The 57,671-nt window shown below is 42.5% G+C and carries 57 protein-coding genes and 2 tRNA genes (1 of these 59 running past the window's edge); 9 read left to right on the plus strand and 50 right to left on the minus strand.

What is annotated here, in order from left to right; all coding sequences use genetic code 11:
• Positions 1 to 154: 154 nt before the first annotated feature.
• The 7 genes from NT136_01365 to NT136_01395 all read right to left on the minus strand — a co-directional run bounded on the left by NT136_01365 (position 155) and on the right by NT136_01395 (position 6,525).
• Positions 155 to 562: a Trp family transcriptional regulator gene (locus tag NT136_01365; protein ID MCX6765593.1), complete on the minus strand. Its 408-nt coding sequence runs from the start codon at positions 560 to 562 to the stop codon at positions 155 to 157.
• A 104-nt stretch (positions 563 to 666) separates the two neighbouring features.
• Positions 667 to 2,115, minus strand: a complete 1,449-nt coding sequence (gene lysS, locus NT136_01370; protein MCX6765594.1) for a lysine--tRNA ligase — start codon at positions 2,113 to 2,115, stop codon at positions 667 to 669.
• A gap of 205 nt (positions 2,116 to 2,320) precedes the next feature.
• The gene (gene greA / locus NT136_01375; protein MCX6765595.1) at positions 2,321 to 2,776 is read right to left on the minus strand and encodes a transcription elongation factor GreA; all 456 of its coding nucleotides are present in this window, start codon (positions 2,774 to 2,776) and stop codon (positions 2,321 to 2,323) included.
• Between the two features lie 203 nt (positions 2,777 to 2,979).
• Entirely contained in the window at positions 2,980 to 4,308 is a 1,329-nt protein-coding gene (gene rseP / locus NT136_01380) for an RIP metalloprotease RseP (protein MCX6765596.1), read from the minus strand.
• A gap of 144 nt (positions 4,309 to 4,452) precedes the next feature.
• A complete protein-coding gene (gene frr, locus NT136_01385; protein ID MCX6765597.1) occupies positions 4,453 to 5,010 on the minus strand; it encodes a ribosome recycling factor in 558 nt (185 codons plus the stop codon).
• Positions 5,011 to 5,025: 15 nt separating this feature from the next.
• Positions 5,026 to 6,078: a YCF48-related protein gene (locus NT136_01390; protein ID MCX6765598.1), complete on the minus strand. Its 1,053-nt coding sequence runs from the start codon at positions 6,076 to 6,078 to the stop codon at positions 5,026 to 5,028.
• A gap of 174 nt (positions 6,079 to 6,252) precedes the next feature.
• Complete coding sequence (locus NT136_01395) at positions 6,253 to 6,525, minus strand: hypothetical protein (protein MCX6765599.1); 273 nt, start codon at positions 6,523 to 6,525, stop codon at positions 6,253 to 6,255.
• Between the two features lie 329 nt (positions 6,526 to 6,854).
• On the opposite strand from NT136_01395, the gene NT136_01400 reads away from it, so the two are divergent.
• Positions 6,855 to 6,930, plus strand: a tRNA-Lys gene (locus NT136_01400).
• Positions 6,931 to 6,937: 7 nt separating this feature from the next.
• Entirely contained in the window at positions 6,938 to 8,407 is a 1,470-nt protein-coding gene (locus NT136_01405; protein ID MCX6765600.1) for a PEGA domain-containing protein, read from the plus strand.
• A 42-nt stretch (positions 8,408 to 8,449) separates the two neighbouring features.
• Here NT136_01405 and rpsI read toward each other — a convergent pair whose 3' ends face one another.
• The 34 genes from rpsI to lepB all read right to left on the minus strand — a co-directional run bounded on the left by rpsI (position 8,450) and on the right by lepB (position 40,402).
• Positions 8,450 to 8,917 (minus strand): 30S ribosomal protein S9, encoded by a 468-nt coding sequence (rpsI, locus tag NT136_01410; GenBank protein MCX6765601.1) that lies wholly within the window; start codon positions 8,915 to 8,917, stop codon positions 8,450 to 8,452.
• A gap of 91 nt (positions 8,918 to 9,008) precedes the next feature.
• Positions 9,009 to 9,380, minus strand: a complete 372-nt coding sequence (rplM, locus tag NT136_01415; protein MCX6765602.1) for a 50S ribosomal protein L13 — start codon at positions 9,378 to 9,380, stop codon at positions 9,009 to 9,011.
• A gap of 14 nt (positions 9,381 to 9,394) precedes the next feature.
• Complete coding sequence (gene rplQ, locus NT136_01420) at positions 9,395 to 9,760, minus strand: 50S ribosomal protein L17 (protein MCX6765603.1); 366 nt, start codon at positions 9,758 to 9,760, stop codon at positions 9,395 to 9,397.
• 135 nt (positions 9,761 to 9,895) lie between these two features.
• Positions 9,896 to 10,888, minus strand: coding sequence for a DNA-directed RNA polymerase subunit alpha (locus tag NT136_01425; GenBank protein MCX6765604.1), 993 nt, complete (start codon positions 10,886 to 10,888; stop codon positions 9,896 to 9,898).
• A 92-nt stretch (positions 10,889 to 10,980) separates the two neighbouring features.
• A complete protein-coding gene (gene rpsD / locus NT136_01430; GenBank protein MCX6765605.1) occupies positions 10,981 to 11,613 on the minus strand; it encodes a 30S ribosomal protein S4 in 633 nt (210 codons plus the stop codon).
• Between the two features lie 100 nt (positions 11,614 to 11,713).
• Entirely contained in the window at positions 11,714 to 12,094 is a 381-nt protein-coding gene (gene rpsK, locus NT136_01435) for a 30S ribosomal protein S11 (GenBank protein ID MCX6765606.1), read from the minus strand.
• Positions 12,095 to 12,288: 194 nt separating this feature from the next.
• Entirely contained in the window at positions 12,289 to 12,678 is a 390-nt protein-coding gene (rpsM, locus tag NT136_01440) for a 30S ribosomal protein S13 (protein MCX6765607.1), read from the minus strand.
• 83 nt (positions 12,679 to 12,761) lie between these two features.
• Entirely contained in the window at positions 12,762 to 12,875 is a 114-nt protein-coding gene (gene rpmJ / locus NT136_01445) for a 50S ribosomal protein L36 (GenBank protein MCX6765608.1), read from the minus strand.
• 134 nt (positions 12,876 to 13,009) lie between these two features.
• Positions 13,010 to 13,225, minus strand: a complete 216-nt coding sequence (gene infA, locus NT136_01450) for a translation initiation factor IF-1 (protein MCX6765609.1) — start codon at positions 13,223 to 13,225, stop codon at positions 13,010 to 13,012.
• Positions 13,226 to 13,501: 276 nt separating this feature from the next.
• The gene (locus NT136_01455) at positions 13,502 to 14,923 is read right to left on the minus strand and encodes a hypothetical protein (GenBank protein ID MCX6765610.1); all 1,422 of its coding nucleotides are present in this window, start codon (positions 14,921 to 14,923) and stop codon (positions 13,502 to 13,504) included.
• Between the two features lie 8 nt (positions 14,924 to 14,931).
• Positions 14,932 to 15,417: a hypothetical protein gene (locus NT136_01460; GenBank protein MCX6765611.1), complete on the minus strand. Its 486-nt coding sequence runs from the start codon at positions 15,415 to 15,417 to the stop codon at positions 14,932 to 14,934.
• 68 nt (positions 15,418 to 15,485) lie between these two features.
• Positions 15,486 to 16,751 carry a hypothetical protein gene (locus NT136_01465; protein ID MCX6765612.1) on the minus strand — a complete coding sequence of 422 codons (1,266 nt, stop codon included), beginning with the start codon at positions 16,749 to 16,751 and terminating at the stop codon, positions 15,486 to 15,488.
• Positions 16,752 to 16,765: 14 nt separating this feature from the next.
• Positions 16,766 to 17,776: a carbohydrate kinase family protein gene (locus tag NT136_01470; protein MCX6765613.1), complete on the minus strand. Its 1,011-nt coding sequence runs from the start codon at positions 17,774 to 17,776 to the stop codon at positions 16,766 to 16,768.
• A gap of 234 nt (positions 17,777 to 18,010) precedes the next feature.
• Positions 18,011 to 19,345, minus strand: coding sequence for a phosphopyruvate hydratase (gene eno, locus NT136_01475; protein ID MCX6765614.1), 1,335 nt, complete (start codon positions 19,343 to 19,345; stop codon positions 18,011 to 18,013).
• 14 nt (positions 19,346 to 19,359) lie between these two features.
• Entirely contained in the window at positions 19,360 to 20,436 is a 1,077-nt protein-coding gene (gene pgk / locus NT136_01480) for a phosphoglycerate kinase (GenBank protein ID MCX6765615.1), read from the minus strand.
• A gap of 10 nt (positions 20,437 to 20,446) precedes the next feature.
• Positions 20,447 to 21,199, minus strand: a complete 753-nt coding sequence (locus NT136_01485; protein ID MCX6765616.1) for a ribonuclease Z — start codon at positions 21,197 to 21,199, stop codon at positions 20,447 to 20,449.
• A complete protein-coding gene (locus NT136_01490) occupies positions 21,196 to 21,372 on the minus strand; it encodes a hypothetical protein (protein MCX6765617.1) in 177 nt (58 codons plus the stop codon). The genes NT136_01485 and NT136_01490 overlap by 4 nt, the downstream gene beginning before the upstream one ends.
• Positions 21,373 to 21,487: 115 nt before the next feature.
• Positions 21,488 to 22,585, minus strand: a complete 1,098-nt coding sequence (locus NT136_01495) for a phospho-N-acetylmuramoyl-pentapeptide-transferase (protein MCX6765618.1) — start codon at positions 22,583 to 22,585, stop codon at positions 21,488 to 21,490.
• An 84-nt stretch (positions 22,586 to 22,669) separates the two neighbouring features.
• Positions 22,670 to 23,683, minus strand: coding sequence for a serine hydrolase (locus NT136_01500; protein ID MCX6765619.1), 1,014 nt, complete (start codon positions 23,681 to 23,683; stop codon positions 22,670 to 22,672).
• Positions 23,684 to 23,687: 4 nt separating this feature from the next.
• A complete protein-coding gene (gene scpB, locus NT136_01505; protein ID MCX6765620.1) occupies positions 23,688 to 24,236 on the minus strand; it encodes an SMC-Scp complex subunit ScpB in 549 nt (182 codons plus the stop codon).
• A gap of 105 nt (positions 24,237 to 24,341) precedes the next feature.
• Positions 24,342 to 25,046 carry a segregation/condensation protein A gene (locus NT136_01510; GenBank protein ID MCX6765621.1) on the minus strand — a complete coding sequence of 235 codons (705 nt, stop codon included), beginning with the start codon at positions 25,044 to 25,046 and terminating at the stop codon, positions 24,342 to 24,344.
• A 123-nt stretch (positions 25,047 to 25,169) separates the two neighbouring features.
• Complete coding sequence (locus tag NT136_01515; protein ID MCX6765622.1) at positions 25,170 to 25,667, minus strand: YbaK/EbsC family protein; 498 nt, start codon at positions 25,665 to 25,667, stop codon at positions 25,170 to 25,172.
• 139 nt (positions 25,668 to 25,806) lie between these two features.
• Entirely contained in the window at positions 25,807 to 29,958 is a 4,152-nt protein-coding gene (locus NT136_01520) for a tail fiber domain-containing protein (protein MCX6765623.1), read from the minus strand.
• Between the two features lie 65 nt (positions 29,959 to 30,023).
• A complete protein-coding gene (locus NT136_01525) occupies positions 30,024 to 31,265 on the minus strand; it encodes an MFS transporter (GenBank protein ID MCX6765624.1) in 1,242 nt (413 codons plus the stop codon).
• Positions 31,266 to 31,293: 28 nt separating this feature from the next.
• Positions 31,294 to 32,703, minus strand: a complete 1,410-nt coding sequence (gene aspS / locus NT136_01530; GenBank protein MCX6765625.1) for an aspartate--tRNA ligase — start codon at positions 32,701 to 32,703, stop codon at positions 31,294 to 31,296.
• A 95-nt stretch (positions 32,704 to 32,798) separates the two neighbouring features.
• Positions 32,799 to 33,602, minus strand: coding sequence for a response regulator (locus NT136_01535; protein MCX6765626.1), 804 nt, complete (start codon positions 33,600 to 33,602; stop codon positions 32,799 to 32,801).
• A gap of 32 nt (positions 33,603 to 33,634) precedes the next feature.
• A complete protein-coding gene (gene ispH, locus NT136_01540) occupies positions 33,635 to 34,513 on the minus strand; it encodes a 4-hydroxy-3-methylbut-2-enyl diphosphate reductase (GenBank protein ID MCX6765627.1) in 879 nt (292 codons plus the stop codon).
• A 171-nt stretch (positions 34,514 to 34,684) separates the two neighbouring features.
• Positions 34,685 to 35,239 carry a hypothetical protein gene (locus tag NT136_01545; GenBank protein MCX6765628.1) on the minus strand — a complete coding sequence of 185 codons (555 nt, stop codon included), beginning with the start codon at positions 35,237 to 35,239 and terminating at the stop codon, positions 34,685 to 34,687.
• A gap of 377 nt (positions 35,240 to 35,616) precedes the next feature.
• Complete coding sequence (locus NT136_01550; GenBank protein MCX6765629.1) at positions 35,617 to 36,894, minus strand: His/Gly/Thr/Pro-type tRNA ligase C-terminal domain-containing protein; 1,278 nt, start codon at positions 36,892 to 36,894, stop codon at positions 35,617 to 35,619.
• Positions 36,895 to 36,935: 41 nt separating this feature from the next.
• Entirely contained in the window at positions 36,936 to 37,388 is a 453-nt protein-coding gene (locus tag NT136_01555; GenBank protein ID MCX6765630.1) for a GatB/YqeY domain-containing protein, read from the minus strand.
• Positions 37,389 to 37,496: 108 nt separating this feature from the next.
• A complete protein-coding gene (locus NT136_01560; GenBank protein MCX6765631.1) occupies positions 37,497 to 37,748 on the minus strand; it encodes a hypothetical protein in 252 nt (83 codons plus the stop codon).
• A gap of 170 nt (positions 37,749 to 37,918) precedes the next feature.
• Positions 37,919 to 38,266, minus strand: coding sequence for a histidine triad nucleotide-binding protein (locus tag NT136_01565; protein MCX6765632.1), 348 nt, complete (start codon positions 38,264 to 38,266; stop codon positions 37,919 to 37,921).
• Positions 38,267 to 38,299: 33 nt separating this feature from the next.
• Positions 38,300 to 39,712: a histidine--tRNA ligase gene (hisS, locus tag NT136_01570; protein ID MCX6765633.1), complete on the minus strand. Its 1,413-nt coding sequence runs from the start codon at positions 39,710 to 39,712 to the stop codon at positions 38,300 to 38,302.
• 51 nt (positions 39,713 to 39,763) lie between these two features.
• Positions 39,764 to 40,402 carry a signal peptidase I gene (lepB, locus tag NT136_01575; GenBank protein MCX6765634.1) on the minus strand — a complete coding sequence of 213 codons (639 nt, stop codon included), beginning with the start codon at positions 40,400 to 40,402 and terminating at the stop codon, positions 39,764 to 39,766.
• A gap of 120 nt (positions 40,403 to 40,522) precedes the next feature.
• Between lepB and NT136_01580 the strand changes: the two genes are divergently transcribed.
• Positions 40,523 to 42,004, plus strand: coding sequence for an LCP family protein (locus NT136_01580; GenBank protein ID MCX6765635.1), 1,482 nt, complete (start codon positions 40,523 to 40,525; stop codon positions 42,002 to 42,004).
• Positions 42,005 to 42,008: 4 nt separating this feature from the next.
• Positions 42,009 to 42,548: an aminoacyl-tRNA hydrolase gene (pth, locus tag NT136_01585; protein ID MCX6765636.1), complete on the plus strand. Its 540-nt coding sequence runs from the start codon at positions 42,009 to 42,011 to the stop codon at positions 42,546 to 42,548.
• Positions 42,549 to 42,666: 118 nt separating this feature from the next.
• Here the strand turns inward: pth and cas2 are convergent, their stop codons facing one another.
• A complete protein-coding gene (gene cas2, locus NT136_01590) occupies positions 42,667 to 43,248 on the minus strand; it encodes a CRISPR-associated endonuclease Cas2 (protein ID MCX6765637.1) in 582 nt (193 codons plus the stop codon).
• A 119-nt stretch (positions 43,249 to 43,367) separates the two neighbouring features.
• Between cas2 and NT136_01595 the strand changes: the two genes are divergently transcribed.
• The 4 genes from NT136_01595 (at position 43,368) to NT136_01610 (ending at position 48,964) form a co-directional block, all read left to right on the plus strand.
• Positions 43,368 to 43,700 carry a hypothetical protein gene (locus NT136_01595; GenBank protein MCX6765638.1) on the plus strand — a complete coding sequence of 111 codons (333 nt, stop codon included), beginning with the start codon at positions 43,368 to 43,370 and terminating at the stop codon, positions 43,698 to 43,700.
• Between the two features lie 107 nt (positions 43,701 to 43,807).
• The gene (gene dprA, locus NT136_01600) at positions 43,808 to 44,911 is read left to right on the plus strand and encodes a DNA-processing protein DprA (protein ID MCX6765639.1); all 1,104 of its coding nucleotides are present in this window, start codon (positions 43,808 to 43,810) and stop codon (positions 44,909 to 44,911) included.
• A 75-nt stretch (positions 44,912 to 44,986) separates the two neighbouring features.
• Positions 44,987 to 47,215, plus strand: a complete 2,229-nt coding sequence (gene topA / locus NT136_01605) for a type I DNA topoisomerase (GenBank protein MCX6765640.1) — start codon at positions 44,987 to 44,989, stop codon at positions 47,213 to 47,215.
• 267 nt (positions 47,216 to 47,482) lie between these two features.
• A complete protein-coding gene (locus NT136_01610; protein ID MCX6765641.1) occupies positions 47,483 to 48,964 on the plus strand; it encodes a RelA/SpoT family protein in 1,482 nt (493 codons plus the stop codon).
• 98 nt (positions 48,965 to 49,062) lie between these two features.
• Here NT136_01610 and NT136_01615 read toward each other — a convergent pair whose 3' ends face one another.
• The gene (locus tag NT136_01615; GenBank protein ID MCX6765642.1) at positions 49,063 to 49,986 is read right to left on the minus strand and encodes a ParB/RepB/Spo0J family partition protein; all 924 of its coding nucleotides are present in this window, start codon (positions 49,984 to 49,986) and stop codon (positions 49,063 to 49,065) included.
• 23 nt (positions 49,987 to 50,009) lie between these two features.
• Positions 50,010 to 50,795 carry an AAA family ATPase gene (locus NT136_01620; GenBank protein MCX6765643.1) on the minus strand — a complete coding sequence of 262 codons (786 nt, stop codon included), beginning with the start codon at positions 50,793 to 50,795 and terminating at the stop codon, positions 50,010 to 50,012.
• Positions 50,796 to 50,902: 107 nt separating this feature from the next.
• On the opposite strand from NT136_01620, the gene NT136_01625 reads away from it, so the two are divergent.
• Positions 50,903 to 50,985, plus strand: a tRNA-Leu gene (locus NT136_01625).
• A gap of 396 nt (positions 50,986 to 51,381) precedes the next feature.
• Here the strand turns inward: NT136_01625 and NT136_01630 are convergent.
• The 6 genes from NT136_01630 to NT136_01655 form a co-directional block, all read right to left on the minus strand.
• Positions 51,382 to 52,242 (minus strand): TatD family hydrolase, encoded by an 861-nt coding sequence (locus NT136_01630; protein ID MCX6765644.1) that lies wholly within the window; start codon positions 52,240 to 52,242, stop codon positions 51,382 to 51,384.
• Positions 52,243 to 52,284: 42 nt separating this feature from the next.
• On the minus strand, positions 52,285 to 53,793 hold the full coding sequence (metG, locus tag NT136_01635; GenBank protein ID MCX6765645.1) for a methionine--tRNA ligase: 1,509 nt from the start codon (positions 53,791 to 53,793) through the stop codon (positions 52,285 to 52,287).
• A 2-nt stretch (positions 53,794 to 53,795) separates the two neighbouring features.
• Entirely contained in the window at positions 53,796 to 55,034 is a 1,239-nt protein-coding gene (locus NT136_01640) for a lytic murein transglycosylase (GenBank protein ID MCX6765646.1), read from the minus strand.
• 214 nt (positions 55,035 to 55,248) lie between these two features.
• On the minus strand, positions 55,249 to 55,944 hold the full coding sequence (locus NT136_01645; protein ID MCX6765647.1) for a 50S ribosomal protein L25: 696 nt from the start codon (positions 55,942 to 55,944) through the stop codon (positions 55,249 to 55,251).
• 75 nt (positions 55,945 to 56,019) lie between these two features.
• Positions 56,020 to 57,126, minus strand: a complete 1,107-nt coding sequence (rodA, locus tag NT136_01650; GenBank protein ID MCX6765648.1) for a rod shape-determining protein RodA — start codon at positions 57,124 to 57,126, stop codon at positions 56,020 to 56,022.
• A gap of 86 nt (positions 57,127 to 57,212) precedes the next feature.
• Positions 57,213 to 57,671, minus strand: the 3' portion of a protein-coding gene (locus NT136_01655) for a hypothetical protein (GenBank protein ID MCX6765649.1). It continues 354 nt past the right edge of the window; the window shows 459 of its 813 coding nt (coding positions 355-813); its start codon lies off the right edge, out of view; the stop codon is at positions 57,213 to 57,215.

Raw genomic sequence — 57,671 nt, forward strand, 5'->3', positions numbered from 1 at the left:
CGGATTAAATTCAACTTGTATGCCCATAAAATTTAATCAACTTTAATTCTTTTTAATCTTATACCAATAAATTAATTTATTGTGGTGAGAAAATCGGGACGGAACTCAAGATTAACAGTACAGCTTAAAAAATATCTAAAAATTAGCAAAAAAATTATCCCAATAAATCAGACCAGAAGCGATGATGAGGATATCGACTGAGCAGACTAGTTGGCCTATATCGTTTCGTTTTAATCATTTCTTTCTTTTCCTCCCCCATTAATTCTTTTAGCCATTTTCTTACTTTCTCGTCTTCATGGCTTAGCCACTGATCGGTTCGATGAATTGTTTCGCTCCCAACCCTCAATTTTCTCTGAATTTCCTCGTAACTTTTCTCACCAATCAAACACTGAGCGATCTGAATACGCCTTGCCAACATCAGTATTTCACTGGCTGTCAAAATCCCTAAAAAGAAATTCGTCATCTCCTTTCGACTCTTCAGTTTTTCAATAACCCTGAAGAATTCAGCAATTGCCTCTTGCCGTTTTTCTTTTTCAATATCTAACGGTTTTACCTTTCCCATAATTTCAATATTACATCAATAAATTAATTTATGGAAGTAGGCAGTATAACTTTATTTAAAGCTTAAAATTTTACTTGTCAAATATGATTTGACAGCAATTTTTTCTATTTCTCCTTCATCGGTGGGAAGATGACTGTTTCGCGGATGGATTTATTCATAATGAAAGCGAAGAAGCGTTCGCTCATGCCAAAGCCGACTGCCGGCGGCATGCCGTAGGAAAGCGCTTCAATAAAGTCCTCATCCAGCATTTGCGCCTCTTCGTCTCCGGCAGAGCGCAGTTTCATCTGCTCAATAAATCTGCTTCGCTGGTCAATCGGGTCATTGAGCTCGGAAAAGCCGTTGCCCAATTCCACTCCTCCGGCAAATATCTGGAAGCGCAAAACTTTTTTAGCGTTAGCCGGATCTTTCTTGGCCAGCGGAGAAACCTCAATAGGATGGCCGACTAAAAAACAGGGTTGGATAATTTTTGGCCGAACGGTTTTTTTGAAAATTGTGTCAATCATTCTTCCCTTTCCGTAAGTTTTTTCGTACTTTATCCCGAGTTTATCCGCTTTTGTACGAAGATCTTCGGCGGACAAGTCCGCTTCAAGATCCAATCCAGTCGCTTTTTTAAATTCAGTAAAATAATCGACTCGAGGCCACTGACCGTCCCATTTAATTTCGTGATTATCGTATTTGGAAGTCGAACTTCCAAGTAGCTTTTTCACTATTTTTTTATACATTTTTTCAACAAACTCCATCCCCTGCTCCATATTGCAATAAGCCCAATAAAATTCCATTTGCAGATAATCCTGAAGATGCTCCGTGTCTATGCCTTCGTTGCGGAAAACTTTACCGATTTCAAATACTTTTTCGTAACCGCCGACCAGCAGGCGCTTAAGAGGGAGTTCCAGCGATATGCGAAGATAAAAGTCGCGGTCAAGGGCGTTATGGCGGGTAATAAACGGTCGGGCGTCGGCTCCGCCGGGAATAGCTTCCAGCGCCGGCGTATCCACTTCCAAAAATCCTTCGCGTACCAGAAATTCCCTTGTTGTTTGCCAAAAAATATTTTTCTTTTTAAAGATTTCTCGTGTTTCGGCATTCATCAAGAGATCAAGATATCTTCTCCGTAAAAGTTCCTCAATGTCTTTGAGTCCGTAATATTCCGTCGGGATGGGGCGCATATTCTTTGCCAGTATTTTCCAGTCAAAAACATCCAGTGTTTTTTCCTCTTTTTTGGTCTTAAATAATTTTCCCTTGACTTCAATAAAGTCGCCGATTTCAATGTTGTCAATAAATAATTTATATTTATTCCCTCCGACATTTTTTTTGCTTAAAAATATCTGAATTTTTGCTGTTCCGTCCTCAATATGGGCAAAAGCTGACCCGCCCATTGGCCGAAGGGATTTCACTCGGCCGACCAAATAAATTTCGCTGGCGGCGAGCTTGTCGAAACATTCCAGAGCCTCTCCATTAGTGAAACTCCGCTGTGACTGTTCCGGGTATGGTTCCATTCCGGCTTTTTTTAGAGCTTCGAGTTTTTGCAATTTAGTTTTAATAATATCTTCGCGCATGCTTATAATTTAACTTATTTAAAGGAAATTGGCAAATAAAAAGGACTGCGACTCGCACAGTCCTTTAGCAGCAATCAATGAGCAATTTACTTTTTATCTTTTGCCAGTTCCTTAATTGGGCAAAAGCCGTACCAAGTACATAATTTCATATCGCAACCGCCATAATATCCGCCTTTGCACTTTTCCATTTTCTTCACCTCCTATTTTACTTCACATCCAAAATCTTATACCGAACTCTACCATTGGGCGTTTCCACTTCAACCGCATCTCCTTTGACGCGGCTCATAAAAGCCCGACCCATCGGGGATTCGTTGGAAATTTTAAATTCGGTCGGATTGGCCTCGTTTGAACCGACAATTTGAAATTCCATCTCACTGCCATTAAATTTCACTTTCACCCGTGATCCAATCTGAATGCCGATAACCGACCTGTCATGCTTCACTATCTGAGAATCCTTGATAATCATTTCCAGCTCCGCTACGCGGGCCTCGTTTTCATTCTGCTGGCGCTTGGCCTCGGCGTATTCGGCGTTTTCGGATAGATCCCCTTGTTCCTTGGCTTCCTTGATCGCCTGGGCTATTTCCTGCCGCATTACTGTTTTTCGCCAGTCAAGTTCCTCCTGAAGTTTTTTGAACCCTTCTCTAGTAATGAGTCGTGCCATTTTATTGATTGTCTTTAACTTTTTAAAAGAGGCCGCTGAAAAAGCAGCAGTCCCCCGAAATAAACCCCGCGGAAATATTGACACTGATTATCTAAAAATACTACTTTTATGGAATTTTATCAAGAGATAATTACTGCTTCAAAGCAGGTGATTTTCTTGCGGGGCAAAAAAGCAAACCCATCATATCAAATAATGCCAGGATGTCAAGCGCCGAAAATATTTTCTATTTTCTCAATCACTTCAAAGCGCAAAATGTCGCGCATAGTTACGGCAATCATCAGAACAATGAGCAGAACAAATCCGATTGTATGAACCAGCTGTTCGACTTTCCGACTAACTGGAGAACCCTTGAGTTTTTCAATTAAAATGAATAATATCCGGCCGCCGTCCAGCGCAGGAAAAGGAAGTCCGTTTATAATCCCCAAATTTATGCTAAGAAGAGCCGCGAACTGTAAAATATAAACCAATCCCAGTTCAGTTACTTGCTTGGTAAGGTAGGCAATCCCCACCGGTCCGGACACGTCTACGGCCACTTTTTCTCCCACGACCAGTCCTTTTATTATGTCAGCCAGAGTCACAAAAATTGTAACAATCAAATCAAAAGTTGTTTCAAAGCCCTTTATCAGCGCCTCGTACCACGGATATTTTAACACGGCTGTCTGGACTAATGAGATGCCTAGCGCTCCCTGATCGGCCGGATGTTCTAGACGGGGAGTGCCCTCAAGATCCAGCAGTTTTTTTCCGCGCTTGATCTCAAATGCGATTTCTCTTCCTTTATGATCATTAATCACTTTCTGAACATCTGAGATTCGAGAAAAGGGAGCCGCGCATTGGGGAATATCTATTTTACATCCTACGATTTCATCACCGATCTGCATCCCCATCAGTTCCGCTGGAGAGCCAGGAATAATCTGGGAAATTTGAATTTTTGATCCTTTGAGCGGCAGCTGTGATTCATCTACCGGCTGGGGAGCGCCAACGGCGTAAACGGCCGCGAGTAAAAGCCAAGCCAGCAAAAAATTCATAATGATTCCGGCCGCCAGCACCTTAATTCTGGTCCAGGCTGATTTTCCGGCGAAACTGTCCGGATCGGAACGCTCTGAACCATCTTCCCCTTTAATTTTGACAAATCCGCCCAGAGGAATCCAGTTCAATGAATAGACAGTACCCGCTTTCAATTGACCCTTTTCTATTGCCTCATTAGAAACAGTTTGCTTTTTTCCGAAAATAAAATTCCACTTCTTTACCGGAACGATTTGATCAATCTCTTGAATTCTATCTGTCACTTTTTCCTCAATTATTTCTCTTGAGCCAATTTGATAGTCAGAAATTTGAACTTCTTCTGTTCGCTTTTCGGCTACTTTTTCTATTTTCTGACCAGTTAGAATCTGAAAACCAAAAATCCTGGGAGGAAACCCGAAGCCGAACTCTTCGGCGGCAATGCCATTTCTCCGCGCCAGCAAAAAATGCCCCAACTCGTGGACGAATATGAGCAAGCCGAGTACAATAATAAAAACTAGCGCCGTAAGCATAAATTCATCTTTTATTGCTAAATCTTGAACTTAAAAATCCAAATGTCAAAACCCAAATTATTTCAAATCAAGTCAAAATGCTTAAATTTTTAAAATTTAGTCATTTGAAATTGATTTGGCCATTTGAACTTTGAACTTTGGATTTCATACCGTCATTATCTCTCTTTCTTTCTTATCCCTTAACTCTTCAATCTGTTTATTATATTCATCAACAACTTTCTGCAATTTGTCTTTGCTCCGAAATTTGTCATCTTCGGAAATCTTTCCTTTCTTTTCCATATCCTGAATTATTTTCCAGACATCTTCCCGCCCGGTACGCACCGCGATTCTTGCCTCTTCGGCTTTCTGATTGAGTACTTTGACCAATTCTTTCCGGCGCTCTTCGGTGAGAGCCGGAATGGAAACACGGACAACTTGACCATCATTAGCAGGATTTAGGCCTAAATCCGATCCTTTGATGGCTGATTCAATTCCAGTAAGAGCGTTTTTATCCCAGGGACTTATGACAATGAGGCGCGGTTCGGGAACACTGATGGTGGCTAGTTGATTAAGAGGGGTCTTGGTTCCGTAATAGTCCACTAGAACATTTTCTACCAGGGCGGGGTTGGCCCTTCCGGTTCGTAGTTTTCCCATTTCTTCTTTAAAGCGTTCAATGGCTTTGTCCAGTTCTTCTTTTTTGTTTTCAATTAAGGATTCGTACATTATTTTTGTAGAGAATTAGTTATCCTTTTTCAATCCCAGGTAAATAATCCCCGGGTTTAGTGGATCATATTGAATAACACTGGAAATTTTTGCTGTCTCAAGCTGTATCGTAAACCATTGTACTCCTCCGTCAATTGACTTATAGACCGCTTGGGCGGCGCTGTAGATCAGTTCCTGGGAATTTTGAGGATTGATCGTCATCGCCCTCACCGGAAAATTTTTAGAGCTCTCTAGCACGTTAAGCGGCGTCCAGGTCTCCCCAAAATCAGTACTTTTTGCAATTCCCTCATCCAAACCGGCATACAAAGTTCCTGATCTTTGCGGATCAGAGGCAAGTGAAAAAACACGGTTGCTCCCGATTTCCGCGCTGCTTTGAAGATTTTTCTCAAGATTTTCAAAACTCTCCCCGCCATTTTTGGTTCTCAAAATCCCTTGTTCCAAAACTGAAAAGTACACTATATTGCCATCCGCCGAATCGAAGACACTCTGGGTAACTGCTCCTTGGACTTTAAAGAGATTAAGCCAGGTCTCGCCGCCGTTTTCTGTCTTAAATATCGCTCCCTCGCTGGTGCTGGCGTAAAGCACCTGGAAGTTTGCCGGATTAATTGAGAGGGAGATAATAACAGTGCCGTCAGCCGGCTCTGTGTAGATTTCCTTCCAGTTCCCGCCGGCATCCTCGCTTTTGTAAATCTTTCCGCGCTTTTGCCATACCCCTAAAGCATAAAGAACTTGGGTATTGGATCGGTCGATTGCCAAACCATAAACCTTGCCCGGAGGAAAATTAATTTTTTCCCAATTTTCCCCTCCATTCTGGCTCAAATAAATTCCATTTTCTCTTGTCCCAATATAAACAATCTGGGAATTCGCGGGATCAATAGCGATTGATAATATTTCAACTGAAGAAATGTTTTTTTCTTCACTGATTTTTACTTTCGGCTCCCATATTTTTCCGCCGTCAGTCGACTTTAAAATGCTCGCGCTGGATGGCGAACTATTTCCCGTCAAACTGCAACCAGAAAGAAAAAAGAGGGAGATGACTAAAAAAGAGAGTGCGATAAATTTTTTCATGCTGTTATTATAGCACAGAAAAGGCGAAAAAAACAAAAAGGCGCTAAAAACTGACAACTGCCAAAAAAATTAGCACCTCCGCAAAAAACTTGCTCCAACTTACCAAAATTAACCCGCAGATGCCAAGCACCCGGATCCCGGTTACAAACCAGCTTTGAATTATGAAAGGCGGATTTACTCTTCTATTTTGAAGACCATTGCTCCTTCATGAGTGCCCTGGTCAACTTTCACCGCTACTTCGTCTCCGCTTTTCCCGGACTGAATCTTTTCGTGTTCCACCTCCATTGACTCGATTTTCTGGGCGACTTCGCTCTCTCCATGGACAAACTTGACCGTCTCACCGATTGCCAGATTGTCGGTAAGCCGCACCACTGCCACCATCGCCTTGTCAAAATAGTGGATAACTTTGCCAACCTGTTTGCCGGCAGGCATGGTTTCCTTTTCCATAGGATTTTAACATTTAATTCCCGATAGACCTTTGCATAATGATATCATAAGCGCCACAAAAAAAGCAATAGCGCCGGTCTTTTATTGACTAATGAGGATTCTTTGATATAATGATATTTGTTTAGCCGCGTTTGTAAAAAAGCCGAGCATCACTTGTCTCGAGAATTTTTACGAATTAAAGCGCCCGCACCCAGTTAATTAAGAGAACGCGCTGTTAGCTCAGCTGGCCCGCCCGCCATCGCAAGCCTGGCTTGCTCAGGCGTTGCAGGCGGGTAGAAAAGGGTAAATTTACCCTGAAAGCAATTGCTGAGAAATACAATTAAAGAAATGCGCTGTTAGCTCAGCTGGTAGAGCAGCTCCCTTTTAAGGAGACGGTCGGGGGTTCGAATCCCTCACAGCGCACCAAAATACTATGTTCAGCTACACGCTACAGCGAGTATTTTTTTGGACCTTGGTCCTCCTCTTTTTTGTCACCACGGGTGTTCTTATCTTTTATGCCCTTGGATACCGTTTTAGTTTTGAACGCGGGATTTTTATTCACGCGGGATCAATTTCTGTAAAACCAAATCCCCAGCAGGTAAACATTACCATAAACAGTAGTCCTGTTTCCCGAAAAAAACTAAACTACCTCAATAATTCCTATCACATCGACGGGCTCAAGCCGGGAGAATACCAGCTGAAGATTTCTTCGCCTGGATTCCAGGCGTGGTCAAAAAAAGTTGCGGTTCATAGCGGCACTTCCACTGAATTCTGGAATGTTCTGCTTGCTAAAGAGCAATATCCGCGCACCAGTTTTTACACTTCTCAGGCCGGAAAATTTTTTCTTTCACTTAAAAGCAAATACATCGCCTACATCCAGAATCAAGGTCAAGAATTTCTTGTCAACATTCTCTCTCTTGATTCAGCTCTTTCCGAGACTGTTTTTTCTTCCCCGGACTATGAGTTGGATGAGAAAGAAAGCATCCAGTGGTCGCCGCAAGAACATGCTATTATTATTCCAACAAATCAAAAAAATCCGGAAGAAAGAAAAAAGCATTATTTTATCGTTGACATTGACACAAAGCGCGCTATTAATCTTAAGGACCTGGCCGCGGCTGAAAATATTGAATCCGTCCATTGGAACACGACAAAAAAGAATTTTGTTTACTATCTTACTGAAAGAAATCTTTACCGTCTGGATCTTGGTAGTCCCCAAGAAAAAAAATTAGTCGCCCAAAATATCAGCGGTTTTAATCTTTCCTCAAGCGGCTTGTATTATTTTCAGCTTCCCAGCGGAATTGTCTACAGGGCGGATCCGGAAGGAGAAAGACCGCCGGTTCAAATTACCACTTCTCCCCCCGCCGACATGAGCAATACTAACTATCAAATCGTGGTTTATGACGAAAAAAGAATTGCTTTGCTTAATGAAACCAGCCGGAAAATATTCATTTGGAATCAGGGTGACCATGATAACTACTTTCGAGAACTTTCAGAAAATGCTTCAGGAGCGCAGTTTTCCGATGATGGAAAAAAGCTCCTGTTTTGGAACGATTGGGAAATATTCGTTTACTTCAGCCGCGACTGGGAGGTCCAGCCAGTTCGATTAGAGAATGAACTGATGAATATCACCCGCTTTTCCCAAAAAATAGAGAATGTCCAGTGGTCAAAGGACTATGAACATGTTGTTTTTACCACTGACAAAAAAATAAAAGTGGTCGAACTTGACCACCGCGATCGCCGCAATATTTTTGATATTACTGCACTTAAAATAGATTATTCCTGGCTCATCAGCGACTTTTCTAATAATAAATTGTATTTCACTGACAAGGCAAGCGAAGAAGATCCTTTTTTTGAAATCTATAGCATTGATTTTCCTGAAAAAACGGGAATTTTAGGATTGTAAACCCCGCTATATAGTGCGGGGTAAAAGGATAAGTGTCAGAAACTATCGTTTCTGCCATTGCGGGGCGCGTCGGGCTTTTTTCAGTCCTGGCTTTTTGCGTTCCACAATCCTCGCATCCCGAGTAAGAAAACCGTTGTCTCTCAAAACTTTTTTTAAGTTCTCATCATAAACCACCAGTGCTCGGGAAATTCCTAGCCGGATTGCTTCTGATTGTCCCCGAAATCCTCCCCCTCTTACCAGAGCAGACATTCTGAACTTCCCCTGCGTGCCGCTGATCTTAAACGGCGCCAAAACAAGATCCTGAAAAGACAAGACGGGAAAATAATCTTTCAACTTGCGTTTATTTATGACTAAATCATCTTCCTTAGATTGCACTTTGGAATAAAGTTTTACCTGGGCTACGGATGTTTTCCTTTTTCCAACCGCATAAAAGTACTTCTCCTTGGGAGCTTCCTTTTTTTCCTCCTTTATAATCTTCTTGTTTTCTTTAACTTTTTTTCTCACTGGCATATAGACAGTTTACAAAATTACAAATCTATTGTGAATATTCAAATATATTTTTAAAATTCGTATATTCGTACAGATTCGTAATTCGTAGAGATTAACCTATTTTGTGCGGATGCTTGTCATCTTTGTATATAAACAGTCTTTTCATCATTAACTTTCGAAGTTTATTTTTCGAAAGCATCCCATATATGGCGTCTTTTAATACTTTTCTCGAGTCCTTTTTTAGTTGCTCATCTAAAGTAGTTGAAGTTATTCCTCCGGGATAGCCGCTGAAGCGATGATAAATTTTCTTGTGCCGTTTACTGCCGGTAAAGCCAATTTTGTCCGAATTAATAATCACCACCGCGTCACCTTCATCCCGATGGGGGGCAAAATCCACTTTGTTTTTTCCCCGCAATATTACCGCTACCCGGGAAGCTAAGCGTCCTAGGATTTTTCCTTCCGCGTTGAATAAATGATATTTCATACAATTATTAGAGATTACACAAACTCTATCACCGCCATATTAGCGCTATCGCCTCTTCTTCTTCCCAATTTAACCACCCGCACGTAACCGCTTGATCTCTCACTAAATCTATTCAAAAAATCACTAGAGAGTTTTTTCACTGCCGGCGACGGGATCATATTTTGGAGATCTCTTATAACTTTCACTTTCTTTTTATCATCAACTTTCGCTTGTTTTGCTTTATGAATAATTCTTTCAACCAATGGCTTCAGTTCTTTGGCCTTGGCTTCGGTGGTGGCAATTTTTTCCCGCATAATCAAACTGGCCAGCAGTGATTTTAAAAGCGACCGGCGCTGTTTTCTGATCCGACTTAATTTTCTTCCTTTGACTCTGTGTTTCATGCAAATTGTCTACTAATTACGAATCTTGTACTAATGTACGAATTTTGCTTTTTATTTTCTGTTATTCGTATATTCGTATGTGATTCGCCCGCCTGCCGGCGAGGCAGGTAATTCTCAGAGTTATTGCGCACAATATTATTCTGATTGTTTTAATGTAAGCCCGAACTCTCCGATCGATTTTTTAATTTCTTTAATCCCCTTCTCGCCCATTCCTTCAAGGTTTTTTAAATCCTCTTCCGTCATTTTAATAATATTTTTCACCTTGGCGATTTTATTGGTTTCCAGTATGTTTAGTGTCCGGGTGGAAAGTCCTTTCAGTTCGGTAACTTTTATCCTAAGGGGATCATCCGGGATGACTTGCTCGCCAGGCACCTCTTCGGTTTTTTCCTTGGCGGAAGAAACAGCTTCCAGCTTCCCAGCTGCCATTTCTGCTTCTTCTGCTGTCTCCACTTCAAGCAGCAGCGAAAACTGGTCAACCAAAATCTGAACGGCTTTCTGAAAGGCCTCTCGAGGAGTAATGCTTCCATCGGTGACAATCTCCAGCGTGATCTTGTTATAATCAGTTCTTTTTCCTACCCGCATATTCTCAACCTCGTAATTGACTCTTCTAACCGGTGTGTAGACGGTGTCAATGGCAATGGCGCCAATTTCTTTTTCTTTTCGCTCCTGCTGTTCAACCGGAACATAACCAATTCCTCCAGCTACTTCTAGTTCCATATCTATTTCTGTCTTTTTGTCGGTGACAGTAGCAATCAGCTGATCAGTATTAACAACCTCAATACCAGACGGGCATTTAATTTCACCGGCGGTGATTTTTCCTTCTCCTTTATGTTTCAGCACGACCTCCATTGGTTCATCGCCGTGCATCTTGAATCGAACCTTTTTGATATTAAGAATAATTTGTACCACATCTTCCATTATTCCCGGTATCGTGGAAAACTCGTGTGACACGCCTTTAATTTTTACCGATGTTACCGCCGCTCCGGAAAGAGATGAAAGCAATACTCTCCTAAGGGCATTCCCCAGCGTTGTTCCGTAGCCCGGATGGCAGTCCATAATTTCAAATTTTCCGCTCCGTTCATCTATGGTAGTGTACTTCGGCTTTAGAGGAAGCGATATTGTTAGCATAGTTTTAGCTTTCAGCTTGATTAGTTTTTTGGCTTTTAGAATTAATATTGATAAATCCCAATAAGCCAGCAAGCTAGTCAAGCTGTTAAAGTTTATCTTGAATAATACTCAACAACTAATTGAGGATCAATGTTCATTCCCACTTCTTCGCGCTTGGGGATCGCGCTGATTTTTCCTGTCAGGGTGGAAGAATCAAACTGAATCCAGGAAGGAAAGTCCTTCTTATTTTTCAAAATTGGAAGCTGCATGATGAAATAGTTTTTATTCTTTTTTGACTCTGAGATTTCTACTTTATCGCCGACTTTAACTTTAAAAGAGGGAATGTTGACCTTTTTTCCATTTACTAAAAAAGATCCGTGGCGCACTAGTTGGCGCGCGAGCTGCCTAGAACTTGCAAAACCAAGCCGGTAAACTATGTTGTCCAAGCGCATTTCCAGCCGTTCAAGCAGTAAATCTCCCGTAATCCCGGGTTTATGCTTCACTTCATTAAAGTGCTTCCTGAACTGCCGTTCCATAATGCCATAGACCCTTTTAATCTTTTGTTTCATCGCCAACTGCCTTCCATATTCGCTTAATCCCCGCGACTTTTTTTTACCGTGTGCTCCCGGCGGATATGGCTTTCTTATCATGGCGCATTTTGGCGAATTGCAGCGATCACCTTTAAGAAAGAGCTTTTCACCGGCTCGGCGGCACATTTTGCATTTGGAATTAAGAATTCTTGCCATGATGCTAATTATGATTCGAATTATATCCGAATTTCAATCCAAATTTTTAATAAAAATCATTCGGATATTTATTCGAATTTAATTCGGATGCTTATTCGAATTACACCCGGCGCGGTTTCTTGGGCCGACAGCCGTTGTGAGGTATCGGAGTGACATCTTTAATTAAGACCAATTCAAATCCCCTGTTGGCCAAAGCTCGAATAGCGGCTTCCCTGCCGCTTCCTACTCCTTTAACATAAACCTCGAGCTCGGAAATCCCGTATTTTTTTACTTTTTCTGTTACATCTCCCGCTACTTGAGTGGCAGCATAAGGAGTGGCTTTTTTCGCCCCCTTGAAACCCAAAAGACCGGAGCTTGACCAGCCAAGCATCGCGCCATTCAAATCTGTTACTGTTATCAGAGTATTGTTATAAGTGCACTGAATATAGGCCTTTCCTTTATAAATCTGCTGCCGAATTTTCTTTTTTTTCTTTTTCGGCAGTTCTTGAACGTCGGAGGTCTCACTCTTTTCTTCCTTATCTTTTCTAACTATATCTTTCCCAGCCATAAAGTTTCACTAATCACAAATTAAACACTTATGAGCAAATTAAAATTATTTATTCATACATTCGTACAAAATTCGCCCGTCTGCCTCGATGGTCATCAAGGCATTTCGGGCAGGTATTTCGTAGAGATTTACGTTTTTTCCGCCGCCGACTTGCGTCCGCTTCCCATAGTCCGTCGGACATTGCCTCTCACTGTTCGGCTGTTTGTCTTTGTCCGCTGGCCCCTGATCGGCAGTCCTTTCTGGTGTCGGCTTCCCCGGTAACAGCCGATTTCCTTGAGGCGCTTGATGTTCATTCTTACTTCATGCTTTAACTCCCCTTCTATCTTATACTTCTTTTCTATTTCTTCCCTAAGCTGATTGGCTTGCTCCGCCGTCAAGTCCTTCGCCCGGGTATTACGCGGGATGCTAAGATGATCCAAAATTTTCCCACTGGTAGAATGCCCTATACCAAAAATATAGGTTAGCGCTATTTCTATTCTTTTTTCGTCCGGAAGGTTAACTCCCGCAATTCTTACCATGATACGAATTGTAATACGAATTATATTCGAATTATGGTCCGAATTCGTTTTTCATTCGGATTTAATTCGGATAATAATTCGTATCACCCTTGGCGCTGCTTATGCTTGGGATTAGAACAAATCACGTAAATTTTTCCTTTACGCTTGACAATTTTGCATTTGGCGCAAAATCTTTTAACTGATGCCCTTACTTTCATAAAGTTAGCTACTAAATACTAATCTTTTACGAATATACCAATAAGTTTAGATTTTTTCCAAAAAATTCGTATATTAGTATGTGATTCACCACCGCCCTGGCGGGGTCCCGCTACAGCGGGATAATTAGTAGATATTATAATCTCTTTACTATTCTTCCTTTCGTCAAATCATAGGGACTTAGCTCCAGCAGAACCCGATCGCCGGGAAGAAGGCGTATATAATTCACCCTCATTCTTCCTGAAATGTGAGCCATCACCTCATGCCCGTTTTCCAGCTGAACCTTAAAGGTCGTACTAGGGAGGGTCTCAATAATTGTTCCCTCAAGCTTGATTAATTCTTTGTCCGCCATAGATACTAATTATGATCCGAATTACATTCGAATTATTATCCGAATTCGTATTTCATTTGGATTTAATTCGTATTATCAATTCGGATCAATACAAAAATAGAGGAGCTTTTATCCTGCCAACATTGCTCGCCAGATGACGAGAGACAGGAATGTAAGCGTTTCTATCCTAATTCCTGAAGTCCTACAATTTGCCACCTCTATTTTCCGCGCCTTATTTAGTTTTTCAAATGTCGTGTTTATATTGTAACACCACGCTATTTTTTGTCAATACCGATTTTACAAATTTAATGTCCGCAACTCCACCGTGGTCTGTTTTTCGTAAGATGGAATTCGACTGGGAAAAAACTTGGGCCAAAAGTCAACTTCAATCCTCTCGATCTGAGGATAGTTTTTAAGCGTGTCTTTAATCTGCTCTTCATTCTTGCCCAAAAGATCTTTTTTCAACTGCTCAAGATTCAGTTCGGGATTTAAAATAATTTTCCCGTGGACTTTGATCTTGACAATCCGGGCGCTAAAATCGGGAGAAATGTTCCCGTACTCAACTTGAACGGCTACCGGAGCAACTGACTCATTTTCTTCGGATTTTTGCCAAAATACTCCTGTAATTATTTTCTTAGTGTCGTCCTCTGAAAACGCGATTGCTCGGGCGGTAACTTTTATGTAATAATCAAAATTATCTTTCAGGTCTCCAACCTTTGCCGCGGGAGCCGCATCTTTTATTTCCTGTTCCAGCGCTCCCGGCAGAAGAATGTATCCGGCCGGAAAATCTTTTTTCAATTCCTCTTCCAGCTGGGCTTTAATTTCTGTTTCCGCCTTGCGCTTTGCCTCGTCAATATCCTGCTGAGAAACGATGGGAGTCGCAGTCCCTCCTGATCCGCCACTAGTCATTGGCTTTGTAGAGCGAGCGTAAAATTTTTCGTACTTGGGACCCCCCTCAAATCCGGGGATTGAAAACTCTGAAAGGCCAATGTTATAGGACTCTCCCGACTCATCCGCTATGACTTCCGCTTCAATCGCTCCTGGTTGGGCCTTGCCCTCCACTGAAGTCATTCCAGGCACAGTTACTCCCTTAACTAGGCGAAAAAGTTTTCCGTCTGAAGAAAGAAGGCGGGTAGTAGCTACAAGCGGCTGGGAAGAATTGCTATATTCATTGTAAATTACCACTTTCCCCCGAGCTTTCTGCAAAGAAGAAGCGCTTTTTCCGGTTGTCTGATAAGACACTGTAAGTTCCTTCTCTTTTTCGGTTACCTTTATGGGAATTGTCTGGGACTGCATATCCGCCTCGGAGCGAGCAGCATCTCCCGTTATTTCCAGATCCATTTCCTGGATCTTATGGCGGGGGTAGATAATAACTTTTGAGCGCGGAATAAATAAATACGCGGCCACTCCTGATCCGGCAAATAAGCATATAGAAATGAATATCACCAGAAGCTTTTTGGCTTTTCTAGAAATCGGCTCGGAAAGGCGCTCATCGGGTTTGGCAGTTTTTTTGGAAACCGGTCCAGTAACAGGCGTCTCGGACTCAACAGCTTTTTTGTCAACTTGAAAAAAGCTCTCTAACTTTTTTTCCTTTTGAGGACTGAGTTTTCTCTCAAACTGAAATCCTTTGGCAAGAGGAATATTTTCCTCGATTCTCTTTCCTCCAGAAGAAACAAGCACGTCATTTATAGCCGGGCTTCTCCTCGGAGTAGGCGCCATTTCCTTGCTTATTCTCTCCTGGCCCGGTCTTTGCCTTTCGGTAGCCGGACCGCGCCGATTGCCTTCTTGGCTGATTTTCCGGTCTTATCTTCCTCTTCGTCGAAAAATTCTTGAGAGCCGATATTTTCCAGTCTTTCCCGCTTATCGACTCTTCTGACGGAAATTTCCTTCCCGCCGGTTAACTGCTTGCTGGCAGAAAGCAAAGTCAAATTCTCATCTTTCTCGCGAGCAGTCTCCAGTCCGTCTAAGTTCGAGCGAACCATTATTCCGACTTTGCGAGCCAGCGTCTCGCCGGCTTCATCTTGAGTGACAAAAACAATCTGCTTTTTTAACTTTTCTGCTTCCTTCTTAAGTATTTTTAAATTTACAACACTTTGCAAGACCATCGCTCGTTTGGGAACAACAAAAAAGTTTTCGCTCACCTTGGATTTTCTAAGGCGATCAACTAGGGAAGTAATTTCTTCATCGCCGCCGATGTATAATAACTGGTGCATAAATTTCCTTAATGTTGGCAATTATTGAATTTAGGGAGAAAATTAGCCAAACCCGAATTTGGCTTGCGTTAGTTCTGAATGGATTGCACAGCCCTTCTTAAAATTCCGGCCATTACTTTTTCCTCCCCCGCGATATCCAGAGTCAAATTGGCCAGCCCCATCGGAGTCACATCTTGCGGACTGCGAAGCTCTCCCGTGCTGTCAATAATCCGGACCACGTCCCGGGGCTGTAAAAAATTTACCGCCGGTGCTTTAGCGAAAGGAAGGTTTTTCGTCCACTCCTTTGAGGAAAGTATCTTCCGAATACCCGGCAGAGCTGATCCTCCTCCGCAGAGCAAAATTTTTGAAGGCAAAACATCGGAACCGGCGAATTCCTCCAGTGAAAGCTCGACGCCGCTCAGCCAAACCAGATAATCATTCCTCAAAATCTGCTCGATTTTCAAACCGACATCAGCGCCTAATTTCCCTTCGGAGTATTTTATTTTGAGTACCTCGGCTTCGTCAAAACTGACCCCCAGTTCCTGGGCAAGCCGTTTGGTAAAAGCTATCCCGCCGAGAGCAAACATTTTTGTCCCTTCCAGGCCTCCATTGCGAACAACAGCAATGTCCGTCGTTCCGCCGCCCATATCAATGAAAATAGCGCTAAAATCCAGAATGTCTTCATAATCCACTGATCGGGCAACAGCGTATGGCTCCGCCACTATGCTTAAAAGGTTGATTTCTAATTCATCGGCAATTGTCTGAAGGGCGCCCAGATGAATCATTGGCGCGTAAGCATTAAAAACGCTTATGGAAACGTCTTTCCCTTGAAAGCCGGAAGGATTAGTTATTTGATAGCCATCAATTCGCGTGTCAACAATGGCAGCGTTAATAAGACGCACCTCGATGTCATTCTGTCCTGTTTCCCAAGCCAGCTGTTTCTGAATCCGTTCAAATGCCTTAACTTGGACTTTTTGGATAATGTTTTTCAGTTCTGGAAGATCGATCTTCGCTTCCGGATTGGCCCGCTCGTAATGAACAGTGGTGGTAGTGCCCTTTACCAATTCTCCGGCAATGCCGACAATGGCTTTTTTTATCTTTTTTACTCCCGCCTGCTTGAGAGCCGCGCTGATCGCCTCCTGGCAAGTGGCGATTACTCCACTTATGTCCGAGACCGCTCCGCTTTGCATGTTTCCGTGTTTCTGGAACGCCTTTCCCACTCCGATAACTATTCCTTTCACTTCCTCTGAATACAATTCAAAAACCAGCGCTTTAACCACCCCGGTGCCGATGTCCAGCGCTAAAACTAAGTCGGAATATCCTTTGCCCTTAAAAATTTTCGAAAGAAAACTCATTGTTTTTTAAATTTCTAAAGCCCTATGGCTCTTGCCTTTATCTCCTTGATTTTTTCGCTCATTTCCGCCTCGTTCAAAAGTCCCCCATGCGCTCCATAAAACTTAACTGAACTTCCTCCATTGGCAATTCCCCACCGCAGCGATTCATTAAGATCTTTTCCTTTTATTGTCGCCGCCAAAAAACCGCTGGAGAAAGCATCGCCGGCTCCTGTGGTTTCCAGTGGTTCAGTCACGATTGCTTCCGCCTGGAATATTTTATCTCCGCCGTATGACCAGGCCCCCCTGGCTCCGTCGGTTAAGGCCACTATCCGCGGACCCAGCTCCTTCAGAGTTCTGATTAGCGTCACTTCATCATTTAATTGATCAGTGGAAAATCCTTTGCCTAAAGAGGAAACGATTTCAATTGATTCATCCTTATTTAAAAGCAGCAGATCGCAGGAGTGGACGGCTTCAATTACTTTTCCCACATTATCATGAATGGTTTTTTGTCGGGGATTAAAAGCCAGATGAACTTTATTTTTAGCAGCAAACTCAATAATCTTTGCGAGATTTTCTTTCCATTTTCCACTAAGATCGCCGATAAAAATCCATTCGGGATTTTCTATTTTTTCCGGAATAAATTCCAGTTTCGCGTTGGCTTTCTGGTTAGAAAATATGACGCGCTCCCCGCTCTCTTTATCCACCACAATCGCCGAAAGATCGCTTTGGCAATCATTTTCCCGTCTTAGATAACTGGTGTCTACTCCCACTTTTTTAAACTCATTTTTTATCCATTCTCCCGCCAGATCATCGCCGATCGTAGTGTAGCAAGAGGCGCCCAGTCCTAGGCGCGCTAATCCGCCGGCGACATTAGCCGCGCATCCTCCCAGCGCCTCAAAGCGATCATCAATGTGATATTTAGCGCCCAGCTCAAAAGCTATTTTCCTTTGAGACGTTAAGTCCTCCGGGGTATCAAGAATAATCCCATCGCTGGTGGGAAAAAAGATGTCTTTTGAGGTGGAACCAATGCAGATAATTCGCGCCATAAATTAAAAATCAAATATCAAAAATCAAAATGTCAATGCAAAATGTAAAAATGGTTTTATTCTTTTTGATTTTTAATTTATCATTTTGCCTGCCCGAAATGCCCTCTATATTAAACTGACCAGTTTTGTTTGATTTCATAAGAACGCAATTTTTCTAAATTATTTAAAGATTTCAAGGCAGGCGGGCATTTTGATTTTTGCATTTTGATTTCTTATGTTTGAAACTTTAATTGACTATTTATCCAGTAAATCCTCCTCTATTTTTAATAATCTGTTATATTTAACTATTCTCTCTCCTCTGGAAAGTGATCCTGATTTGATGAAGTCCGCTCCGGCGCCCACTGCCAGATCGGCAATGAAATCATCCGTTGTTTCTCCCGAACGATGAGAGATAATTATTTTCATTTTATTTTTTCTAGCCAGTTCTATGCAAGAGAGCGTTTCGCTTAATGTTCCTATTTGATTAACCTTAATTAATGCGCTGTTACATGCTTTTTCGGCAATAGCTCGCTTAAGACGCTTGATGTTAGTTACCAGCAGATCATCTCCAATAATCATATGCTCTTTTAAGATACTGCGCTGGATTCCCTGAAAAAGCGGCTTCTGGCCAACTCGTTCCATTAAGTAAGCCCATCCATCCCAATCTTCCTCCTGCAGTCCGTCCTCAATAGAAACAACGTAATATTTATCAATGAATTCACGGTACAAATTAACCAAACCCTCCCGTCCCAACGATACTCCTTCCGGTTTGAGAACATACTGGTTATCCTCTCTTTGATAAAAAGAAGTGGCCGCCGCATCCAGTCCCAAAACGATGTGAGCGCCTAGCAGATATTCGCTTTCCTTAACCGCCCGGGTAATGAATTCCAGTGCCTGGCTGTTGCTTTCCAGCCGGGGGGCAAAACCGCCTTCGTCTCCCACTCCGATGCTATAATCGCCTCTTCCCAAGAGGTCTTTAAGGTTCCAAAAAATCTCGCTTCCCGCCCGGAGTTGTTCAGAAAATGATTTAATTCCCGTTGGAATTATCAAAAATTCCTGAATGCTTAAGCCCGAGTCGCTGTGACGGCCGCCATTGAGCACATTAAACATCGGGATGGGTAGTTTTAGTTTTTGTTTGCCCACTGAATCTTTACCACCGAAAAGATTTTTAGGGTTTGAGATTTTATTTATATATTCGTAAAGAGGTACCTTTTCACTTTGAGCTGCCGCTCGGCAAACCGCCAGCGACACACCCAAAATGGCGTTGGCTCCCAGACGGGATTTGTTCTCCCTTCCATCCAGCTCAATCATTGCTTTGTCAATTTTCTCCTGATCACCGGCAGGCATTCCCTTAAGCGACTTAAAAATCTCCGTGTTCACATTCTCTACGGCTTGCCTTACTCCCTTTCCCTGATAGCGCGATTTGTCACCGTCGCGCAACTCAACGGCTTCAAAAGTACCTGTCGAAGCACCTGAAGGAACAGCGGCTACTCCGATTTCCCCATTGTCCAGTTCAATTTCTACCTCAATGGTGGGATTCCCCCGCGAGTCCAGAATTTCCCGCGCCTGTATTTTTTTAATTTTTGACATAATTATTACTATTATTATACCATAAGAACCTTGATTCCTGGCAGAGAAATTCCGCTTAGATACTCCAGCATCGCGCCACCCCCGGTGGAAACAAAAGAAATCTGATCCAGGGCCGCGTTTTCTTCAAGAACCTGAACTGACTCCCCGCCCCCCACTAAACTAAATGATTGGCTGGCAATGACGGCCTCTAAAATCTTTTTCGTCCCGTTATCAAATGGTTTTTCTTCAAATTTTCCCAGCGGGCCATTCCAAACGAGAGTTTTAGCAGTTTCAATAATTTCAGTAAATTTCTGAATGGTTTTCCCGCCAATATCCCGGCGGCCGTTAATATAATCGGAGGGCAAAATAACTTTTTTTGAAAACGCCACATGCTGGTCCTGCGCTTCAGTAGCTATCTTTCCTCCTACCAGCACATGGTCGTAGGTTTTTTCCAAATTCCTAATAAGCGGCAATTTGGTTTCGATTTTTGCTCCGCCAATGATAGCCACGGCGGGACGGTCGGGATTATTTCTCACTTTGGAAAGATTCTCAATTTCTTTCTGCAGCCGAAGACCGGCATAACTGGGCAAAAATTTGGTCACTCCGGTAACGGACGCTTGATCGCGGTGGCAGACGCTGAAAGCGTCATTGACGAAGATATCAAACGGCTTAGCTAAAGCTTTGGAAAATTCTTCATAGTTTTTCTCTGCCCCGTGATCTGCCGCCTCGGCGAATTTTACGGGGTCCTCCCCGGGATAAAACCGGACGTTTTCCAAAAGCAACACCTCGCCTTCTTTAAGTTCCTCGATACTTTTTTTAACTTCTTCATCAATGCAGCTTTCGGCAAATTTTATTTTTCTTCCTAAAATATTTTCCACATCGTCAATAATCTGGCGCAGCGAATATTTTTCGTCAACTTTTCCCTCCGGCCGTCCTAGATGGCTAACTAAGGCAAGTTTTGCGCCCTTTTGTCCTAAAATATGCTCTACCGTCTCACAGCAGGACTTGATCTTGAATTTTTCCATTACGTCCTCATTTTCCAGTTCCACGTTAAAGTCAACTCGTAGTAAAACTTTCTTATTTTCTAAATTTACTTCTTGAATTTTTCGCATTTTTGTATTATCAGATTTTTATTATTAAATCATCCTTGGCAAAAACAGTGTTTTTGAAAATCTTTCTGGCTTCTTTTTGTGCTCTTCTTCTGTCCTGAAGCGACAAATACTGATTAGCGGAAAAGTGGGTGAGGATTAATTTTTTAACCCTGGCTTTCTTGGCAATGCTTGCTGTCTCCTGGGGATTAGTGTGTCCCCATTTTCCGGAAAAAACGCCGGGTGATGCTGAACACTCATGAATGAGAAAATCGCTTTCTTTTGCTAAATTAACAACATTTCTCGTCGGACCAGTGTCAGAACAGTAAGTAATAATTTTGCCTTCGATCTCCAAGCGATATCCCAATGAAGGATCGGCATGATAAAGCTTTTTCGCCGTGAAAGGAAAGGGTGATTTGTTTTTGCCTTCGGAAATTTCCACAATTTTTATTGGAAAAGGCCGTTTCTTGAACGGAACAGTGAAGGGGCTTCGGATAATTAAGTCCAAAAATTTTTTATTTCCCTTTCCAGTAAAAATAAAAAATGGTTTTTTTCTGCCAAGCTTGTCAAGTTTGTTGATAGCATGAAAACCGATAATATGATCAAGGTGCAAATGACTCAAAAATAAATAAATCGGCTTATCCTTTTTCGCATACCTATTCAGTTTATGGATACCGTCACCGGCATCAAAAACCACATAAAAATTTTTGCTTTCAATAAGAGTACAAACAGTGTTTCCGCTTTTTGTCGCGTACCAGCCATTTGTTCCTAAAAAAGTTATTCTCATAAGTCGCGCTTAGATTTATTTTTCCAATCTGAAATAATTATGTTTTTTCTTTTAATTTTTATGCTGATTTTCTGCTTTTCTTTCCACTTTAATTTCTTTACAAAATCTTTGGGAATTACCGCCCCGTAGCTGTAGCGGCTCATTTTCATCAATTTCCCCGTTTCTTTTTCCATATTATTATATAGTATATACGTCGTACATATCACGTCTATACCAAGTATATACCAAATTTATTTTAACAGCATCCGGATTGTAATTCGGATATAATTCGGATTTAAATTCGTATCATTACCCCATTCCCAAAATTCCGATCATCACACCAATAAGCGCCGTGACGGCGGTGAAAACCCAAGCCCGCATAGTTACTTTCGGCTCCGGCCAGCCCTTGGCCTCAAAATGATGATGGATTGGCGCTGCCAGAAATATCTTCCGACCCAGGAAACGTTTACTTAAAAGTTGAAGTGCCGCGCTTCCCGATTCTAAAACATACAAAAATACAATGATGAATAAAATGATTGCTGAATTAGTAAGCATAGCCACTACTCCAAGGGTTATTCCCAGAGAAACCGCTCCAGTATCCCCCATAAAAAATCGCGCCGGATAGATATTGAACCACAAAAAAGCCAGAAGCGCTCCGGCTAGCGCTGCGCAAAACGCCGCCAGATCCACCTTATTGTGAAGGAAGGCGATAAGTCCAAATGAAGAAAAGGCCATAAGGAGCACCCCGCCGTTAAGGCCGTCCAGCCCGTCCGTCTCATTGGAGGAAATAGCGGTAAAAATAATGACAAACATAAAAAGCGGAATATACCACCAGCCGATCGAAAAGTCGCCGACGGCCGGAATGTGAATCCGGTCCCAACCGAGTTTCCAAAAAAACCACCAGGCGCCTACTCCGGCAATAGTCAACAGCCACCAGAAGCGTGCGATAAACCGTATCCCTCCCCCCTTATTTTTCCCGCAACCGCGGACGCTCATAATGTCATCAAAAAGACCCAGCACGCCCGCCGCAACTAAGGCGAATAAAGGAAGCCATACCTGCTTTCGGCTTAAAAAATCAAGCCGGGCAATGAAATTAATGTTTAACCATTTGGCAATGATAGGAAAAAGATAATGGGAGGAAAAAACAAGAATAAGAACAGAAATCCAGACCAGCACTCCGCCCATCGTCGGAGTACCGGCTTTTCTGGCATGAAGCTTGCTCACAAAAGTAAGTTTTTCTCCGTCCACTGACTGATCTTTTATTTTAATTCCGATCCGGTACTTATACAGGATTTTTGTCCACAGCGGAGTAATTAAAAACGCCAGCAAAAATGCCAGTAGTCCCGTGACTAGCACCTTGATTATGTCAACCACTACTGGGATAGTTTGAATTTGCGCAAGTTGCATATCCGAATTTTAATCCTAATTATATCCGAATAATAATCCGAATTCACATAACAATTCGGATATAATTTGGATTTTAATTCGCATCTACCGCCATTCATAGGAACGCCACGCCCAGTCAACCATTGTCTTAATATCCTGCCAGCGATAAGGATCATCAAGCACTACTGCCACAATTTTGTGTTTTTTAGAAGGATCGGTTGAAGCCAGAAGCAACGAGTGGCCAGCCAGTGGAGTAAAGCCGGTTTTTCCTCCCAGGCAATTAGGTACCTGATCGAGCACCAGATCGGTATTCAAGATAGTGTGGGAATATTTACCGTCGGCGGATGTAACAATGGTATTGGTGGGAAGCCGGAAAATATGCCAGATAAGATCGTATTTCATTGAGTAGGCGGCGATTCTGGCAACATCGTAGGCGGAAGAATGGCATTCTGATTCCCGGCCGTCTATTTCCAGTCCCGAAGGCGTGCAAAATCGGGAGTCCCCTAGTCCAAGCTCACGCGCTTTTTCGTTCATAAGTTTGGCAAATTCTTCCTGGGAGCCGCTGATATGTTTTCCTAAAGCTATAGCCGCGTCATTGGCACTGTTCATAAGCATCGCTTTTAAAAGACCAGACACGGTGATTTTTTCCCCTGCTTTAAGCCGCTGGCTGATGCAATAACCCGAACGGGGACAGCCGATTTTCGTTCCCTCGGCATAAACCGCTTCTTCATCCACTGTCACTTCTTCATTAAGATTGGAAATTCTTTCCATCACAATTACGGCGGTCATCAATTTTACCAGAGAAGCAATGGGGCGGTGCTCCCGTCCATTTTGATAGTGAAGGATAGTTCCTGATTCAACGTCTAAAATAAGAGAAGAGTGGGCATTGGGGATAGCCAGGTCCGTTGCCGCCTCTTTTTTTGTCGGTAAAACAGCAGGCGGAAGAGGATTTTTTTTGGGGAAAAGCCCTTCCTGGGATTTTTCCGCTCCCTGAATTTCTTTGGCATAATTTTCCAAAATATTTTTTTTATTCTGACCATCGCTAATCCACGGCGTCGTAATCCAAAAAAAATTCAGCGGGAAAATGATAATTGTGACTAGGGTAATAATACTGCTCATTCTGCTATTCTTTAGTGATTATTGACTGGACTCGCTCATCGGAAGAAAGACGCTCGTAATCAGGAAGTTTTTTAACATCGTCCATTCCCAAGACCTTCAGAAAATCAAACGATATCTGATAAATGTATCCTCGCGCGTCTTTGGGATTTTCTTCCCTTCTCACCAGGCCCCGGAGCAGCAGGTTTCGCAGCGTATAGGTGCAGTTTACTCCGCGGATGGACTCAATTTCTGAACGGGTAATTGGTCCCCGATAAGCGACAATTGAAAGCACTTCCAGCGCCGCCGAGGAAAGTGATTCCTGGAGTTCTCCCCGGATTAGCTGCTTAACAAACTGGGCGTTATCCGGCTGGGTGGCCATCTGGACTTCGTCTCCGCTGCGCACTAAAATTAGTCCGCTTTTTTTCGTCGAATATTCAGCCGACAGCATCATCAGGGCGTTCTCCACCTCCGGCTTTAGGGCTTGCGTTATTTTTGCCAGGCGGGATAATTTCACCGGCTCGCCGCTGACAAACAACAAACTTTCAATGATGGATTTTAATTTATTAATTTCCATATGGATGAACACAGATAAGAAACTGATTTTCACAGATCACAGATCATATTTTTCCATCCGTGATCCGTATTAATCTGTAAAATTAGTGTAATCGGTTTTATCACCTTAATCAGTTTTATACTTCATCTTTATCTCTTTAAACATTCCGCTTTGCTCGACATTTATTATCTTCTGCTTCACCAGCTCCAGCATTGCCAGAAAAGAAACAATCACCTCGATTTTGTCCCGCGCGCCGGAAGCCACTTCCGCAAACGACACTTCAATTCTTTCACGCAGCACTTTCTGCAAATGGGATATTTTTTCTTCCAGAGTCACAATCTCCCGGACTATTTCTTCTTCCAGTTTTTCCACCAGCGGAATTTCCTTCAAAACTTTGAGGAAGGACTCTTTAAGGGAAAACGCGCTGACTCCGGGGGGAGGATAAAAAAAGGGTGTGATGCCCAGAAAACTTTCGCGGGAAAAGCTGGATTTCGGAGAATGAAAAAGGGCGCTGATTTGACGGGAGACATCCTTGAATTTTTTATATTCGGCTAGCTGGTACTCTAGATCCTTGATTTCTTTTTCTTCCTCATCGCTTAGCGCCAGCGTCGGCAGGAGTGCTTTGGACTTAATAAGAATGAGCCGGGAAGCAATTGACAGGAACTCCGCCAGGTTTTCCAGGGTGATGTTTTCTTGGCACTCAACATATTTTAGGTACTGGTCTGCCACCTTTGCTAAACTGACCCGGGTGACATCCAGTTTCTGCTCTTCAATCAACGCCAAAAGAAGCTCCATCGGCCCTTCGAATTGTTCTAATTTTATCTTATACACTACTTTACTTTAGCTCAAAATTTAAAGCTTAAATCTCAAAACTACAGCGAAAAGCTAAAAAATATTTTATTATTTTTGAGTTTTGAGTTGTGACTTTGCGCTTTGCATTTTGCGTTTTACGCTTTACTTTTTCACACTGAAACTTCCGATAATCGGTTTTTCCTTTTTCACATACTGGTTAACAGCCACTCGAATAGAGATATCGTATTCTCCCGATCCCAGATAAACCTTTTTATTTTTAAGCAGCAACTTGTCAATATAGATGTCTTTTTTCAGAATTCCTCGGAAAGGAGGAGTGGCTCCTATTTTCCCCGGAGCATTTTTTTTCATCCAGGGTTCTTTGGCCAGTTCAATTCCCCGCTGCATTTTTTCGCCCTTCTTTTTCATTTCCGCGTTAACCGCCTTCAGGAATTTTGCTTTGTCCAGTTTTCTATCAGACGGCAGAAGCGCTACCATCCAGTCATTACCGGATTTCAGCACCAGCGCCTTGGCGACTTCTTGCGGTTTGACATGCTCGGTTTGAGCCGTGTCCCAAGCCGTATAGGTAGTGCGATGGCTAATAACTTCATATTTATATCCGCTTTTTACTAAATAACCAGCGATTTTTTTGGAAATGGGCATAGGTTTTTATTATGAAATTACTTAGCCATTATAACATTTGGCTTGAAAAATTCAAATTCCCGAAGCCACGCTTCGGGAATTATTTTCCACTCCGGGAACTGCTATCTGCGATCCGCGTTCATCCGCACATAAATCTGCGTTAATCCGTAGTTTTAACTATCCACCAGCTAAATTCTAATTCTTCATCAACTGTTTTTTCTACTTCAACTTTGAAACTTTCGCTTTCTTTTATTTTGGTAACAGCCAGGGGTTGTTTGGCTACTTTTTTAGCCGTGACAAAAATCTCACATTTATCCGTCACTGCCTTGGTTTTCACTGTCACGCTTTTCCCGTCGGATCCCGTCTCGTCGTCTTTGCCGTCTTCGTCTTCGTCTTTTTCCACGGGGAGGATTTTGGCAGTGCCAAGAGTTCTTTTTTCTTCATCAGAAACCTTGACGGTAAACGCTCCGGCTACTATTCCTTCCGCCTCTACCTTGCCCAAGACGCTGATGTCGCCGGGATTTTGCACCTGATCAATACCCAGAACCAGCTTAATGTAGTCAATATCATTTTTATTGGCTTCCATCTGGGCGACATTCAGTTCCTGGTTAGTGAGCGCCTTCAGTTCGTCAATTTGGGCCTGGAGCGTAACCGTGAGATTTTCCAGAGCGGCAACCCGGCTTTCCAAGTTGCTGTTTTGGGCTTCCAAATCCACAACCTTATCTTGAACATTATTGATATTATCACTAACAATTGAGAGTTGTTCGTCCACCGAGGTCTGCAGTTCCGCCAGATTAGTGACGCTTTCGTCCGTCTTGAGAGCCAGTGTCTCCACATTAGTTGATATCCGCTGGTCTTCGGTTTGCAATCCGCCGATTTGTGTCTGCTGCTCCTGCATAGACTTTACTATCAAGGGAGTCAGCTTGGAATAATCCACCTGCCAGTATTTGGTGTCGTTTTCGGGAATGGTGACGGCTTGAGGGTATACATCATATAACTCCTGGGCGATGACGCCGTAGACAATTTCTTTGGTTGGATCGGACTTGAAGTTGAACTGGCGGATTTGGATATTCATCAAATTATTGATGCCGATGTTGGCCAGAGTGACGTTTTCCTTCAGCCGGACGTCTGAAGAAGTGTTGTAATAAGTCTGGGTGTTGTTGTAAGTGATGGATCCAACGGCGGTGCCGTCACCGTCGTTGAACTGGATCAAGGTGTTGGTTCCGGCGGGAGTGTCTTCACCGGCTTGGATGAGCAAACCGTAGCGGTCGGTGTTGTTGCCGTCATTGTAAAATTCGGCGGCGTAATCTGCGGAAGCGTTGTCATAAACATGAAGCGCCGCTCCAGGCCCCGTCGTCCCGATGCCGACATTGCCGGCGAAATATGACTGGCCGCCGGCTGAATAAATCGCATAATTTATGGCGCTCCCCCTACTTTGGTTCTCCAAGTAAAAGCCGTAGTTGTTTGTTATTGGCCCGGCGCCTGTTGGATTGGGAATATATAGAGCATACCCATCTGTTATGGTTCCTGCTCCTTCATTATGAATAGCGGTATATGTACCATATGCAGCAGTTACGGCCCCGGTACTCATATTCCCGGCACGATTCCAACTACCGTATGCAGTTGTAATAGTACTGGATGACCAGTTATGAGATTTATTCCTTGCCCCATATGATGTGGTCACATTTCCTGCTCCTGCGTAACTATTGGCAGTATGAGTGCCACCTACTAAGTCAGTTACGGTTCCAGACCCATAGTGCAAAGCAGAGTGATCCGACCCTTCAAGGCGCGGGAAGTTCTGCGCATTCCCGCTCTGCGTTGCAACTTCAAAATTGGAACCATATGCTTCAGAGGAGGGTGCGCTGGAAGGGTTAAGCGTGAGTCTTAGATAATGGCCTATGACATAACTAGTGCTGAGACTCGTCAGTATATCTCGACTGTCAATTAACGTTAGCGATGATGCTCCATCTATTGCTTTGTTTATGCCACTGTCGGAACCAATGGCCGCCCTTTGAGAGACGGTGAAATTCCCATTGACTTCAAGTTTTTCCACCGGACTCGTCGTCCCAATGCCGACATTGCCGCCCTCAAATATAGCCGAATAATTAGTTGTTCCTCCAGTGGCATTTACATAAAGTCCGCGGTTGACAGCCGAGGTTCCGTCCCAGGTTCCGGTTGATGTTACCGATAAGCCCGTTTTTGTTATCGAGGCGGTTGAAGATGTGGCCGTGTTGGTAAGAAGATTGCCTATGTAATCGGCGGTTTTAGACCCGCTGGCTATGGTGTGTAAAATGGAAGTTGGTGAAGTCGTCCCGATGCCGACTTTACCACCGAAATAAGATGGATTCCCGTCTGCTGCATATAGCGAATATCTGGCACCAGAACCAGAATTGGTGTCATTTTCAATATAAAGCGCGGCTGTGCCGTATGAAGGGGATGTATCATTAGTCAGAATAAACTCACCAGCATAATTAACTGACGCGTTACTGCCAACAACACTAAGAGCTTGTCCTGGACTCGTCGTCCCAATCCCCACAAGGCCATTGGAATTAATCACCAATCTATCATTTGTCCCCAGAGCCGTGGTGGAAATCTTGAATTTGTCCGAGTCGGAATCGTCCACACCCATAGTGAATTTTACGGAAGGGGTGGCACCGACGCGGAACTGGAGAGAGGGATCGTAGGTGGTATCAGAAAGATTAGTGAGAGTTAATACCGGATTGGCGTCAGTGTCTTGGATTTCAAGAAGAGAGGCCGGACTCGTCGTCCCAACGCCGACGTTGCCGGCGAAATAGGACTGGCCGCCAGCCGAATAAATGGCGTAGCTGGTGGTGCCAAAGGCCTGGTTCTCAAGATAAAGGCCGTAGTGAGTGCCAATCGAGCCATTAGAGTAAGGAGAACGAATATAAAGACCATAGTCAGTCGTGACTGAAGAACCAGCCCGGTAGGCGCCGCTTCTGATTCTGGCTCCGTAATTGTTGGTGACTGTGCCGTCAGTGGCGACATCAAGGTCAATGCCATAGTTGTTGGTAATAGAACCTAAATTTGAAGCGTTATAGATGCAGGAATAAACATATAATCCCGTCATCTCTCTGACATCGCCTCCTCCGACCGAAGTGGCCCATATAGTACCGCTGGTAAGATAATCTATTGTTCCGCTTCCATAATGATTCGCTCCCGCTCCCAGTGCAGAGACGAAAGCAATATTTTTAGTATTGCCGGAAGGAATTTGGGTTTCAAAGTAGGCGCCGGTAGCTCCTCCCCAATCTGCTCCGGTCAGATCAATGGTCGGATCAACTTTGATAGTAGAATTGAGAGGATTCCAATATTTATAAGTGGAGAAATCAGTCAGGGTTTGGGAAAAATCAAAAAGTAAAGGCCAGTCCCAGTCATTCGTCACTCTTCCCATCGCATCATTGCCAGCCGAGATCCGGCCGGTGGCGACAAAATCGCCACTCACCGTGAGCTTGGCTAGAGGAGAGGTAGTCCCGATTCCCAGCCAGTCGTTGGTGTCATCCCAGTACATTCCGGAGAAGGCCGTCCAGGAGCCGGCGTTATTGTAGAGCATCTGGCCTTCGGTGCCGTTGGGGAGTGAACCGCCGCCGGAGAGATTAGTTGTTCCCCAGTAAAGATTTCCGCCGGAGTTGTAAAGCGTGGCAGTGGTAGTTGAAGGAGCGGCGTCATTGAGATAGATTCCGGCCGACCCTCCGTCTGTGCCTTGGACGTGAAGCTTATTAGAAGGAGAAGAGGTGCCGATGCCGACGTCGCCTTGAGCAACCAAGTTCCCGTCAGAAGTGATGCCACTGGCGGCATAGAGAGTATTAACGGTGAGGTCAATGTCGTCGTCAATGTCTTCGTTTTTAATGGATTCGTTTTTAATTTCGCGGGAATCCACCGCTCCGGTGATAATCCGGACAAGGCCGTTGGATTTGATCTGGATGTCTCCGGTTTTGTATTTTGTCGTTCCGTCTTCGGAGATGACCGGGGTGAAGATTATTCGGGAAAGGATTCTATCGTTTTGTGAGGAGGGATCAAAATAAAGGGTATCGAGAGTATTATCGTTAGAGGCCATACCTCTTAGAGTTGTTGATGTTAAGAGAGGTGCTGTCTCTTGATTGGATTCTTCTCCGAGGATATTTTCGTTGCTGTTAGTATCCAGACTGTTAGTATTCAGCTCTTTCTGGAGATATTGGAAAAAAACAAAAAAAATAATCAGGATTATTATGAGGAATATCAAAATCATTCTTCCGGGGAAGGAAAACCGGGATGATGGCTGGGGAGAATTTTGGGAATGCGGATATGAAGAAATCATTTCCTTTGGTGAAAATTTTTACTATTTGTCCGATTATGCTTTAATTTTACCAACTTTGGAAAAATTTACAAATCCCTCTCTGTTTCTCCCTTTGTTAAAGGAGGAACTCTTATTTCCCTCTCGCTTCTGTTATCCACCAGCCGGAAAGCCGGATAAAGGGCGGAAAAAGCGACCAGCGCTGTCAGGAGGAAAATCGATTTAAGCGGAAAAATGAACAGAAAAGGCGTTGAAATAATGGCGGCTGCGATGTAAGCTGCCGCCCGCGAAGTCCGGAAAAAGTCAATGACATCTATGTCAGTGCTTTCAATCCTTTTATAAAAATAAGAATCGCGCAAAATTTCAACCAGTGACGCCCCGATTCTGGTGGCAAAAAGCACGAGCGCCCAAACGGCAACCGAAGTGGAGCTTATGAAGTAGACAGAAAATGTGGCGATTGCCATAACAATGAGAGAAAAAATAATAAGTTCTTTCTCTCCGGTTTTTTTGTCGGCGATCAGTCCGGCCGGATATTGAAACAAGACAAACGGAACAAGCATCACGGTAAAGACAATTCCGATTTGATCCCATCCCAAACCCAAGTTGCGAAGATAAATCGGCGTGTAAATCACCATCAGCGCATAGAAAAATTCAAGTACAAATGAGATGTAGTAAGCGCGTAAAACATTCTTTCGCAGGGACACTTTTTTTAAAATTTCCATTATGGTGGGGCGGTATTTCACGTTTTCTCTTAAATTACGCAGCCCTAAAAGAGCAAATAAAAATATGAAAGAATAAAGGATAATTAAAAAAATAAAAATTCCATGAAATCCGAATTTGTCCAGGAGCCGGGTGGAAAGAAGCGGTCCGAAAACGTAACCGGTGTTCATAATGGTAAGGTGCAGCCCCCGGATTCTTCCGGAAAATCGGTCAGTCGAGCAGGACTCCAGAATCATATCCAGCGCTACCCAGGCCAAACTGCCGGCAATGAGATATAAAATAAGCGGTATCAGGGCAAGAAAATTCGGAGGCAAAAAAACAAGTAATAGAATAATTGGAATTTTACAGAGCAGAATGAAAAGAAACGCCCGGGATCTCCCGTAGGCGGCGACGACTTTGTGAAAATTAAGAAGGATAATAAGCTCGATGGCGTAAGCGACTAAATAAAACACTCCGACATTTTCCGTTCCCGAAATGTTCTTGAAGTACGTTGACAAAATGTAAATCAGGACTGCCTGGCCGAATCCCAATAAAAAAGAAATAAAACTGATCAGTTTTATCTTTTCTTCGTTTAAGTGCTCTTTGTGAAAACAAAATTCGCTGTCGGACATTGTGTTTTAGTTTTCTGACCAAGTATTATTAGAAAATTTTTCTTTTCGTCTTTCTTTTGATTACTTTTATACCCACTTCTTCTAACTGCTCTTTGCCTAACTCGCTCGGGGCTTTCATCATTAAATCTTCCGCTTCTCCAGTTTTTGGAAAAGCTATCACCTCTCTAATATTAGGCTCATTCATAAGGATCATGATTAATCTATCAATACCGGGAGCAATACCGCCATGAGGAGGAGCGCCATATTCGAAAGCTTCAAGCATGTGACCAAATCTTTCTTTAATCGTTTCTTCATCCAGTCCTAAAAGCCGGAAGATCTTATGTTGAATTTCCTTTTTATGAATTCTGATACTCCCCCCTCCTATTTCACATCCATTTAGTACAATATCGTAAGCCCGAGCACGTACTTTATCTGGATTCGTTCCAAGTAGCTTAATGTCTTCTTCAAGAGGGGCTGTGAAAGGATGATGAGATGAGGTACGTCGGCCGTTCTCGTCCTTCGTAAAAAGTGGAAAGTGTAAAATCCAGCAGAATGCTAACTTATTTCTGTCATTTTTGTCAGTTCGAAGATCCGGTTTATCAGTTCCATATCTTTCCATTGCATCTTGATAATTTAATTCGGGAAAAGGTATCTGGGTGATTTTTTTCTCTGGAAAGTGTTTCTTAACAAGTTGAATAAGACACTCCTCATACAGATCTCTAATTTCCTTTTCGTCTGCAAAACTCATCTCCACATCAAGTTGAGTAAATTCCGGCTGGCGATCACCTCTTTGGTCTTCATCGCGAAAGCATCTCGCAATTTGGAAGTACCTTTCAAATCCTGCCACCATTAACAACTGTTTAAACTGCTGGGGCGACTGAGGAAGAACATAAAATTTACCTTTATGAAGGCGTGAAGGAACAATATATTCTCTTGCTCCTTCAGGAGTTCCTTTTGTAAGAATAGGGGTTTCTATCTCTAAGAATCCTTTTTCCAGATAAAAATCTCTTATAAATTTTATCACCCTACTTCGTATTATTATGTTATTTCTCATTCTATCTGTACGAAGATCCAGATAGCGATATTTTAGTCGAATCTCTTCCTGTACTTCAGAAGTATCTTTTTCTATTTCAAAGGGAGGAGTTTTTGATTCATTCAAGATCTCTATTTTCTCTACCGTTATTTCCACTCTCCCTGTAGAAATTTTTTCATTAACAGCGCTACGTGGTCTTTCCTTAATTATTCCCTCCAGCTCTATGACATACTCACCGCGCAGTCCTTTGGCGGCTTCATAGGCCTCCTTTTTGTCGGGAATAATCACGCATTGAACGATGCCGCTCCGGTCGCGAAGATCAATGAAAATAAGCTTGCCGTGATCACGGCGCCGGTGTACCCAGCCCTTGAGAAACACTCGCTCTCCTATTTTTTTCGGCGTGTCAATGATTAAAGTTCGCTGCATAAATTAAACTAAAAAAACTGAGAAGCTGAAGAACAGAGAAACATTTTTAAGCTTCTTGGTTTCTCAGTTGCTTAGTTTTTTAGTTGCTTAGTTGCTCAGTTATTTAATATTTCTTCAACTTTTTTTGACAAATCGCTCGGTACGATCCGGGTTTTGACAAAAAAATCAGAAATTCCCATCGCCTGAACTTTTTTTAATTCTTCATCATCAACTGAAGCGGAAAGAACGATCAGAGGAATATTTTTCGTTTTTTCTTCCAGTTTCAGCCGCTCGATTAATTCGCTTCCGGTCATCGCCGGCATTATCACATCCAGAATGATGAGGTCAAAATTTTTAGCCAGCGCTTCTTTGAGTCCCCAGGCGCCGTTTCTGGCAAATTCCACTTCATAGCCGTCCGTGCGCAGTTTCTCTCCAAACATTTCCAAAAAAATTTCTTCGTCCTCAATAAAAAGAATTCTTTTCTTCTCTCCCTCTTTCTCTTCAGAAGAAGGGTTCCCTCTTCTCTGCTCATTCTTTTTTTCTTCCTCATACTCACTAAGCATTCGCTGAATTTCCTTTACTAGATCTGATGGGGTGTAGCGGGTTTTGGGAATGAATCCGTCCGCCCCGGCCTCAAACGCTTTATCTTGATCCTCTTTTTCGTCCAGGTTGCTGAAGATTATCACTTTCATTTCCGGGTTGTATTTCCCGCTTTGCTTGAGCTCTTTTAACACGCTCAAACCGCTCATGTCCGGAAGCACCATATCAAGAAGGACAAGATCAAACTTATCATCCCGGGCTTTTTTAAGAACCTCGGCTCCGCTGGCCGCCACGCCAACCTCAAAACCGGCCGCGGAAAACTTACGCTCGTAAATTTCCGAAATCATCGGATCGTCTTCAACAATAATGATTTTGGACATATGTTTACATTTTATCTAAAACAAGCAAAAAATCAAGTTCCGTTTTTCCTGAAATATTCCACTACTTCCTGAATTACCCATTGCGGAGTTGAGGCGCCAGCGGTAATGCCGACTTTTTCAATTTTTCTAAGCCATTCTTTTTTAATCTGATCAGCTCTTTCGATAAAATAGGACCGCGGATTGATTCTTTTGGCAATTTCCCAGAGCCGAGTGGAATTGGCGGACTCCGAAGAGCCAATTACCACTACCGCGTCGCTTTGGCGGGCGATTTTTTTCACTTCATTCTGGCGATCATGAGTTGTGCGGCAAATGGTATTGATGACCTTAACATCAGGGCAGAAGTTATGGACGAAGGAACTCACGATTTCGGCGAGATCCAGATCCTGGGTTGTCTGGAATAAAACAGTGACGCGCTTAAACGAATTTAATTTCAGTTCTTTTAATTCTTTTACCTTTTCCACGATTATGGCGGTATTTTTAGACCATTCTCTGATGCCTTTCGTTTCTTTATGGTCTTTGTCGCCAATGATGACAAGCTTGTGCATTTTTTCAGCGAATACTTTGGCGAGCCGCTGCACCCTTATCACTCTCGGGCAGGTTGTGTCAATAAGCCAGATTTTTTCTTTGCGGCAAAATTCATAAAGCGCCGGTCCGATTCCATGAGCAGTGATTACTAGCGTGCCGATCTTGCTTTTAAGGTTTCGTAAATTTTTGAAAAGATTTCGGTCAACCTGGATTTTTTTCACTCCCAGATCTTCCAAATTCTTCACGACATCGGCATTGTGAACCAGCGATCCCAAAACATAAATTGGTTTTTTGACTTGAGGATTGCCAACAGCGCTCACGATCATATCATAAGCGCGCCTTACTCCCTCGCAAAACCCGGCGTGTTTAGAAAGTGTAATCTTCATGAAATAAATAATTTACCCCAAACTCAATTCAGGGGTCTATTAAAGCCATCCTAACAAAAATGGCTGTTTTTTACTTATTCTCAAAGTTATTTTACCAAACTTTTCGCCAAAATAAAAGGAGATGTAACAATTCGCTGTTACATCTCCAATTCTAAGGATCAAAATAAAGTACTAACTTGCGAGCAACGCCGCGGGATTGAAGTCGCTCCAGTCGTCGTCAAGCCAGCGGCCGTGCCAGTGCCACCTGCCGCCGTGCCAGTCGAGGTAACGGACGCTGAGGTAGCCAGTGGAGTCGCGATAAATCGTTCCCCAAAAAAACACGTATTTGTCTTTCCATTCCTCAGGAATAAGGTGTGGATTGGCAAGTAGATAATCAAGGACGTTGGCGTTGAGAACTGGCATTTTTTCCAATTCCTTGTGCAGTATGTTTCCCTCGATCACTTTTCTATCCCTTTGCTTCTTAGAAAGATAAAGTGAGATTTCTGTCGGATCCCACTTTAACTGCCTGCCCTTTTTGTGCCTAATCACATTCCATCCGCTTGGGACGAAGGGATCCGCATCACAGTTGATTACATGGTCGATAAGCTTAATTTCTGCATAACCAAGTATTACCTGACGAACTTGAGCAAGGATATCGCCCTCACTTAATTTTTTTATCTCTGCATTTGTCCAATCTCCGCGCCGAAACGCGGCTTTTAACTCCCCAGCCTGGTCAACATCGAGCATTATTTCGCTCATCGTTAACTCCTTTCTTTTTGCAACAGTGTTCTTGCGAACGTGTTGCGGTTATTAAGAACATTTATCCCGCTAATGCGGAATACCGGCCATTTTTATGACCAACGCTTAATTGTACACCTAAACCGGCCGACTGTCAAATGCCGGAGTCAATTTTTGGTTTAAATGAAGTATTTATTAGCTCAGATTTTAAATTATATTCACTAAAAGCATATCTTAAGATATTTTATTACACTTCCAAACTTTAAAAAATCAATAACTCCCATGGATTGCGACCGCAATTTATGGCAACCATAAGAAAAATTCTAAAATCTTTTGACACTTTGCTCCGATCGGGGCATACTGTCAAATAAATTATTTTTGGCGAGCTACTTTTTACTCTTTATAAGCTCTACTAATTTTTGAATATCGAAAAGTGTCGGTTTATTTTCATTTCTCTTCTTCACTTCCACTCCCCCGGCTTTCAATGATTTTTCACTTACCACAACACGATATGGAATACCGATAAGATCCGCGTCGGCAAATTTCTCCCCGGCGCTCGCTTCACGATCGTCATGCAGCACTTCAATTCCATTGTCCTGCAATAATTTATATATTTTATCAACCTCTTCATCAATTTTGATTTTTGACCCGCCTGCCGGCGAGGCAGGTTTTTGATTTTTGATTTTGAGCAGGTGCACCTGGTAAGGTGCAACTGCGATTGGCCAGATGATTCCTTTTTCGTCATGATGAAGCTCAACAATCGTTCCCATAAGGCGATTAAGGCCGATGCCATAACAACCCATGGTAATTAATTTGTCTTTTCCGACTTTGTCTTTGACAGTCAAATTAAACGGCTTGGTAAATTTATCCCGAATCTTGAAAATATTCCCGACTTCAATTGCTTTTTCAGTTCTGAACTTATCAGTGCCGCACTGGGGGCATTGGGGCGTTTCATGTTTAATTTCTTTGTTAATCGCCACCTTGCATTTATCGCAGATATATATGGTATCTTCGCCGGCTTCGGAGAGGGTCTGAAATTCATGGGAATATTTGGAAAAAGTGCCGCCGGTGGCAAAAGTAAGGTGGGTTTTTCCGCCAATGCCTGCTTTATTAAAGATGTTAAAGTAACTTTTCTTTACTTTTTCGTAGTAATTATTAAGATCATCCTCATTAAGATGAAAAGAATAGAGATCTTTCATTAAAAATTCCCTTCCCCGCAGCAGCCCGGACTTTGGCCGCAGCTCCATCCGGAATTTGTTCTGAATCTGATAAGCGTAAAAAGGGATATCTTTGTAGGAATGGATGTATTTTTGAACAAGGGGAACAATCACCTCCTCATGAGTTGGCCCCAGGGCGAATTCACGCCCGCCCGAATCCTTGACTTTATACAAATCATCCATCGTGTTCCAACGTCCGGTTTTTTCCCAATTTTCCTTAGGCTGAAGCGCCGGCATAAAAATTTCCTGCCCGCCGACAGCGTTTATTTCTTCCCGGATTATATTCTCTATCTTTTTCATTACCCGGAGCCCTAGTGGAAGAAAAGAATAAACCCCGGCCATTAATTTCTCCACAAAACCGGCTCGAATTAGAAGCTGGGCATTGGCGCTCGTCTCGTCCTTCGGTGCCTCTTTTTGGGTTTTAGTGAAAAGCTTGGACTGCAACATAACTTTATTTTTTATTTGCCTTGGTTATTTGGCTTAACTCTTTACCTCAATAATTCTTCTACTATTTTTTTCACCATGTTTCCATCTGCTTGACCTTTGAGGCGTCCCATGGCGGCGCCCATCACGCGTCCCATATCGGCTTTCGACGCCGCGCCGGTACCCGCGATAACTTCCTTCACGATTTCCCTGATTTTATCTTCACTCAACTGCTCCGGCATATAAGCGGAAAGGATCTCAATTTCTTTTTTTTCTTTTTCGGCAAGGTCGCTCCTCCCACCTTTTTCGTATTGTTCGACACTGTCGCGGCGCTGTTTGATCGAGCGGGCAATAACCTCGACAACTTCCTCGTCGGATAGTCCTTCATCCTGCTTCTTTTTTTCAATTTCAGCGTTGTGGATAGCGCTGCCAAGAAGGCGCAAAACATCGCGGCGAAACGCGTCGCCGGTTTTCAGCGCTTCTTTTAGATCATTGGAAATTTTTTCCTTTAAATTCATATTCTTGTTTACGAATTACTAATTCCATACGAATATACGAATATACGAATTACTTTTTGAATATTAGTATATTCGTAAAAGCGAAGCGCATTAGTAATTAGTAAATACTTATTCCATTTTACGTTTAATATCTTTCAGTGTTTCTTCGTCAAATTTTCCTAATTTTTTCAGTTTATCAATTTCCTTGCGGATTCGGACTTTATATAGCGCTTCTTTTCTCTTTTCCCTTTTGCTTTTTTCTTCAGCCCGAAACCGCGTCCGGCGGGCGCGAACAAGAATGCCGCTCTGCTGAACCCGGCGGGAAAATCGGCGGATTAAACTTTCCGCTGTCTCTCTTTCCTTTTTTCGCACTTCAATCATCTAAAACCTCCAATCTAGAAATTTCTAATTACCAACTTCTAATTTCCAATAAAAATCCAAATGTCAAAATCTAAATTGTTCCAAGTCAAGCCCAAAATCTAAATTTTTAAAAATTTAAACATTTGAAATTGATTTGAAATTTGAGCTTTGGAATTTGGATTTTTAATAAATTAAACTGGTCTTATTTCTTCATACAATTTTGCTCCTCCGATGAGATGCAAATGAACATGAGGAACCTCCTGTCCCCCGTCTTTTCCCGTTCGAAACAACAGCTTGTATCCCTTTCCCGCAATTCCCGTTTGCCGGGCAATGTTTCGAGCGGTAATTATCAATTTTCCAATGAGCTCTTTGTCATTTTCCTCTAAATCATTGGTGCTGGCGATATGCTTTTTGGGAATAATCAAAATATGGACTGGTGCAATAGGATGAATATCTTTGAACGCCAAGACATCGTTATTTTCATAAACAATCTCTGCCGATATTTCTTTGGCAACAATTTTGCAAAAAATACAATCCATAATTCCTGAATTATCCGCTGCGCAATACCACGCTTATTGTTTTAAAACAATTACCGGACTTTTGAGAATTTTTCTCACTGCTGTGATTAGCTTTTCGCCGGTAACTGTCTCTTGAGTTCCGCTTACCATGTCTTTTACGATTACTGTTCCGTCCAAGGCCTCTTTCTGGCCGATAATAAGGGTAATTTCCACTCCCAATCGATCAGCTATCCGCAACTGCGATTTTAAACTGCCTCTGCCAAAACTTTCTGCTACGAGGATGCCGTTTTTCTCCAATTCGGAAAACAGCCGCAAGCTTTTCTTTTTAGCTAGATCCCCGAGTTGTGCCAGAAAGATTCTGGGTTTGGGTTCCCGGTATGGTTTGGCGTTCACCCTTTTCATTTCCAGCACCAGACGGTCCAGTCCCAGGCCAAAACCAATGGCTGGGGTGGATTCGCTTCCGAGCAGTTTAATGAGATCATCATATCTTCCTCCGCCCCCAAGGGAATATTTTCGTCCTTCTTCTTCCTCTGACCAAATTTCAAAGACGGTTTTCGTGTAATAATCTAGCCCTCTTACCAATCGCGGATTAATAAAGTACGGGAGATCCAGCTCGTCCAGATATTCCAGAAGATTCTTAAAATGCACGCGGCACGGCGCGCACAAGTGATCAACTGATTGGGGCGCGGCCGCCGCCAACTGAGCACATTTGTCCTCTTTGCAGTCCAGAATGCGCAAGGGGCTGACTTCTAATCTTTTCCTGCAGTTTTGGCACAGTTTATGTTTTTTTGATTCCAGATAGGAAACCAGGAGTTTTTGGTACCCCGGACGACATTCCCCGCAGCCGATGCTATTAACCTGAAACTGGATGTTTTTTATTCCCAAACTGCTAACTACTCGCTGGGCCAGCTGAATGACTTGAGCGTCCAGGATGGGATCCTGCTCGCCAAAGACATCAAAATTTGCCTGCCAGTGTTCCCGATAACGTCCTTCCTGGGGACGATCGTAGCGGTAAACCTGGCCCACTGAAAAAAGCTTTACCGGTTTCGGCCACACGTTCATCCCATGCTGAATATAAGCCCGCGCTATCCCGGCCGTAAATTCCGGGCGAAGCGCTACTTTATCCCCGCCCTTAGTGACGAAGGTGTACATTTCTTTTTCCACAATATCAGTTCCTCGGCCAATCGAACGGGCAAAAAGATTGGAATATTCCAGCACCGGCGTGTCAATTCTTTTAAATCCGAATTCCTGTGCCGCCCGACCAACAACTCTCCTCACCTGATTCCAATAGGGCTGTTCCCCCGGCAAAATGTCGCGCATTCCTCTAGGCGGCTGAAGAAAAATAATTTCTTCCGTCGGAAGTTCCTTTTTCTTCCTGACGCTTTTTTTCGCCACAGGTCTCCTCGGCGCTTTGGCTCGACGCTTTGTTTTTTTCGAATTTTTTCTCCTGTCTTTGCCTTTCACCATATTTTTTTCTTAACTTATCGCTAAAAATTGACTGTGAATTTACGGACCGAGTTAAAAAACCGATGCTTTCTCAAGCGGCCAGGCGCGGAGAATAACTTTCCCGATAACTTCATCACTTTTGAGCGGCCCCCAGGAACGCGAGTCGTGGCTGGACGAACGGTTGTCTCCTAATACAAAATACTCATCGCCTCCCAGCTGGAGCACAACACTGCCGGCGGTCTTTACGCCAGAAGCCAGATATTCACTTTCATCCAAAATGGAGCCACCCGGATTTCTCGCATTGTAGATTAAAACTTCTCCATTTTCTATTGCTATCTTTTCTCCAGGAAGACCAATCACCCGTTTGATAAAATACTGCTGGTGATTTTTAGGATAGCGAAACACAATCACATCTCCTCTTTTAAGTTCCTTGAAGGGACGGATTGAAAAAAAGTGAATTTTATCAAAACCGACATCCGTCTTTTTATATCCCAGCTCATTAATAATAAGATATTCACCATCTTCAAAAGACGTTTCCATTGAAGCGCCCTGAACAAAAAATGGCTGAAAAAGAAAGACCCTGATCGGCACGATAATCACCAGCGCCCAGAGGAAAACTTTAACAACTTCCACAATAAAACTGCCTACTCCGTAGTATGATTCTTTCCGGCTGTGGCCAGCGTAATTTTTTCCCGGATTGTCTTTTTTCACGGTTATTTCCCTAAAAAGATGCTAAACATACTCATCTTATCATCTTTTTTCTGTCTTTGCAAGGGCGGTCTCCGGCGTAACTTTTGACATTTGCCTCCAAGCTGGGATACTATGAAAACGATGGATGTGATCAATATCAAAAGTGACAAAAAGAGTAAAAAAAATGTAATACTGCTGGTTGTTGCAGTTCTCTTTTTAATAATCGCATTGGGGGGGATATATTTCGGCTGGAAAATCCACGCGGTTAGCAAAAGAATTAATATCAGCAACAGCACTGGTGTTTCTTTTACTGATAATGTCCAAGCGGTGGCTTCTTTAGTTGTTCCCTCCTCGCGTCAAGTTCTCAAAGGGGAAGAAGAAGGCAGGATAAACGTTCTGCTGCTTGGAACAGCCGGTGAAAATCAGCCGGGCAAAAACTTGACCGACACGATAATGATTATGAGCATCAACACCGCCAGTAAAAAAGTGGCTCTTCTGTCTCTTCCTCGTGATTTATATGTCTCTGCTCTCGGAAAATCCTGCGCGACAAGAATTAATGAAGTCTACCATTGCGGTCTCCTCCACGGCGAAGGGGTTGATCCGATCAAAAGCGTCGTAGAAGAGATTACCGGAATTCCGATTCACTATTTCCTGGCTTTGGATTTTGAGGGATTTAAAAAAATTATTGATGATATTGGAGGGATCAATATTATGGTTGAGCGCGACATTTATGATCCCCGCTATCCCGGGCCAAATTACAGCTACGAGACCTTCGAAATAAAAAAAGGCCTCCACCATATAGATGGAGCAACAGCATTGAAATACGCCCGGGAGCGCCATGCTGACCCTGAAGGCGATTTTGGCCGGGCTCGCCGCCAACAACAGATCATTCAAGCGTTTAAAAATAAAGTGTTCTCCCTGCAAACCTTCCTCAATGTTTTCAAATTAAACAGTCTGCTCAACACTTTAGAAAAAAATATAAAAACTAATGTCTCGCTGGAGAAAATTGAAAGTTTTATCCACTTAAGCAAACAAGTTGATAGCCAGAACGTCACCAATATTGTAGTTGATGCCTGGAAAAAAGACAGTCTTTTGAAAGTATCCCATCTGCAAAGAGGAGACCTGCGCGTGTTTATCTTGATCCCACGAGTGGGAAATTTCAGCGAAATTCAGGAATTAGCGCAAAATATATTCGATGTTGAGAAAATACGCGAGCGCTGGGCGGAAATTGAGAAAGAAAAGGCAAGTATCGCGATAATAAATCAAAGCAGCGACAAAAACCTGGCAGTCAAGATTCAAAATTTGTTAAGGGAAAAGCTGAAGCTTACTGATGTCAAACTGATTACCTCTCGTAGCACAATCAGCAGAGACAATACAATAATTATCGATAATACTTCAGGAAAAAAACTTTTTTCTCTTGACGAATTGATCAAAAAACTGCCGGCTACTTTAGGCAAAGAAAGAAATGATATAATAAGCGTGAGCACAGATTCAGATTTTGTTATCCTGTTAGGAAAAGACCTGGAGAAAACCTACGCTTTTGAGGAGGACAGTATTGAGGAGTTTAACAAAGCAAGCGAGGATCAGGAATATTTCTTAAATAATCAGCAAACTAAATACTAACAAAATGAAAATAATAATCGGTCTGGGTAATCCCGGAAAAAAATATGCGAATACCCGCCATAATGTCGGGTTTATGATAGTGGATAAATTGCGGGAAGCGTGGGACTTCTCTGCTTTTGAATTAAATAAGAAATTTAATTCTGAAATTTTAGAAGGAAATATAGATGGAAAAAAAATAATGCTCGTCAAACCGCAAACTTTCATGAATTTATCCGGCGAAGCAGCAAGAAAGATTTTAGATTTCTATAAATTGACGCCGGCCGACATTATTGTTATTCACGACGATTTAGATATTGATCTTGGAAAATTCAAAATTTCCGACGATTCCTGCGCAGCAGGACATAACGGTGTGCAGGATATTATTGATAAATTAAGCACACAAAAATTTAAAAGAGTAAGAATTGGAATCGAGGGCGAAGAAAAAAATAAAAGCCGGACAGTCCCCAGCGAAGATTTCGTGCTTCAAAAATTTGAAGATGTAGAATTAGGAAAAATAGAAAAAGTTTTAGAAGAAATTCTAGAAGAGCTAAGAAACTCTTTATAATAATCTAGTCACTTTATAATAACCAAAATAAAAGTCATATTACACTATCTGTCGGCCGACATAAGGTGTCAAAAGATATTAAATATGCAAATCCATAACTTCCGAATTTATGTTCTGTTTAGATAATATTTTTATAAACTTTTTCTACAAGCAAATAATTGACATAATTTCCTATTTTTCTTCTTTTTATTTCTTTTATCAAGTCCTCTGTTAAAGAATGCTTGCTTATAAAAACGCTCTCCTGTAATTTTCTGTAGTTTAGAAGATATAATTCTTGCCTTAACCAGTTGCGTATTTTTCTTTTATCTTCAGGAATATCAAAAATGACTACTCTGAACTTATTGTCCCATTTTTTATCTAGGGTCTTTTTTCGATTTAAAACATATTTGGCCAGTATTTTCCCCATTTTTGTTAACACATACTTGTTCCCCCTTTTTTCCACGAAGCCCTGTTTTTGTAATCTTCGAATGCTCTGTCTTATTGTATTCTCTTTAAAACTGGTCTTTTTTGAAGAGGGTCCTGGCCAATCAAATGATGAGGCGGGAAGATCCGCATAAATTGATGGCGATAAGAAAGCATTAATAGTTAATTCTCCCATTTGGATTAAGGCAACAAATACCCAGGCCGAAGCATTGAGGGAATTTCTCACAACATTCCTGGTTATAGCTCTTACCAGTTTCAAGTTTTTCTTCTTTGTCATATAACCATCTTTTAAAATTAATTCTATATTCCCGCTAGCTATATTACACTATCTCACGGCCGGAGTAAAGTGTCATATGACACACTATTTTAGTATTGCTTGTTAAATTAATATTAATTATGTTACATAATCTGGCGGCCGGCGTCAAGTGTAGTATAATTTATACTCTATTATTTCTGAACGCTATTTTGGAAAATAAAAAAGGCAGGTCTTGGTTTCCTAGATCTGCCTTTAAAGATTACTTTCTTTTGCCTTCCACAATTCCACCCGCAGTGGCATCCTCACCTGAAAATTCAGGATCAGATACGCTTAACTACTTGCGGACATTAAGGAGGATCGCCCGCTTTGGACTGCGAGCAGAACCATGGAAAGCAAACGACGAAGTCGTCCTGAACCCACCTTTGGCGGGTGAAGGATCTCGCAATAATACCGCGAATGGCGTTATTTATTAGATTCATCGACTTCGTTTGGAATGACAGATTGTTAGGAACTAACAATACAGTATAGCAAATTACCGATCATTTGTCAACCCTCAAATTTGTGCTAAGATAAAGGCATTATGGAGAACAAAAATGACCTAAAACATTTAAACGCTTTGAATAAAATCCCAGGCGTCGGTTCCCAGAAAATGAAAATGCTCCTGAAATTTTTTAAAAGTTCCGAAAATATCTGGAAAGCGGATTTGAAAAATCTCAAGGAAAGCAAAATTGGCGAGGCATTGGCTCAAAAAATTATCACGGAAAGAGAAAAAATAAATCCCAGCCTGGAATGGGAAAAATTAGAAAAAGAAAATATCAGAATAACAACCTTCACTGATGATAATTATCCCAAGCTTCTTAAAGAAATTATCAGCCCGCCGTATATATTATATGTAAAGTCCGCCGATATGAATTTTAATTGGAATTCACAGCCGATGGTTGCCATAGTGGGTTCGAGAAAATTCACCCAGTATGGAAAACAGGTGGCGGAAAATTTCGCCAGAGAGCTGGCGAGAGCCGGAATTTACATTGTGAGCGGAATGGCTTATGGCATTGATTCATTCGCCCACAGGGGAGCGCTGGAAGGCGGAGGAAAGACCGTTGCCGTGCTGGGTAGCAGTTTAGAAGACAAAAATATCGGCCCGCGGTCCAATTATGAATTATCCCGGGAAATTATGGAAAACGGCGCGCTAGTTTCTGATTTTCCGACCGGCATTGTCTCTCTTCCCGGCAATTTTCCGGCGCGCAATCGAATTATGGCAGGACTGTCTCTTGGGACAATTGTAATTGAAGCGGCGCTTGACAGCGGGAGTTTAATTACGGCCAATTTAGCGCTTGAAGCCAACCGCGAGGTCTTCGCCGTTCCCGGCTCTATCTTTTCTCCCCAGTCGGAAGGAACGAATAAATTGATTAAAAGCGGCGCCAAATTAGCCGCCAGCGTCACCGATATTCTAGAAGAATTAAACATTGAAAAGAAAGCCAGCGAGGAAAAAATTAAAAACATAATTCCGGCCACTCCCGAAGAAGAAAAAATTATCAAAAACTTGACGCATGAACCGACTCATATTGACACAATCACCAAACTTACTAAACTGGAAGCAAGTGTCGTCTCTGGGACGCTCGCAGTGATGGAAATGAAAGGAATGATAAGGAATATCGGGGGGCAGAATTACATTGTTATATAACATATAACATGAAACATATAACAAATTTTAAAAAATGATTTGTTAGATTGTTACATGTTACGTGTTTCATGTTTCATGAAACTGATTATCGTCGAATCTCCCACTAAAGCCAGAACTATTTCCAAATTTTTGGAAAAAATTTATACTGTAAAATCCTCTTATGGCCATGTTCGCGATCTTCCCAAAAGCGAGATGGGAATTGACATTGAAAATGATTTTAATCCCCGCTATATTATTCCTACTAAAGCCCGGACCAAAGTTTCAGAGCTTAAAGAACTTTCTAAAAAATCGGATGAGGTGATTCTGGCCACTGACGAAGACCGCGAAGGAGAAGCAATCGCATGGCACTTGGTTGAGGCACTCGGCCTAAATGCCAGCCGAGATACAAACGTTAAACGTATTGCATTTCACGAGATTACTAAGAATGCCATATTAAAGGCCTTAGAAAGTCCAAGGAATATTGACATGGATTTGGTCGATGCCCAGCAGGCGCGAAGGATTTTGGATCGCTTAGTCGGCTATGAACTTTCGCCGTTTTTGTGGAAAAAAGTGAAAAGAGGATTATCAGCCGGACGCGTGCAATCAGTCGCGCTAAGAATCATCGTGGAAAGAGAAAGGGAAATTGAAAAATTTGAAAAAGAAAATTATTGGGCGATAACCGCTGTACTTTCTAGGGATAAAAATAATTTTGAAGCCGGCCTCGCAAAAATCGGAGAAAAAAACGTTGAAGAAATCGTCACGCTAAAACTTTTCGCCGGTGACTACAAAACCAAAAAAACTGTCATCGACAGCGAGGCAAGGGCCAGAGAAATTATTGCCGATTTAGAAAAAGCAAATTACAAAGTAAAAAATATCACCGAAAAGGAAACTTCGCGCTATCCTTCCGCGCCTTTTACCACTTCTACTTTGCAGCAGGCGGCCAATGCCAATTTGGGATTTTCCGCCAAGTTCACGATGAGCGTGGCGCAAAAACTTTACGAGCAAGGGCATATTACTTATATGAGAACCGATAGTGTGAATCTTTCTCTCGAATTAATGCTCGCGGCCAAAAAAATTATTACAAAACTTTTTGGAAAAAACTATGCTCTTCCCAATCCGAGATTTTATAAAACCAAATCCAAGGGCGCCCAGGAAGCCCATGAAGCCATCCGGCCGACTTATCCCGGCGAGACCCCGGAGGATTTAAAAAACAAGCTAGATCCGGCCGAATATAAATTGTATAACTTGATTTGGAAAAAAATGATTGCCTGCCAGATGCAGCCGGCAATTTTCGATTCAGTGAAAGCGGAAATTGAAGCCAGTTATAAAGGCAATTATCTTTTACGAGCCAATGGTTCAACGCTTAAATTTGACGGGTTTCTGAAGGCATATAACAGCAAAGCACCAGGCGAAAACATTCTGCCGAAAATGAAAATTGGAGATAAATTAAATTTAATAAAAATTAATTTCGAGGAGAAAGCCACCACCCCTCCGCCGCGATATTCCGAAGCGACATTAATTAAAGTCCTGGAAGAAAACGGAATCGGCCGGCCGTCCACCTACGCGCCGATTATTTCTACCATCATTGAACGCAAGTATGTTGACAAGAACGAAGAGAAGCGTCTTTGCCCTCTGGAAATCGGGAAAGTGGTCAATGATCTTCTGGTAGAACATTTTCCCGAAATCGTGGATATTAAATTTACGGCAAACATTGAGGAATACTTTGATGAAATCGCGGAGGGAAAAAATGAGTGGGTTCCGGTCATTCGCAAATTTTATACGCCTTTTCATAAACACCTGGAGGCGAAAACCAAAGAAGTGAAAAGAGAAAATGTTCTAGAAAAACTTGATCGTCCTTGCCCTGATTGCGGCGGCGATCTTATTGTAAAATTCGGCCGTTTCGGAAAGTTCATAGCCTGCGCTAATTTTCCAAATTGCAAATACACCGAAAAAACAGCCGAGGAAAAAAAGGTGGACGAAGAAAACTCTGGCGTTGTCTGCGACTTGTGCGGCGCCCCGATGACAGTCAAGCGCGGAAGATATGGGACTTTTCTAGGATGCTCAAAATATCCTGAATGCAAGGGCATCAAGAAAATTGAAAACAAGATCGGCATGAAGTGCCCGAAATGCGAAAAGGGAGAAATAGTTGAGCGAAAATCCAAGCGGGGAAAAACCTTTTACGGCTGCAACCGCTGGCCGGAGTGCGATTTCGCGCTTTGGAATAAACCAACTGGCGAAACTTGCCCGCAATGCGGATCGCTTCTTGGCTATTCTTTCAAAAATAAAATAAAGTGTTCCAGAAAAGAGTGCGATTTTGAAAAGTAACATCACGACAGTGTCTGACGAAATCGGGAGTGCTACAATTAATTTTCACTTCAGTATCCTGAAAGATCCTGAAGTTTTTTCATTTACCCACACCAATTCTTATAAAGACCTTTGGCAATCAATTACTAAAGTCAATAGGCGGCTTCGCCTTACGGCTTTAAATTACCTTGGGGTTTCCCTGGAATTGGTGCGGGGATATGCCCAGCATAATTTCTATAACTTTCTTTAAACTTGCTCCTTTCTCCTCTTTCGTATAATCTAAAATATATGCTTGTCCTAGACGACATTTTAAAGTCCTTCAAGTTAGAGCTTACCGATGAGCGGCGGAAAATGATTACCGAGACCTATGAATTTGCCGCATCGGCCCACACCGGGCAAAAAAGAAAGTCCGGCGAGGATTACATCCAGCACAGCTTGGAAACCGCCAAAACCCTGGCTGATATCGGCATGGGCTCACGCACTATTTCAGCAGCGCTTCTTCATGATGTTCCCGAAGACACTGCCGTGGGACTTGAAGAAATAGAGAAAAAATTCGGAAAAGAAATCGCCAAAATTGTTGACGGCGTCACCAAACTGGGAAAACTGCGCTTGCGGGGATCGCAAAAGGAATTTTATCTTGAGAATCTCCGCAAGATGTTTTTCGCCATGGCGGAAGACATCCGCGTCGTGATTATAAAACTGGCTGACCGGCTTCATAATATGCGCACGCTGGAGCATCTTCCTCCCGAAAAACGAAAGCGGATTGCCCGGGAGACAATGGAAATCTTTGTGCCAATCGCCAACCGGTTAGGAATCGGCGAGATTAAAGGCCGACTTGAAGACCTGGCTTTTAAATACCTTGATCCTGAAAACTACGAATACGTAAAAAATCTTGAAGCCAAATACTACCAAGAAATAGAAAAATACATCAATCAGGCCATTAAAGAATTAAAAAAAGAACTTAAAAATGAAGGGATTGAAGTAATTGATATTTACGGCAGGGCCAAGCATCTATATCGGCTGTTTCTCAAGCTCCAACGCCACGATATGGACATAAGCCAGGTTTACGACTTAGCGGCTATTCGCATTATTGTCTCCGAGGTGGCTGATTGCTATGAAACACTCGGCATCGTTCACAAAAAGTATCACCCGATGATCGGAAGAATAAAAGACTACATATCGCTTCCCAAGCCCAATGGCTATCAGTCCATCCACACCACCGTTTTCGGCCCGGAAGGAAAAATTTTGGAAATCCAGATACGAACCAAGAGAATGAACGATGAAGCTGAATTCGGAATCGCCGCTCACTGGACCTACAGTGAAAAAGAAAAGAAGGGATGGAGAAAATACTTTTTCCCCAGAAAAAAGAAAGTTCCTGATGAAGAAATTGCCTGGGTCGGACAGCTTCAGGAATGGCAAAAGGAAATCGGCAGAGACGGCGAAGAATTTATGGAGGGGCTAAAGATCGACTTTTTTAAAAATCACATCTTTGCCTTCACTCCTAAGGGAGATATCATTGATCTTCCGGAGGAAGCTACTCCCATTGACTTTGCTTATGCTATTCACAGCGAAATCGGAGAGAGGGCCGTAGGCGCCAAGGCCGACGGGAAAATGGTTCCTCTTGATTACTGCATCAAAAATGGTCAGGTGATTGAAATTCTTACTACCAAAGAATCCAAGCTCCCCAGCCGCGACTGGCTCAACTTCGTCAAAACATCAGTAGCCAGATCTCATATCGGAAGACGCTTGAGAAAAGAAGGGAAGCTGTAATAATTTCTAATTGATCTAATTATTCTAATTGACCTAAAAAATTTCCAAAATTTTTTATTGGGATTTGAGAATTGGAGATTAATTAGAAATTAGATCAATCAGGAATTAGAAATTTTGTTCAAGATGTTATTCAATTCTTCTTCTGAATAATATTCAATAATAATTCTTCCTCCGCCTCCGGACTTGGCAATTTTGACTTTCGTTCCAAGAAATCCTACCAACTTATCTTCCAATTCTTTAATTTGAGGATCAATGTTTAAAATCCGCTTATGAGGCCGGACAGAAATTTCCCTGGTCTTGTTTTCTGTTTGCCTCACCGTCAGATTTTGCTTTATAATAAGCTCGAACAGGACCCGCTGCTTTTCCGGATTGTCCATCGCTAAAATGGCTTTGGCGTGCCCTTCGGTAATTTGCCCCCCAGCAAGCGCTCGCTGAATTTCAACCGGTAATCCTAAAAGGCGAATCTTGTTGGCGACCGAACTGCGACTTTTTCCTATCCGCAGCGCCACCTCTTCCTGGCTCATCTGAAAATCATCAGTGAGTTTTTTGTAGGCCCTGGCTTCTTCTACAGCATTGAGATCATATCGTTGGACATTCTCTACTAGAGCCAGTTCTAGCTTCTCTTTTTCTTTTGCCTCGCGAATTACAATCGGGACAGTTGAGAGTCCCACTTGCTTGGCGGCTTGGAATCTTCTTTCTCCGGCGATGAGTTCAAATCGTGAACCGTTCTGGCTCACTACTAATGGTTGAATAATTCCGTGCTGTTTAATTGATTGGGCTAGCCCTACTAGTTTCTCCTCGTCAATCTGAAGACGGGGCTGGTGAGGATTGGAATCAATTAAATTAATGTCGATCTCTGATACTTTACTTTGCATGAAACTTTCCTCTGAATTTCTGTTTACTTGCTCCTTTATTTCTCCGTTTTTCTGTTCTTTTGTTTCTCGGTTTTTTTGTTCTTGCGTTCCTTTATTTTTTTGAGGTATCAACGAGGCCAGGCCGCGCCCTAATCCGTAATTTTGCATAAAATTGTTACATTGCTAAATTGTTACACTGTAAATTTTTTATTTTCTTTTTCCTTTTCCAATATTTCTCTCGTCAGATTTTTATAGGCCCTGGCTCCTCCGGAAAAAGCGTCAAAATGCAAAATAGATTTTCCGAAACTGGGAGCTTCGGCTAGACGCACGCTGCGAGGAATAACGCTGTCAAAAACATGACCAGGGAAATGATCGCGCACTTCGCGCACTACTTGGCGAGCCAGACGATTACGGCGATCATACATCGTGAGCACTGCTCCCATTACACTCAACTGCGGCTGGAGATTTTCCTTCACTAAATTAATCGTCTCGAGCAATTGGCTCAAGCCCTCCAAAGCGTAATATTCCGTCTGGACCGGTATGATTACTTCGTCGCTGGCTGCCAGTCCGTTGATTGTGAGCAGCCCCAAGCTGGGGGGACTGTCGATAATAATATAATCGTATTCGGTGCGAATTTGGCGAAGAACATCATAAAGTTTAAACTCGCGGTTTTCAATGTGAACCAGTTCAATATTTGCTCCTGCCAGATCCTGCGAGGCTGGCATGACATCATGCCCGAAACTTTCCGTTTTCATGATAATTTCACGGGGGTGATGACCCATTATCATCGCATGGTATAGGCTTTTAGAGAGTTCGCGAGTGTTAATACCCAGTCCTGATGAAGCATTTCCTTGCGGATCAAGATCAACCAGAAGCACAAACTTACCCGCCGCCGCAAGATACGTAGCTAAATTAATAGCTGTGGTGGTTTTTCCCACTCCGCCTTTTTGATTGACGAGAGATATGATTTTCGCCATAATTAGCTATAGTATACATCAAAAGCCGCTGTGGCGGAATCCATGCACCAATCCCGACAAACGGGGTGGTGCGGGACAAGCTGGCAGATTTACCCCGCACTAATTTTGCCGAAGTGGTGGAACGGTAGACACGTACGACTCAAAATCGTATGAGCTTATGCTCATGTGGGTTCGATTCCCACCTTCGGCACAATTTAGGCAAAATTTAGTGCGGGGCGCGCGACTCCCCAAACCAAATTCTCTTTCAGCGAATTGGTATGGGGCAGGCAAAATCGTGTGGGCTTACGCTCATATCGGTTCGACTCCGATCAGCGGCACATGTTTTGAACATGCTTCGTTGCTTGACTTTTTATCAATTCTGTACTAATATGATATATCGGACTTGTACAAGGTTTATTTAAAAAAGGAGGAAAAAGTGAAGAAATACGAGGAAAAAAACGGAGACCAGACACTTTTCGAAAAAATAAAAGAGAAGCTGGAATCGCTCTTGGCAACGATAATATTATGGAAGGGAGGACATTTCTAATTCCTACTGTCAGCCGCTTGTTCTAGATTTCTAGACAAGCGGCTTTAATTTTCGAACTATTTATAAATTGAAAAGTATTCGGGCATTTTGGGTGGTTATCTTAGCTATTTCTTTAACATCCAAGTTTTTCACTTCCGCAATTTTTTGAGCCGTGTACTTTACATAAACCGGTTCGTTTCTTTCTCCTTTTTTCGGAACCGGAGCAAGATAAGGGCAATCGGTTTCCAGCAGCACATTTTCTAAGGCGACTTCTTTAATCAGACGATTAAAGCTGTTTGAATAAGTTATCACTCCATTGAGGCCGATTTTATAGCTAAGTTCTGTGAATTGACGGGCGGTTTTGTAGCCGCCGACGAAACTGTGAATCACTCCTCTTTTTTCCACCGGATTATTTTCCAAAATTTCGTAAAGATCGTCGTAGGCATCCCAGCAGTGGATTATCATTGGCTTTCCAGTTCCATTGGCTAATCTTATTCCCTCTAAAAAAACTTTCTTTTGCTTCTTCTTCAATTCTTCTACGTTATCGCTTTCCTCAAAATGGTGATAATCCAGTCCCATTTCTCCAATTGCCACCATCTTACTATTTAAAGTGAGGGTCCTGTATTTATCATAATCAAAATTTTCTCCATTGAGAATAATTTCTTCACTTTCCCATTCTTCACTGCCGCTATATTCAATTTTACTTTTCTCAAGATGAAGCGGATGAATTCCCACTGCCGCCCAAACTCCGCTTTCATATCTTTCGGCAATTTCCACTGCCCGCTGGCTTGTTGAATATTGTGAGCCAACATTAATAACGAGCACATCATTATCGAGTGCCCGTTTTAAAACTTCGTCGGCGTCTTCGCGGAATGCTTTGAAATTTACGTGAGCGTGGGTGTCGATGAGCATGGCGTTGTCATGCTGAACTTGTTTCAGCATCTAATTAGATCCCGAAACAAGTTCGGGATGACATTAATGATGTCATTTTATCCTTTGAAAAAGCGGTCCTGTCTTTTTAGTTTCCAAGGCGGTCTTAATTTTTTGAGATGTTTCGGGCATGAAGGGCATCAGTAAATCAGAATAAAGCATTAGATGAGAAAACAATTTTACTACACTTTCTTTTAATTGTTTACTGTTTTCTTTGAATTCCCATGGTTTAGTTTTTTCAATATACTCGTTCATTTGTTTAATTCCTTTAAGCGTCCAATGGCTAACAAGTTTTCCTTTCTCATAATAGCCTCCTGATGTTCCCAACCAAATACCATAAAGTACTTGTTCTAATTTAAACTCAAAAAAAATAGATTGATACCATTTTTTTATTTCGTCTAGGTCTATATCTTTTTCTGTGTAGTTATTAATTTCCTTAAATAGTTCCTTACCGTTTAATTGCAGTTTTTCGCTCATTTTTATCACACGTGAAAGTAAATTTCCTAATCCATTGGCAAGTTCCGCATTATATTTTTCCGTAAATTTTTCCCAGCTGACATCCATATCCTCTCCAAAATTTCCAAAACTCAAAAGTAAGTAGCGCGTTCCATCTACACCAAATTTTTCAATCATTTCAAAAGGAGAAATTACATTTCCGAGAGATTTGCTCATTTTTTGGCCGTCAACCCCGATAAATCCGTTAATAAATATCTGTTTGGAAGAGGAAATTCCAGCTGACATTAACATTGCCTGCCACATAGCCACTTGCTGACGCAAATTATCTTTTCCAGCTAATTGCACTACCGGCCACCATTTTCGAAATTTTTCCATATCATCCGGCCAGCCAATAGCTGAAATGTAGTTTACCAGCGCTTCAAACCAGACGTACATTACTTGTTCTGAATCGCCTGGCACTTCTACTCCCCATGGCATTTTGCTTTTGACCCGCGATATACTAAAATCTTCCAGTCCCTTTTCAACAAATTTTTTCACTTCATTTAATCTCTTCCTGGGCAAAACAAATTCAGGATTCTTTTCGTAAAGAGCCAGTAAATCTTTCTGATATTTTGAAAATCGAAAGAAATAATTTTCTTCCTCAATGATTTCCATTTCCTGATCCGGGTGAAGCGGGCATTTGCACCCGCCAATTAATTCTGACTCAGTTTTTTCCAATTCGCAGCCAACACAGTATTTAATTTTATACTTCTTTTTATAAATATCTCCGTTGCTGTTACATCTTTCCCAAAATTCCTGTGCCGCTTTCACGTGATGCTCGTCTGTTGTTCGAATAAAATTATTAAAGCTCAAATTTAAAGTTCCTTTCAATTTTTTGAAAGATTCAGCTTGTTCATCACAGTATTTTTGAGCATCCATTTTTAATTCTTCGGCCTTTCTGAAGATTTTGAGTCCATGTTCGTCAGTGCCGGTATTAAAAAAAACTTCATCCCCTATTTGACGATGAAATCTGGCCAAGACATCCGCTTCAATAATTTCCAGCGCAAAACCAATATGCGGTTCGGCATTTACATATGGTAATGTGGTTGTTATGTAGAATTTATTCATATTTAATCCAATAACCTCTCATAATTATTCGCCCAATAGAGGACTCGCTGGCAGTACCAGTTGTATTTGGACGAGGTTGTTCCTGACAAATACAATTTGGCCGCGTTGCACTCGCCTGATTTTTTGGTCGCTCCGCCCTTTGCTAATTTAAGCCCCATTGCCACCACTCCGTCAGTAAGATTCCAAGGATCCGGCGGATTGTGGCCGGTGACAGAAGCGATTCGGCTTTTATATCCTATCCAGGTATCGGACATAAATTGCGCCACGCCCATCGCCCCGCCGGTTCCAGAATAGGAGCTGGGTGGGCAGGAAACTTTTCTCTTTTTCCATTCATAATCCAGTTCATCGCAAATGTCTTTGAATAATTCCAGTCTTCTTCCGCTCATCCGGCTGTCTTTTGCATAACATCCACCGGTGAATCTTCCTAGGTCCGATTCTACCACCAGCATTCCCATAATGAAATCTTTTCTCACACCGGATACTTTTGAAGCAAACCTTGCGGCGTCCTCAATGTCTTTGGCATTATATGATTTTCCCAAATATCCAGAAAGATTGCTCCGCAATTTATACAGCTTGGCGTTAAGTTCGGCAATGGTCGCCTCTTTTTCCTGAATGTCGCCCTGCGTTTCATATTTTTCGGAAAGAAGTGCTTGCTGCTGATCTTGTTTAAGCGCCAGCAAACGCTCGTGATCTTTTTTGAGCTCTTCAAACTTTACTTTTTCCCCTTCAAGCTTCCCTTTGGAGGACTTAATATCCTCAATCAGGCCAAAAACTTTCTGCTGAATTAGGGCAATGTGATCAAGGCCGCCAAGAAATTGAGAAAAATTACTTTTGTCTAAAAGCGCTACTACCGGCGAATTGCTCCGGCTATAGTACATTTCCCGAACCAAGCTGGCCAGCACTCTCCTTTGAAAATTCATTTTTTCATTAGCCAGTTCTATTTCACTTTCGGCGCGGGAAATGTCTTCTCTAGTCCCTTGTACAAATGATTCGGTTTTTCTGACTTCTCCTTGAGTATAATTGACGGATTGCTGAATCTGGCCGAGTTCTTGCTCCAATTTTTCTCTTTCTGCTTGCTCCTTTTCAATTTTGCTCTCGATATTTTCAATATCCTCCTTTATTTCCGCTTGATTGGCTGGATCCTCGGCCACGACTACCCTGCCAGAAAGCACCATTAAGAGAAGCGACAACAAACAAACAAGAAGAAAGGGTGTAATCTTTTTTTCCTTCAGATTCCCCATTCTTTTATTTTACCACTGATTATTGCCAAGTCAAAAGCAGGACAAACGTCCTGCTTTTTTCTCTTATCGAAAAACAATTTGCCCACGCACCAGAAAGCCACGAACGCCGACTCGTGAGATGAATGACCTTCAGGCGGCTTTCGGTGCGGGGTTCCGCGCTTCCGAAAACCGAAAGGGCTGAAAACCCCGACCGTAAGGTCGAGGAGTGCTTCACCTACTCTTTCTTTTCTACTGCTACTGCTTCTTCTTCCTTGCTCGCTACTTCCTCCACTGGAGCTTTTTCCGCTACTCCCTCAATGGCCGCTACGTCCTCCTCTACTTTTTCTTCAAGTTTTGCCAGTTCTTCCTCACTGCGCGGAGGAGCAACATTGGCTACTACTGTTTCTGTATCAACTAGTATTTTTACTTTGTCAGAAATATTAAGATCACTTATTTTTATTACATCGTCAAAGGTTTTAAGAGCGCCGGTATCAACTTCTATTTTGGCTGGAAGATCAGCTGGAAGACAGTTTATGGGAATGGCATCAATACTTTTTACCAGAACTCCCCCCAATGCTTTAACCGCTTCTGATTCCCCGATAAATTCAAGCGGGATTTCGGTTTCGATTTTTTGATCCATCCGGACCTGGAAGAAATCAATATGGGAAAATTTTTCGGATAGAGGGTCGATTTGAACGTCGTGAATCAGGACATTGGCTTTATTTTTTCCGTCGATGTCCAGCTCCAGGATAGTGCTTTCACCCGCTTGATCATAGGATTTCTCAAAATCCGAATAATTAACCCAGAGCGGCCGGGAGGTAATTTTATTTCCGTAAAGAACAGCCGGAATCAGGCCCGCTTTTCGATGGACTTTTATTTTCTTTCCCATTACTTCCCTAATCTTGGATTTTAAAATTATTTTTTCAGTCATTATTTTGCAAAACGAAATTAGTTACCAATCCAGTTTACATCAGCTTTGAAGAAAACGCAAGCCAATACACTTTTTTTATTCTTTTTTTTCTTCACTATATTCTCTCCGGCCGCTTATGCCGAGCAGTATTCCTAAGGCGGCAAAAGCCGTGAGTAAAAAACTTCCTCCGTAACTTAAAAAAGGGAGCGGAATGCCGGTTACTGGTATGATTCCTATGTTCATTCCTATATTCACCAGAACCTGGATAAAATACATAATTAGAATTCCGCTAGCCAGGAGATAACCAAAGTTATCCGGAGCACGGGAAGCAATTCTTTTTATCCGGTAAAAAGCAACAAGAAACAGAAAAATAACCAGCCAGGAGCCAAAAAGCCCCAGCTCTTCAGACACCACTGCGAAAATGAAGTCGGTGTGTTTTTCCGGAAGAAAATTCAGCTGTGACTGCGAGCCATGGCCGATGCCTTTTCCAATAAGCCCTCCTGATCCAACGGCTACCATTGACTGAATTACGTTATAGCCGCTTCCCCGCGGGTCGGATTCGGGACTGACCAGGCTTATGACCCTAGCTTTTTGGTAATCACCAAGATAAATCCAGCCGCTAGAAGCAAGAATAGCACCCGCTAAAATCAGGATGACGAGAGTCCTTTTGCTTATTCCCGAAATGAGAATCATCCCCAGCCAGATTCCCGCCAGCACCATAGCCGATCCCAGGTCTGGCTGACGAAGAACCAGAAAAATCATAGCCGCGGTTAGAATCAGCGACGCGATTAATCTGCCGGTTTCTCCCAGTTCCATTTTCTTTTGGGAAATAAAACTGGCCAAAAAAATGATGAGGGAGAGCTTTGCTATTTCCACCGGTTGAATATGAAAAGGCCCAAGACCGATCCATCCCACGGTGCCGCGGACAGTGCTTCCCAAAAAAAGAACCGCCGCCAAAAGAAATAGCATGGCAAAGTAAATGGCAGTGCTGTATGATTTGAGATAATGATAGTCGGAAAAAGCAAAAAAAAGCATTACTGCTGCTCCCAGTGCGGAAAATACGCACTGCCGGACAAAAACATTTAATCCGCCATTTGACTGGCCAGTCGCAGAAATGCTATAGAGCGAAAGAAGGCCGATGCCGAGAAGGAGAAGCACTGAAATAAGTAATATCCAATCAAATTTTAAAAGCTTATTAAGCATGATTTTATACTAAGCAACAAAAGAACAGAGAAACTAAAGAACCGCGGAACATTTTTTGTTTTTTAGTTCTTTAGTTTTTTAGTTCTTTAGTATTCTTGAAATTTTCCCCCCGGAAGATATTGCTTGATAAAGTTTTGAGAGTTATATACGTCGGCCTCGGCTTCCATTTCGACAATTTCCACCTCTCCTGGAAAGCTAAATGGCCACAGCAGGCGAAAGTCCCTTTGTTCGCGAGAATTTACCGTCCTCATATCTGTTGAATTTAAAGCCACCGGTTTTTTTCCAGAGTCCCTCAAAATCACATTTATTTTGATAAAGTTAAAGTCAAAAGGGCTGTCGTTTCGGAGCAGCCCATAGGCCTCACTGTATCCTACTCCTCCCGAAATTAGATTATAACGCTTGTTGTAAATGTCGAGTCGCGGCTTTTCGTAGTTCGAAAATTCCGCCCATTCAGTGCTCGCAATTATTACTTCCACTTCCTGGGGACCGACCGCCTCTAAATTGCTCTCAATAATATACTTCGTCTCCGCCGGAAGAATAAACCC

This window comes from Candidatus Moraniibacteriota bacterium, assembly GCA_026396275.1.
In the GTDB taxonomy this organism is placed as follows: domain Bacteria; phylum Patescibacteriota; class Minisyncoccia; order Moranbacterales; family JAPLXC01; genus JAPLXC01.

What these genes read in the sequence shown, in the direction of transcription:
- NT136_01365 (MCX6765593.1), bottom strand. Translation starts at nt 562, where the DNA reads ATGGGAAAGGTAAAACCGTTAGATATTGAAAAAGAAAAACGGCAAGAG.
- lysS (MCX6765594.1), bottom strand. Translation starts at nt 2,115, where the DNA reads ATGCGCGAAGATATTATTAAAACTAAATTGCAAAAACTCGAAGCTCTA.
- greA (MCX6765595.1), bottom strand. Translation starts at nt 2,776, where the DNA reads ATGGCACGACTCATTACTAGAGAAGGGTTCAAAAAACTTCAGGAGGAA.
- rseP (MCX6765596.1), bottom strand. Translation starts at nt 4,308, where the DNA reads ATGCTTACGGCGCTAGTTTTTATTATTGTACTCGGCTTGCTCATATTC.
- frr (MCX6765597.1), bottom strand. Translation starts at nt 5,010, where the DNA reads ATGTACGAATCCTTAATTGAAAACAAAAAAGAAGAACTGGACAAAGCC.
- NT136_01390 (MCX6765598.1), bottom strand. Translation starts at nt 6,078, where the DNA reads ATGAAAAAATTTATCGCACTCTCTTTTTTAGTCATCTCCCTCTTTTTT.
- NT136_01395 (MCX6765599.1), bottom strand. Translation starts at nt 6,525, where the DNA reads ATGGAAAAGGAAACCATGCCTGCCGGCAAACAGGTTGGCAAAGTTATC.
- NT136_01405 (MCX6765600.1), top strand. Translation starts at nt 6,938, where the DNA reads ATGTTCAGCTACACGCTACAGCGAGTATTTTTTTGGACCTTGGTCCTC.
- rpsI (MCX6765601.1), bottom strand. Translation starts at nt 8,917, where the DNA reads ATGCCAGTGAGAAAAAAAGTTAAAGAAAACAAGAAGATTATAAAGGAG.
- rplM (MCX6765602.1), bottom strand. Translation starts at nt 9,380, where the DNA reads ATGAAATATCATTTATTCAACGCGGAAGGAAAAATCCTAGGACGCTTA.
- rplQ (MCX6765603.1), bottom strand. Translation starts at nt 9,760, where the DNA reads ATGAAACACAGAGTCAAAGGAAGAAAATTAAGTCGGATCAGAAAACAG.
- NT136_01425 (MCX6765604.1), bottom strand. Translation starts at nt 10,888, where the DNA reads ATGCTAACAATATCGCTTCCTCTAAAGCCGAAGTACACTACCATAGAT.
- rpsD (MCX6765605.1), bottom strand. Translation starts at nt 11,613, where the DNA reads ATGGCAAGAATTCTTAATTCCAAATGCAAAATGTGCCGCCGAGCCGGT.
- rpsM (MCX6765607.1), bottom strand. Translation starts at nt 12,678, where the DNA reads ATGGTAAGAATTGCGGGAGTTAACCTTCCGGACGAAAAAAGAATAGAA.
- rpmJ (MCX6765608.1), bottom strand. Translation starts at nt 12,875, where the DNA reads ATGAAAGTAAGGGCATCAGTTAAAAGATTTTGCGCCAAATGCAAAATT.
- infA (MCX6765609.1), bottom strand. Translation starts at nt 13,225, where the DNA reads ATGGCGGACAAAGAATTAATCAAGCTTGAGGGAACAATTATTGAGACC.
- NT136_01455 (MCX6765610.1), bottom strand. Translation starts at nt 14,923, where the DNA reads ATGGCGCCTACTCCGAGGAGAAGCCCGGCTATAAATGACGTGCTTGTT.
- NT136_01460 (MCX6765611.1), bottom strand. Translation starts at nt 15,417, where the DNA reads ATGCACCAGTTATTATACATCGGCGGCGATGAAGAAATTACTTCCCTA.
- NT136_01465 (MCX6765612.1), bottom strand. Translation starts at nt 16,751, where the DNA reads ATGAGTTTTCTTTCGAAAATTTTTAAGGGCAAAGGATATTCCGACTTA.
- NT136_01470 (MCX6765613.1), bottom strand. Translation starts at nt 17,776, where the DNA reads ATGGCGCGAATTATCTGCATTGGTTCCACCTCAAAAGACATCTTTTTT.
- eno (MCX6765614.1), bottom strand. Translation starts at nt 19,345, where the DNA reads ATGTCAAAAATTAAAAAAATACAGGCGCGGGAAATTCTGGACTCGCGG.
- pgk (MCX6765615.1), bottom strand. Translation starts at nt 20,436, where the DNA reads ATGCGAAAAATTCAAGAAGTAAATTTAGAAAATAAGAAAGTTTTACTA.
- NT136_01485 (MCX6765616.1), bottom strand. Translation starts at nt 21,199, where the DNA reads ATGAGAATAACTTTTTTAGGAACAAATGGCTGGTACGCGACAAAAAGC.
- NT136_01490 (MCX6765617.1), bottom strand. Translation starts at nt 21,372, where the DNA reads ATGGAAAAAGAAACGGGGAAATTGATGAAAATGAGCCGCTACAGCTAC.
- NT136_01495 (MCX6765618.1), bottom strand. Translation starts at nt 22,585, where the DNA reads ATGCAACTTGCGCAAATTCAAACTATCCCAGTAGTGGTTGACATAATC.
- NT136_01500 (MCX6765619.1), bottom strand. Translation starts at nt 23,683, where the DNA reads ATGAGCAGTATTATTACCCTAGTCACAATTATCATTTTCCCGCTGAAT.
- scpB (MCX6765620.1), bottom strand. Translation starts at nt 24,236, where the DNA reads ATGGAAATTAATAAATTAAAATCCATCATTGAAAGTTTGTTGTTTGTC.
- NT136_01515 (MCX6765622.1), bottom strand. Translation starts at nt 25,667, where the DNA reads ATGCCCATTTCCAAAAAAATCGCTGGTTATTTAGTAAAAAGCGGATAT.
- NT136_01520 (MCX6765623.1), bottom strand. Translation starts at nt 29,958, where the DNA reads ATGATTTCTTCATATCCGCATTCCCAAAATTCTCCCCAGCCATCATCC.
- NT136_01525 (MCX6765624.1), bottom strand. Translation starts at nt 31,265, where the DNA reads ATGTCCGACAGCGAATTTTGTTTTCACAAAGAGCACTTAAACGAAGAA.
- aspS (MCX6765625.1), bottom strand. Translation starts at nt 32,703, where the DNA reads ATGCAGCGAACTTTAATCATTGACACGCCGAAAAAAATAGGAGAGCGA.
- NT136_01535 (MCX6765626.1), bottom strand. Translation starts at nt 33,602, where the DNA reads ATGTCCAAAATCATTATTGTTGAAGACGATCCGATGATTTCGGAAATT.
- ispH (MCX6765627.1), bottom strand. Translation starts at nt 34,513, where the DNA reads ATGAAGATTACACTTTCTAAACACGCCGGGTTTTGCGAGGGAGTAAGG.
- NT136_01545 (MCX6765628.1), bottom strand. Translation starts at nt 35,239, where the DNA reads ATGCTCGATGTTGACCAGGCTGGGGAGTTAAAAGCCGCGTTTCGGCGC.
- NT136_01550 (MCX6765629.1), bottom strand. Translation starts at nt 36,894, where the DNA reads ATGTTGCAGTCCAAGCTTTTCACTAAAACCCAAAAAGAGGCACCGAAG.
- NT136_01555 (MCX6765630.1), bottom strand. Translation starts at nt 37,388, where the DNA reads ATGAATTTAAAGGAAAAAATTTCCAATGATCTAAAAGAAGCGCTGAAA.
- NT136_01560 (MCX6765631.1), bottom strand. Translation starts at nt 37,748, where the DNA reads ATGATTGAAGTGCGAAAAAAGGAAAGAGAGACAGCGGAAAGTTTAATC.
- NT136_01565 (MCX6765632.1), bottom strand. Translation starts at nt 38,266, where the DNA reads ATGGATTGTATTTTTTGCAAAATTGTTGCCAAAGAAATATCGGCAGAG.
- hisS (MCX6765633.1), bottom strand. Translation starts at nt 39,712, where the DNA reads ATGGTGAAAGGCAAAGACAGGAGAAAAAATTCGAAAAAAACAAAGCGT.
- NT136_01580 (MCX6765635.1), top strand. Translation starts at nt 40,523, where the DNA reads ATGGATGTGATCAATATCAAAAGTGACAAAAAGAGTAAAAAAAATGTA.
- pth (MCX6765636.1), top strand. Translation starts at nt 42,009, where the DNA reads ATGAAAATAATAATCGGTCTGGGTAATCCCGGAAAAAAATATGCGAAT.
- cas2 (MCX6765637.1), bottom strand. Translation starts at nt 43,248, where the DNA reads ATGACAAAGAAGAAAAACTTGAAACTGGTAAGAGCTATAACCAGGAAT.
- NT136_01595 (MCX6765638.1), top strand. Translation starts at nt 43,368, where the DNA reads ATGTTACATAATCTGGCGGCCGGCGTCAAGTGTAGTATAATTTATACT.
- dprA (MCX6765639.1), top strand. Translation starts at nt 43,808, where the DNA reads ATGGAGAACAAAAATGACCTAAAACATTTAAACGCTTTGAATAAAATC.
- topA (MCX6765640.1), top strand. Translation starts at nt 44,987, where the DNA reads ATGAAACTGATTATCGTCGAATCTCCCACTAAAGCCAGAACTATTTCC.
- NT136_01610 (MCX6765641.1), top strand. Translation starts at nt 47,483, where the DNA reads ATGCTTGTCCTAGACGACATTTTAAAGTCCTTCAAGTTAGAGCTTACC.
- NT136_01615 (MCX6765642.1), bottom strand. Translation starts at nt 49,986, where the DNA reads ATGCAAAATTACGGATTAGGGCGCGGCCTGGCCTCGTTGATACCTCAA.
- NT136_01620 (MCX6765643.1), bottom strand. Translation starts at nt 50,795, where the DNA reads ATGGCGAAAATCATATCTCTCGTCAATCAAAAAGGCGGAGTGGGAAAA.
- NT136_01630 (MCX6765644.1), bottom strand. Translation starts at nt 52,242, where the DNA reads ATGCTGAAACAAGTTCAGCATGACAACGCCATGCTCATCGACACCCAC.
- metG (MCX6765645.1), bottom strand. Translation starts at nt 53,793, where the DNA reads ATGAATAAATTCTACATAACAACCACATTACCATATGTAAATGCCGAA.
- NT136_01640 (MCX6765646.1), bottom strand. Translation starts at nt 55,034, where the DNA reads ATGGGGAATCTGAAGGAAAAAAAGATTACACCCTTTCTTCTTGTTTGT.
- NT136_01645 (MCX6765647.1), bottom strand. Translation starts at nt 55,944, where the DNA reads ATGACTGAAAAAATAATTTTAAAATCCAAGATTAGGGAAGTAATGGGA.
- rodA (MCX6765648.1), bottom strand. Translation starts at nt 57,126, where the DNA reads ATGCTTAATAAGCTTTTAAAATTTGATTGGATATTACTTATTTCAGTG.